The sequence below is a fragment of the Blautia sp. St.27G3 genome, from assembly GCF_059728505.1.
In genome coordinates this window covers 691,431-749,101 of the sequence record NZ_BAAGFO010000002.1, presented here as the reverse complement: position 1 = coordinate 749,101, position 57,671 = coordinate 691,431, and the positions used below count along the sequence as shown (strand labels likewise).

Annotated in this window: 47 protein-coding genes and 4 pseudogenes (2 of these 51 cut by a window edge); 47 read left to right on the top strand and 4 right to left on the bottom strand. The window is 44.8% G+C overall.

The features are described from left to right. The 12 genes and pseudogenes from AC6I2O_RS13065 to AC6I2O_RS13010 form a co-directional block, all read left to right on the top strand. A protein-coding gene (locus AC6I2O_RS13065; protein WP_120391897.1) for a sugar phosphate isomerase/epimerase family protein crosses the window boundary here: on the top strand, positions 1-667 show its 3' portion. Its footprint begins 257 nt before the window's first position; only the last 667 of its 924 coding nucleotides appear in the window; its start codon lies off the left edge, out of view; its stop codon occupies positions 665-667. 5 nt (positions 668-672) lie between these two features. After that, complete coding sequence (locus tag AC6I2O_RS13060; RefSeq protein WP_120391896.1) at positions 673-1,272, top strand: GDSL-type esterase/lipase family protein; 600 nt, start codon at positions 673-675, stop codon at positions 1,270-1,272. 198 nt (positions 1,273-1,470) lie between these two features. Further along, positions 1,471-2,775 carry an O-acetylhomoserine aminocarboxypropyltransferase/cysteine synthase family protein gene (locus tag AC6I2O_RS13055; RefSeq protein WP_497742865.1) on the top strand — a complete coding sequence of 435 codons (1,305 nt, stop codon included), beginning with the start codon at positions 1,471-1,473 and terminating at the stop codon, positions 2,773-2,775. Positions 2,776-3,143: 368 nt separating this feature from the next. Further along, positions 3,144-3,377: a hypothetical protein gene (locus tag AC6I2O_RS13050; RefSeq protein ID WP_497742864.1), complete on the top strand. Its 234-nt coding sequence runs from the start codon at positions 3,144-3,146 to the stop codon at positions 3,375-3,377. After that, positions 3,377-3,628 carry a hypothetical protein gene (locus tag AC6I2O_RS13045; protein ID WP_120391894.1) on the top strand — a complete coding sequence of 84 codons (252 nt, stop codon included), beginning with the start codon at positions 3,377-3,379 and terminating at the stop codon, positions 3,626-3,628. Before AC6I2O_RS13050 ends, AC6I2O_RS13045 begins: the two co-directional genes overlap by 1 nt. A 302-nt stretch (positions 3,629-3,930) precedes the next feature. Continuing rightward, entirely contained in the window at positions 3,931-4,089 is a 159-nt protein-coding gene (locus AC6I2O_RS13040; RefSeq protein WP_497742863.1) for a hypothetical protein, read from the top strand. A gap of 59 nt (positions 4,090-4,148) precedes the next feature. Next, positions 4,149-4,394, top strand: a pseudogene (locus tag AC6I2O_RS13035) (recombinase family protein); the annotation flags it as partial. Positions 4,395-4,664: 270 nt separating this feature from the next. Next, a protein-coding gene (locus AC6I2O_RS13030; protein WP_497741782.1) for an IS3 family transposase occupies positions 4,665-5,809 on the top strand; the annotation gives its coding sequence in 2 pieces (ribosomal slippage) (positions 4,665-4,908 and positions 4,908-5,809; 1,146 coding nt in all). A gap of 54 nt (positions 5,810-5,863) precedes the next feature. Beyond that, positions 5,864-6,325, top strand: a pseudogene (locus AC6I2O_RS13025) (ATP-binding protein); the annotation flags it as partial. Positions 6,326-6,337: 12 nt separating this feature from the next. Then, a complete protein-coding gene (locus tag AC6I2O_RS13020) occupies positions 6,338-6,541 on the top strand; it encodes a transposon-encoded TnpW family protein (RefSeq protein ID WP_120390286.1) in 204 nt (67 codons plus the stop codon). Positions 6,542-6,665: 124 nt separating this feature from the next. After that, entirely contained in the window at positions 6,666-7,469 is an 804-nt protein-coding gene (locus tag AC6I2O_RS13015; RefSeq protein WP_497742862.1) for a PD-(D/E)XK nuclease family transposase, read from the top strand. A 106-nt stretch (positions 7,470-7,575) separates the two neighbouring features. Then, a pseudogene (locus tag AC6I2O_RS13010) lies at positions 7,576-8,343 on the top strand (Rpn family recombination-promoting nuclease/putative transposase); the annotation flags it as partial. Between the two features lie 43 nt (positions 8,344-8,386). Here the strand turns inward: AC6I2O_RS13010 and AC6I2O_RS13005 are convergent. Beyond that, on the bottom strand, positions 8,387-9,106 hold the full coding sequence (locus tag AC6I2O_RS13005) for a LysR family transcriptional regulator substrate-binding protein (RefSeq protein WP_497742860.1): 720 nt from the start codon (positions 9,104-9,106) through the stop codon (positions 8,387-8,389). 144 nt (positions 9,107-9,250) lie between these two features. Between AC6I2O_RS13005 and AC6I2O_RS13000 the strand changes: the two genes are divergently transcribed. The 22 genes and pseudogenes from AC6I2O_RS13000 to AC6I2O_RS12895 all read left to right on the top strand — a co-directional run bounded on the left by AC6I2O_RS13000 (position 9,251) and on the right by AC6I2O_RS12895 (position 38,179). Further along, positions 9,251-9,766 carry a GNAT family N-acetyltransferase gene (locus tag AC6I2O_RS13000; protein WP_120391891.1) on the top strand — a complete coding sequence of 172 codons (516 nt, stop codon included), beginning with the start codon at positions 9,251-9,253 and terminating at the stop codon, positions 9,764-9,766. Between the two features lie 386 nt (positions 9,767-10,152). Beyond that, a complete protein-coding gene (locus AC6I2O_RS12995; RefSeq protein WP_120391890.1) occupies positions 10,153-10,992 on the top strand; it encodes a MurR/RpiR family transcriptional regulator in 840 nt (279 codons plus the stop codon). A 32-nt stretch (positions 10,993-11,024) separates the two neighbouring features. Further along, a complete protein-coding gene (locus tag AC6I2O_RS12990) occupies positions 11,025-12,215 on the top strand; it encodes an MFS transporter (RefSeq protein ID WP_497742859.1) in 1,191 nt (396 codons plus the stop codon). Positions 12,216-12,352: 137 nt separating this feature from the next. After that, positions 12,353-13,366: a TRAP transporter substrate-binding protein DctP gene (dctP, locus tag AC6I2O_RS12985; RefSeq protein ID WP_120391888.1), complete on the top strand. Its 1,014-nt coding sequence runs from the start codon at positions 12,353-12,355 to the stop codon at positions 13,364-13,366. Positions 13,367-13,420: 54 nt separating this feature from the next. Next, on the top strand, positions 13,421-13,900 hold the full coding sequence (locus AC6I2O_RS12980; RefSeq protein ID WP_497742858.1) for a TRAP transporter small permease: 480 nt from the start codon (positions 13,421-13,423) through the stop codon (positions 13,898-13,900). After that, positions 13,893-15,182, top strand: coding sequence for a TRAP transporter large permease (locus AC6I2O_RS12975; RefSeq protein ID WP_497742857.1), 1,290 nt, complete (start codon positions 13,893-13,895; stop codon positions 15,180-15,182). Before AC6I2O_RS12980 ends, AC6I2O_RS12975 begins: the two co-directional genes overlap by 8 nt. Before the next feature lie 15 nt (positions 15,183-15,197). After that, the gene (locus AC6I2O_RS12970) at positions 15,198-16,085 is read left to right on the top strand and encodes a sugar phosphate isomerase/epimerase family protein (protein ID WP_120391885.1); all 888 of its coding nucleotides are present in this window, start codon (positions 15,198-15,200) and stop codon (positions 16,083-16,085) included. Between the two features lie 45 nt (positions 16,086-16,130). Then, positions 16,131-17,186 (top strand): alcohol dehydrogenase catalytic domain-containing protein, encoded by a 1,056-nt coding sequence (locus AC6I2O_RS12965; RefSeq protein ID WP_497742983.1) that lies wholly within the window; start codon positions 16,131-16,133, stop codon positions 17,184-17,186. A gap of 87 nt (positions 17,187-17,273) precedes the next feature. After that, positions 17,274-18,584 carry an FAD-dependent oxidoreductase gene (locus AC6I2O_RS12960; RefSeq protein WP_497742855.1) on the top strand — a complete coding sequence of 437 codons (1,311 nt, stop codon included), beginning with the start codon at positions 17,274-17,276 and terminating at the stop codon, positions 18,582-18,584. Further along, a complete protein-coding gene (locus AC6I2O_RS12955; RefSeq protein WP_497742854.1) occupies positions 18,581-20,536 on the top strand; it encodes a thioredoxin domain-containing protein in 1,956 nt (651 codons plus the stop codon). The genes AC6I2O_RS12960 and AC6I2O_RS12955 overlap by 4 nt, the downstream gene beginning before the upstream one ends. Positions 20,537-21,074: 538 nt before the next feature. Beyond that, positions 21,075-21,344: pseudogene (locus AC6I2O_RS12950) on the top strand (DEAD/DEAH box helicase family protein); the annotation flags it as partial. Positions 21,345-21,599: 255 nt separating this feature from the next. Continuing rightward, positions 21,600-23,687: an AAA family ATPase gene (locus AC6I2O_RS12945; protein WP_120391881.1), complete on the top strand. Its 2,088-nt coding sequence runs from the start codon at positions 21,600-21,602 to the stop codon at positions 23,685-23,687. A 1-nt stretch (position 23,688) separates the two neighbouring features. Next, positions 23,689-24,750, top strand: a complete 1,062-nt coding sequence (locus tag AC6I2O_RS12940; RefSeq protein WP_120391880.1) for a hypothetical protein — start codon at positions 23,689-23,691, stop codon at positions 24,748-24,750. 103 nt (positions 24,751-24,853) lie between these two features. Then, entirely contained in the window at positions 24,854-25,885 is a 1,032-nt protein-coding gene (locus AC6I2O_RS12935; protein ID WP_497742853.1) for a PDDEXK nuclease domain-containing protein, read from the top strand. A gap of 210 nt (positions 25,886-26,095) precedes the next feature. Then, on the top strand, positions 26,096-28,081 hold the full coding sequence (uvrB, locus tag AC6I2O_RS12930) for an excinuclease ABC subunit UvrB (protein WP_497742851.1): 1,986 nt from the start codon (positions 26,096-26,098) through the stop codon (positions 28,079-28,081). A 21-nt stretch (positions 28,082-28,102) separates the two neighbouring features. After that, positions 28,103-30,997 (top strand): excinuclease ABC subunit UvrA, encoded by a 2,895-nt coding sequence (uvrA, locus tag AC6I2O_RS12925; RefSeq protein WP_497742850.1) that lies wholly within the window; start codon positions 28,103-28,105, stop codon positions 30,995-30,997. A 420-nt stretch (positions 30,998-31,417) separates the two neighbouring features. Further along, positions 31,418-32,419 (top strand): rod shape-determining protein, encoded by a 1,002-nt coding sequence (locus tag AC6I2O_RS12920; protein ID WP_120391878.1) that lies wholly within the window; start codon positions 31,418-31,420, stop codon positions 32,417-32,419. A gap of 112 nt (positions 32,420-32,531) precedes the next feature. Continuing rightward, positions 32,532-34,763, top strand: a complete 2,232-nt coding sequence (recD2, locus tag AC6I2O_RS12915; protein ID WP_120391877.1) for an SF1B family DNA helicase RecD2 — start codon at positions 32,532-32,534, stop codon at positions 34,761-34,763. Positions 34,764-34,870: 107 nt separating this feature from the next. Beyond that, positions 34,871-35,677 carry a ComF family protein gene (locus tag AC6I2O_RS12910; RefSeq protein ID WP_497742849.1) on the top strand — a complete coding sequence of 269 codons (807 nt, stop codon included), beginning with the start codon at positions 34,871-34,873 and terminating at the stop codon, positions 35,675-35,677. Between the two features lie 67 nt (positions 35,678-35,744). After that, complete coding sequence (gene cdaA / locus AC6I2O_RS12905) at positions 35,745-36,623, top strand: diadenylate cyclase CdaA (RefSeq protein ID WP_497742848.1); 879 nt, start codon at positions 35,745-35,747, stop codon at positions 36,621-36,623. Further along, on the top strand, positions 36,613-37,920 hold the full coding sequence (locus AC6I2O_RS12900; RefSeq protein WP_497742847.1) for a CdaR family protein: 1,308 nt from the start codon (positions 36,613-36,615) through the stop codon (positions 37,918-37,920). Before cdaA ends, AC6I2O_RS12900 begins: the two co-directional genes overlap by 11 nt. 1 nt (position 37,921) lies before the next feature. Further along, positions 37,922-38,179, top strand: a complete 258-nt coding sequence (locus AC6I2O_RS12895; RefSeq protein WP_120391873.1) for an HPr family phosphocarrier protein — start codon at positions 37,922-37,924, stop codon at positions 38,177-38,179. 202 nt (positions 38,180-38,381) lie between these two features. On the opposite strand, the gene AC6I2O_RS12890 is transcribed toward AC6I2O_RS12895, so the two are convergent. After that, complete coding sequence (locus AC6I2O_RS12890) at positions 38,382-40,139, bottom strand: L,D-transpeptidase family protein (protein ID WP_120391872.1); 1,758 nt, start codon at positions 40,137-40,139, stop codon at positions 38,382-38,384. A 247-nt stretch (positions 40,140-40,386) separates the two neighbouring features. On the opposite strand from AC6I2O_RS12890, the gene AC6I2O_RS12885 reads away from it, so the two are divergent. From AC6I2O_RS12885 to AC6I2O_RS12855, 7 genes are all read left to right on the top strand, one after another. Then, the gene (locus AC6I2O_RS12885) at positions 40,387-41,907 is read left to right on the top strand and encodes an exopolysaccharide biosynthesis polyprenyl glycosylphosphotransferase (RefSeq protein ID WP_120391871.1); all 1,521 of its coding nucleotides are present in this window, start codon (positions 40,387-40,389) and stop codon (positions 41,905-41,907) included. Continuing rightward, positions 41,897-42,703 (top strand): glycosyltransferase family 2 protein, encoded by an 807-nt coding sequence (locus AC6I2O_RS12880; protein WP_120391870.1) that lies wholly within the window; start codon positions 41,897-41,899, stop codon positions 42,701-42,703. The genes AC6I2O_RS12885 and AC6I2O_RS12880 overlap by 11 nt, the downstream gene beginning before the upstream one ends. 60 nt (positions 42,704-42,763) lie before the next feature. Continuing rightward, positions 42,764-43,690, top strand: a complete 927-nt coding sequence (pyrF, locus tag AC6I2O_RS12875; RefSeq protein WP_497742845.1) for an orotidine-5'-phosphate decarboxylase — start codon at positions 42,764-42,766, stop codon at positions 43,688-43,690. 51 nt (positions 43,691-43,741) lie between these two features. Next, positions 43,742-44,521: a dihydroorotate dehydrogenase electron transfer subunit gene (locus tag AC6I2O_RS12870; protein ID WP_120391868.1), complete on the top strand. Its 780-nt coding sequence runs from the start codon at positions 43,742-43,744 to the stop codon at positions 44,519-44,521. A gap of 54 nt (positions 44,522-44,575) precedes the next feature. After that, complete coding sequence (locus AC6I2O_RS12865) at positions 44,576-45,487, top strand: dihydroorotate dehydrogenase (RefSeq protein WP_120391867.1); 912 nt, start codon at positions 44,576-44,578, stop codon at positions 45,485-45,487. 109 nt (positions 45,488-45,596) lie between these two features. Beyond that, on the top strand, positions 45,597-46,583 hold the full coding sequence (locus tag AC6I2O_RS12860; protein WP_497742844.1) for a CPBP family intramembrane glutamic endopeptidase: 987 nt from the start codon (positions 45,597-45,599) through the stop codon (positions 46,581-46,583). 235 nt (positions 46,584-46,818) lie between these two features. Further along, positions 46,819-47,025 (top strand): hypothetical protein, encoded by a 207-nt coding sequence (locus AC6I2O_RS12855; RefSeq protein WP_147412269.1) that lies wholly within the window; start codon positions 46,819-46,821, stop codon positions 47,023-47,025. Positions 47,026-47,122: 97 nt separating this feature from the next. On the opposite strand, the gene AC6I2O_RS12850 is transcribed toward AC6I2O_RS12855, so the two are convergent. After that, entirely contained in the window at positions 47,123-47,986 is an 864-nt protein-coding gene (locus AC6I2O_RS12850; RefSeq protein WP_120391864.1) for a phosphoribosylaminoimidazolesuccinocarboxamide synthase, read from the bottom strand. Between the two features lie 539 nt (positions 47,987-48,525). On the opposite strand from AC6I2O_RS12850, the gene AC6I2O_RS12845 reads away from it, so the two are divergent. Together AC6I2O_RS12845 and AC6I2O_RS12840 are read left to right on the top strand one after the other, a co-directional pair. Then, complete coding sequence (locus AC6I2O_RS12845; protein WP_120391994.1) at positions 48,526-50,073, top strand: ABC-F family ATP-binding cassette domain-containing protein; 1,548 nt, start codon at positions 48,526-48,528, stop codon at positions 50,071-50,073. A gap of 51 nt (positions 50,074-50,124) precedes the next feature. Beyond that, positions 50,125-52,140 carry a HelD family protein gene (locus AC6I2O_RS12840; RefSeq protein ID WP_497742843.1) on the top strand — a complete coding sequence of 672 codons (2,016 nt, stop codon included), beginning with the start codon at positions 50,125-50,127 and terminating at the stop codon, positions 52,138-52,140. Here AC6I2O_RS12840 and AC6I2O_RS12835 read toward each other — a convergent pair. After that, positions 52,137-53,306 (bottom strand): amidohydrolase, encoded by a 1,170-nt coding sequence (locus tag AC6I2O_RS12835; protein WP_120391862.1) that lies wholly within the window; start codon positions 53,304-53,306, stop codon positions 52,137-52,139. The two genes, AC6I2O_RS12840 and AC6I2O_RS12835, sit on opposite strands and share 4 nt — an antisense overlap. A 674-nt stretch (positions 53,307-53,980) precedes the next feature. Here AC6I2O_RS12835 and AC6I2O_RS12830 point away from each other — a divergent pair. From AC6I2O_RS12830 to trpC, 4 genes are all read left to right on the top strand, one after another. Further along, a complete protein-coding gene (locus tag AC6I2O_RS12830; protein WP_120391861.1) occupies positions 53,981-55,447 on the top strand; it encodes an anthranilate synthase component I family protein in 1,467 nt (488 codons plus the stop codon). After that, positions 55,444-56,025 carry an anthranilate synthase component II gene (locus AC6I2O_RS12825; protein WP_120391860.1) on the top strand — a complete coding sequence of 194 codons (582 nt, stop codon included), beginning with the start codon at positions 55,444-55,446 and terminating at the stop codon, positions 56,023-56,025. Before AC6I2O_RS12830 ends, AC6I2O_RS12825 begins: the two co-directional genes overlap by 4 nt. A 62-nt stretch (positions 56,026-56,087) precedes the next feature. After that, on the top strand, positions 56,088-57,107 hold the full coding sequence (gene trpD / locus AC6I2O_RS12820) for an anthranilate phosphoribosyltransferase (protein ID WP_120391859.1): 1,020 nt from the start codon (positions 56,088-56,090) through the stop codon (positions 57,105-57,107). 10 nt (positions 57,108-57,117) lie between these two features. Next, positions 57,118-57,671, top strand: partial view of an indole-3-glycerol phosphate synthase TrpC gene (gene trpC / locus AC6I2O_RS12815; protein ID WP_120391858.1) — the 5' portion only. Its footprint extends 262 nt past the window's final position; the window shows 554 of its 816 coding nt (coding positions 1-554); it begins with the start codon at positions 57,118-57,120; its stop codon lies off the right edge, out of view.

Below are 57,671 nucleotides of genomic sequence, written 5' to 3'. Positions count from 1 at the left end.
CTCGCCGGCTTATGTGCCCGGTTTTGCGGAGGCTACAGAATTTGCCCTCCGGACGTACCGGACGGCAATTAAAATGTGTGATTATGCGAAGGTCAGATGGCTGGTTATTCATGGAAGCTCTCTGAATGTGGAAAACAGGCTGGATACAAAAGAGACGATGCGCAGCCGTAATTACCGGTTATTTGAAAGCCTGATCCCCGATTTGCTGGAAACGGATGTTGTGGTCTGCCTGGAAAATCTGTTCAGCCGTTATCGCGATCAGATCATGGAGGGAACCTGCTCTGTAGCAGAAGAGGCGGTTGAATATATTGACAGGCTGAATGAAAAGGCAGGAAAAAAGTGTTTCGCTTTCTGCCTGGATACCGGCCATCTCAACGTGCTGGGGAAAAATCCGAAAACCTTTATCCATACGCTGGGCAGCCGGATTGAAATTTTGCATCTGCATGATAACAGAGGATGGAATGACGACCATCTGGCGCCTTATACCGGAAGCATTATCTGGAAGGATGTGCTGGACGCCCTGAAAGAAGTGGGCTATAATGGAAATCTAAGCTTTGAGACATTCCGTCAGATGGAACTGACTAGGCTGGATCGGGAAGTAGTTCCAATCTGGCTGAGAACCATTCACGATATCGGCGAGGTATTCCGGAAAAAACTGGAGGCATAAGCAATATGAAGATTATTTGCATGGGAGACAGCATCACATATGGGCTGGGCGTTGAACCCTCCAGGCGCTGGAGCGACCTGACAGCCAAAAGAAGCGGGCATGAGGTCATAAATTGCGGGATAAGCGGCGATACGACGGCAGGTATGCTTGCCCGGTGCCAGGTACAGGTATTTCCGGAAAAACCGGATATCCTTATTTTGCTGGGCGGGATCAATGACATCATTTTTACCGGAAACTACCGGCTTGCGTGTGCAAATATGATTGCCATGATCAAGCAGGCGCAGATGCAGAAAATCACGGTAATCGTTGGCATACCGCTCCCGGTTGCACCGGAGGACATGGCGGTGCATGCATGGGATCCGGACCGGGATAACGCGCGTGCAAAAAGACAGTGCGGGCAATATGCCGACTGGCTGCTTCACTATTGTGCAGAGAAAAAAATCCAGACAGTTAACTTCAGAAAGCTGTTTCTGGACGAAAAGGGCGAAGCTATACGGGAGCTGTTTCAGGACGGCCTGCATCCCACTGCCGCAGGGCATGAGCGCATGGCAGAGGAGGTGTGTAAAGTCCTGGATGAATGGAAACCTCAGTGCTGCCTGCCATAAATGCAGTGTATCTGGTTTTATTGTTATCCGGCTATAGAAAAAATCTATAGCCGGATATTTTTTTTGAATATTAGACAGATAAAACCGATCGTGATACTATGCTTTCAACGGATTACAAAAGAAAAAACACAGGAAACAGAAACGCAAGGAGAAATCCGGTCAGAACAATCAGGAAATATCATAGAGGAGGAAAAAGAAATGGCAGATATCAGGAATGCAAAGAACTGGGGATTTGAGACGAGGCAGTTACATATTGGACAGGAGCAGGCAGATCCGGCAACGGATGCACGGGCGGTCCCTATTTATGCGTCAACCTCGTATGTGTTTCACAATTCGCAGCATGCGGCGGACCGCTTCGGGCTGCGTGATGCCGGAAATATTTATGGCAGGCTGACGAATCCGACACAGGATGTTTTTGAACAGCGCATTGCTTCGCTGGAGGGCGGGGCGGCAGCGCTCGCGGTGGCGTCCGGGGCAGCGGCGATTGCCTATACGTTTCAGGCGCTGGCAAAAGCGGGAGAGCACATTGTTGCATCCAAAACGATATACGGAGGCACGTACAATTTGCTGGCTCACACGCTCCCTCAGACCAGCAGCATTACGGCAACCTTTGTGGACCCGGAAGAAGAAGGGGCGTTTGAGGCGGCTATTCAAGAAAATACAAAAGCCATTTTTGTGGAGACACTTGGAAATCCAAATTCGAATCTGGCAGACCTTGAAAAGCTTGCAGAGGTTGCGCATCGTCACCAGCTTCCGCTTGTTGTGGACTCGACGTTTGCGACACCGTATCTGATTCGGCCGATTGAGTACGGGGCAGATCTCGTGGTGCATTCTGCAACAAAGTTTATCGGTGGACATGGAACAGCGATAGGCGGTGTGATTGTTGACAGCGGAAATTTTGACTGGAATGCTTCAGGCAGATACCCGTGGATATCAGAGGCCAATCCAAGCTATCACGGCGTATCGTTTACAGATGCAGCAGGTGCAGCGGCATTTGTGACATACATCCGTGCAGTTCTTTTGAGGGATACTGGCGCGACGTTATCGCCATTTCATGCGTTTATCTTTTTGCAGGGGCTGGAGACTTTATCCTTACGCGTGGAGCGGCATGTGAGCAATGCATTGAAAATCGTGGATTATCTGGCAAAACATCCACAGGTGGAGGCTGTTCATCATCCGTCGCTTGAGAATGAACCGAGCCATAAACTGTATCAGAAATATTTGCCACACGGGGGAGGTTCTATCTTTACGTTTGAGATAAAAGGAAACGCAGAAACAGCGCAAAACTTTATTGATCATCTTGCGATCTTTTCTCTGCTGGCAAATGTGGCGGATGTCAAATCCCTGGTTATCCATCCGGCGACCACAACGCACAGCCAGTGCACGCCGGAAGAGCTGCTCGCTCAGGGGATAAAACCAAATACGATTCGCCTGTCCATCGGTATCGAAAGAGCAGAGGATCTGATTGCGGCGCTGGAAGCAGCGTTTGAGGCAGTGAAATAAACAGCGGCTGCTGCATGGAAATGAGCAGGGGATATATTTTTCAAAAAGGCTTGCATTTGTTTGATTATTATCACGCTTGGAAGCCACTGTGTTCACACTTGGGAGCCACTAAAATCTACTGTATTATCCCGCTTGAGAGCCACCACTATAAATAGTGGCTGAATTAGTATATATTGATATGGTGTTCTTGGCGTCTTCCGGCAGGCATAAAAAATGGTAAACGTACAGAGGCATCCCACCTTCCTTATCTGTTATATGTTCCTGAAACCGTAGAATCAACCACTGCAAAAGCTGAAAAAATAGGCTCCAATATAAAAACCATAGTATGCAGAATGTACGATAATGCAAAAATAAAGGAAAAGGCTCTTATGGATGTCAGGACAGTTCTTGATATAGCAGACATATATGGAGAGGAAATGCTGGTAGAAGCCAGCAGAAAGGCTTTAAAGGATTTTTATACGGTCACATACAACACGCTGATGCCATACATAAAGGAAATATCAAAGAGCAGAAAGAATGAAGCAAAGCCTGGGAATATAAAAAAGCATAAATATGGCGTTGTGCGAGGTGCGGATTATTACAGAAAGGATAGTGCAAAGTAATGAATATGGAACTAAAGAAACAATTAACAGTATTGGAACTGGGCGATCTGGTATCGGTTATAGAAAGTCAGGAGAAAAATGTATCGCTTGTAGAGCTGAACTACAATGACGGGCTGGAGCATCTGCTTGCGGAGCTTATAACAGAAAGACTGAACCGTCTGATTGCAAGATTCACAAAAAATGCAGAACTGAAGTATCCGAATGCAAGTCTTGAAACACTCGACTGCGAGGCAAGGGCAATAAACATGTAAACAGACTCTGCGTACCTATTATATCAGAACGCCTGATATGCTGAGCCATTTTCAAAACCACAAGGATAATCTCCGGGAGCAGGTCAGGTATCGGAAATGGCTTGGGAATTACAAAGTTTTGATTATTGATGAATGGTTATCACCACTTCATTTTTAAAAAATAAAACTTGAAATCATAAATAATATGTGATATCATGAAAGCAATTCTGAATCATATCAAGGAATTTTGTAGCATTTCGTGAAAAGTTGTTCCCTACCCTGTTCAGGACAGAAAAAATCTGCTATGATAAAAGGAGGATTTGATGAGTAAAAACAAAAATATGATACCACTAAAGGAACTGAATCTTACGAGCCGTTTTCTGTTCGATGAGGTGATGGAGGATCCGCAGGCGCAGCAGGATATGCTGAGTATTATTTTCGGGAGGGTGATTTATGCTCTAAGAGACTTGTTAATTCACTGATTTTTCGGTGATAGGCAAGGACAGCTTAGAGCATATTTTCATTCAAGGAGGTCTGTGCTATGGCAAAAACCAAGATTGCGCTGCTCTATGAACGCCTCAGCCGCGACGACGAATTAAATGGGGAGAGTTTTTCAATCCAGAACCAAAAAATCATGCTGGAGGACTTCGCCCGCCGGAATGGGTATCTCCGTTTCAAGCACTTCACGGATGACGGCGTTTCTGGAACCCGCTTCGACCGGCCCGGCTTTATGGCGATGATGGAGGAAGTCGAGGACGGCAATGTGGAGGCAATCATCATCAAGGATGATTGTGTTATTATAGAACGGAACACAGAAGACCCCGAAAAATGCGGGTTTTGTGGTGTCGGTTCTGTTTTTTGACCCAAAACAGAGGATAACAAGAGCGCAGGGCGGCGCAAGGAGGGTAGGACGTCCACTGGTACAACAAAACAAGGCTTCATAGAGCGGGTATCGCCGTTGGAGAAATCCAGCGGTCGGTATGTTGTGATAAAGTAAGGTTGTAACAGAAGTGGCTAATAAGATATAATCAAAATCACAAGAAAAGAGGTACCTATTATGCCACAGAATTACACTCCCGAGTTTAAGAAAAAGATTGTCCGTCTCCGTTTGGAAGAAGGAAGAACAATCAAAAGCATCACCGCGGAGTATAACATCTCCAAAGAAACGCTGCGCCGCTGGTGCAATGAATTCAAAGAAGAATGCCGGACAAGCCCCGATACAAAAACAGAGTATGATAACATGAAGGAGATGCTTAAGCTCAAAAGAGAAAATGAGGAGCTCCGAAAGGAGAACCTGTTTCTAAAAAAAGCAGCGGCATTCTTCGCAAAAGAAATCGATTAGAGGCTTATCGGTTTATAGAAGAACATCACAGAGAATTCGGGGTCCGCTGGCTGCTAAGGCGGCTTGGCATCTGTCCGAATGCGTATTACAACTACCGGAAACACCGGAAGGCGGCTTATCATGCCCAAAAAGAAGCAGTAAAAGCGCAGATCAGGGAAATTTACCATGTGCATAACGGGGTAGCAGGATACCGGACCATGACTGTCTATCTGGCGCGCAGGGGCTGCCATTACAGCACGGTTACCGTACATAAGTACATGAATACGGAAATGAGGCTGTATTCCCTTGTCCGCCCAAAGAAACCGGGCTGCCGGCGTGAAAAACCGCACAAAATCTTTGAAAACAGGCTGCAGCAAAAGTTTTGTGCAGGCAGGGCGAATCAGAAGTGGTGTACAGATTTCACGTATCTGTTTTTGAAAAATGGAGAAGTGCGCTACAATTGCAGCATTGTTGACCTGTATGACCGGAGTGTCATTGCAAGCGAGACAGACCGCCAGATCACCAGCAGTCTTGCTATCCGGACTTTGAAGAAAGCACTGGAATCACAGTCCCGGATCAATGGAGAACTGATACTCCACAGCGATCAGGGTTCCCAGTATACGTCAAAGGCATTTGTAGAATTCTGTGAATCTGTCCATGTGACACAGAGTATGAGCAAAGCAGGATGTCCATATGACAACGCCCCTATGGAAAGATATTTCAATACATTGAAAAATGAATGTGTGAATCTGTACGATTTCCAGACAGAGGAGGCACTGTATCGGGCAGTGGAAGAATTTGCTTATGTCACGTATAATCACATCCGCCCTCACAGCTATAATGGATACCGCACCCCTTATCAGGTACGGTTTGCATCTTAAATTAAAAGCTGATTTTTTTAGTCATAAGCGTTACAAAAATGCTTGACCACAACAAACATCGGCTATCTGCTTTGGGGAGGCGTGGGAACCGGCAAAAGCTATTTCGCCGGTTGCATCGCCAACGCTCTGATGGAGCAGGAGGTGGCCGTCCGTATGACGAACTTCGCGCTGATACTGAACGACCTGACCGCCAGCTTTGAGGGCCAGAACGAGTACATAGCCCGCCTGTGCCGTGCTCCACTGCTTATACTGGACGACTTCGGCATGGAGCGCGGGACGGAGTACGGTTTGGAGCAGGTCTACAACGTGATCGACAGCCGCTACCGCAGCCGCAGGCCGCTGATTGTCACCACCAACCTGTCCCTTCAGGACTTGCAGCACCCCCAGGACACCGCCCATGCCCGTATCTATGACCGTCTGCTGGAGATGTGCGCCCCTATCCGTTTTTCTGGTGAGAATTTCCGCAAGGCCACCGCACAGGACAAGCTGACACGTCTGAAAAATCTGATGGACTGAAAGGAGCCGCCTATGGCAAACAAACTTCCCAACGCTACCGCAGGCATGACCTTCCCCCGGCCCAAGCCAGACACTCCGCCCTCTATGGTGAAGAAAATCGGCAAAACCACCTACCTTGTATGGGCGCATTTCAGCGAAACCAGCACTGAAACGATGGAGGACAAAATCAAGCGTATGCTCCGCGAGGAAGTCCGCCAGATGATGGCTGACGAATAAGCCCAACATAGCCAGAGCAGAAATAATATTGCTCCTGCTCTGGCTACTGTTCTTGAAATGCGGAGTGACTTGTGGTAAGATACGCATAGAGAGATTTGAATTTACGGATGATAGAAAGCGTGGAATGGCTTTGACTTTGGAAGAACAGAAACGCCAGGAAGATTTACAGCGCCTGCGCGGCTTGCGCCCTATTGATGATGATTTTATGCGTTGCCTGTTCAAAGACAATATTCCCCTTGTTGAACTGGTGCTACGTATCATTACAGGTAAGCCGGATTTGATTATCACCAACTGCCAGACGCAGAAGGATATGAAACGGTTGGGCGGGGCGCGGTCTATCTGTTTGGATGCCTATGGAACGGATACTGCCGGGAAAAAATATGACATGGAAATTCAACGGGAAGATAAGGGGGCAGACCCACACCGGGCCAGATACCATTCCAGTGTGATGGACGTAGAAAACCTTGATGCCAGGCAAGACTTTTCTAAACTGCCGGACACTTATACGATTTTCATCACGGAAAAGGATTTTTTCGGTAAGGGTGAGCCAGTCTACTTTATTGAGCGGATAAATATTACCACGGGTGAACCATTTGCGGACGGAGAACATATTCTCTATGTGAATGGCGAGTATCGAGGAGCCTCTGATATTGGAAAGCTGATGCACGACTTTAACTGTACTGATGCCGATGATATGAATTTTGAACTGATGGCAGAACGCACGAGGTATTTGAAGGAGAATCCGAAAGGGGTGAACGAGATGTGCAAGGTGATTGAAGATATGCGTACTCAGGAGCGGAAAGAAACCATGACCGAGATTGCACTTCGTATGTTGTGTGCGGGCAGATATGCCCTTGAAGAAATTGTCAACATTTCGGGCCTCTCTCTTGACGAAGTGAAAAACTTGCAGATAGGACACAATGCGTAAATAAGCATCCTAATCAGAGCCGGGAACTTGTGAACAGGTTCCCGGCTTTTGCTGTGTCGATTTTTGAATATTCTGTGAATAGTATTAAAAAGCCCTTGACAACAAGCAACAGGAGATACCGGTTCTGCAGCAGAATGAGACAGAAAAAGAATTCCGGCTGTCTCCTTTAATCCGGTCTGTTCGTATGGATATTTTTTCTGTGGATGAAGAGGAAACGGTTTATAATACAGAAATGCAGGATAAAAAGAGAAATGATCTTGCGAAACGAAGCCGGTATTATCAGGCACTTATGGATACCTCGCTCCTGGAACCGGGAATTCCCAATTATAATTGCCTGAATCAGACCTACCTGATTATGATCATGACATTCGATCTGTTCGGATATGGGAAATATTGTTACACTTTTACATCGAAGTGTGAAGAAGTGGCGGATTGCAGGCTGAACGACGGGGCAGTGCGGATTTTTTTGAATACCCGTGGGGAAAATGCAGAAGACGTATCCGAGGAACTTGTACATTTGCTGCACTATCTTGAGCATACGACAGATGCTGTGGCAAATGGTTCAGAGAGTGAACGGATACACAGGCTTCATAAACGTGTACGTAAGGTAAAGTCCAGCGAAGAGATTGGAGTGAAATATATGCAGGCATGGGAAGAACGATATTACGAGAGAGAGGAAGCAAGGGAAGAAGGCAGAGCGGAGGGCATCGCACAAGGCAAAACAGAAGGTATTGCGCAGGTGGTTTCTGTGCTGATTGAGACCTACATGGAAGTAGGAATGGCGGAAGCCGAAATAAAGCAGAAATTGATACAAAAACTGCAGATTGAGGAATCGGATGCAGAGCAATATCTGAAGCAATACCGGAATCTGTAAAATAAGAGGAAATATTTATTTAATTTTACTTAATTGTATTCATTTAATTACAAGGTTGGATCAATTTAACAAAATAATCCATTGCAGGACTGCACCATTTGTTTTTATTGTATCCACACACCGCAGAGATTTGAGCCTCTGAAATATCTGTTTTGATCTCCACTAAGTCGCCATTCTTTAATTCCTCCTGTACTGTAAAGGTTGGCAGGAAGGAAATTCCTACGTTATGTTTCACCAAACTTTTGATGGTATGTATGCTCCATAGTTCGATCGTGTAATCAAGCATTATTGACTTTTGCTGTAAATATCTCTCAAAAATTTGTCTGAAGATACAGGTTTGCTTATTTATAATAAAGGGCACCGGAATCTTTTGGTTTGGAGTGGTAAAATCAGGATATAATCGTTTTAGTTCGGGAGAGGCTACTAATGTCAGAGCGTATTTTCCAAACGGAAATGTTGTGATATTATTGCCAAATCCACCGACCTCTTCATAAAAAATACCCAAGTCTAAAGAGCCTTTGAGAAGCGCATCGCGGATATCATAACAATTCATGGATTGTAAAAACAGCTTTGTATTAGGGGTATGCTCATGAAAATCCTTTAAGACAGAGGGCATACGATAACAGAGCAGGGTTTCTCCAATACCCATTCTTAAACTTCCTTTATATTCACCCAGATCAGTTTCGAAGCAGCGCAGCCTGTCAATGGACAGCAATACCTCCTCTATGATTGTCTGAAACGTTTGCAAGTATTTTAGTTCCATAATCTTTCCCCTTTATTAAATAATATTGAAGTATTTATTTAAAAACATTAATTTGATTTAAGTGATTAACAATGGTCTTGTAACAGCAAAGATACGATATAACAAGCAGCAAGCGGCAGAAAACGAAGAAGGCGGGGAAGAAAAATGCGGAATGTACTTGAACTGGCGCAAATGAAGGAGATTAAAATCTGTATGGGCATCATTGATGAGGGAAGGAGATTTCAGAATGAACAGGGATTTACACAGTGGACAGATGATTATCCTAACATAGATACCATCCGAAGCGATATTCAAAATACAAAAGGCTATGTCTTAAAAATGGATAACAGTATAGCCGGATATCTGTGTAATGATTTTGAGGGAGAGCCTGCATATGCCAATATTCAAGGAAACTGGAGGGCAGAAGAACCCTACGCAGTGATCCATCGGATGGCATTTCAAAAAGAATTCAGAGGAATCGGGCTGACAGAGATTGCGTTTACATTAATAGAAAGACTGTGCGTCCAAAAAGGCATTTATTACATCCGAGTAGATACAGATTTCTGCAATGAGCGTATGCAGCATGTTCTGATCAAAAATGGCTTTGAAAAATGCGGTAAAATTATGTTCCAGGGAAGTGAGAAAATGGCGTTTGATAAATTGTTAGAAGTACAAAAATAAAGAATATACGTGCTTTCACAGAAAGATATATGTAGAGAGGATAGAGGCTGCATGCCAACCGATTGTTGCATGCATAATATTTAATGGGGCTGTTACAAAACGGCGAATCCACACGGTATATGGCATAAAGGTAAGAGGCACCAAGGCCATATGTTGTAGGAACGCTGTATTTTGCAACAACCCCATTTTTTTCCTAGTTTGAATCAGTATTTTTTAGTCCTTTTGCTTAAAATGAGTATAACTCAATTATTATAAAAAATAAATAAAAAAAACTCATTGACAAAAACGAAACCCGGTGGTAATATGAAGAAAATTGATTGAAATTTACTCAATATCATTCTATAATGAAAAAAATTCAAAAAATATTTATAGAATGAGGTGTAAATATGAATTGTCTTAGTTTAATTCGACAGCGATACGCAGGTATGTCTTCGGTAGAAAAGCGGATTGCAGACTGTATTCTTGCTGAGCCGGAAAAGGTGATGAATTCGCCGCTGGTATATGTCGCGAAGAAAGCGAAAGTATCAGAGGGAAGTGTTATTAATTTTTCCAATTCTCTTGGGTATAAGGGTTTTTCTCAGCTGAAGATTAATTTGGCTCAGTATGTATCGACCTACAGTGTACATGATGAGGTGACAAGAGAGGATTCACCAAAGCAGATTTTGCGGAAACTGATTAACCGGGCTATTGTATCCTTTGAAAGTACATACGATACGATTGGACAGGAGCTGCAAAGTGCGACAGATCTCTTAAGCAAAGCGGGAAAGATTGTAGTGGTTGGTGTAGGGCATTCGATGGTGATTGCAAAAGATATATCGATTCGCATGATGTGGCTTGGGCTTCCGGCGATTGCGGAGACAGATCCATTGCTGGCTGGGACGATGAGCACACAGATGAAGGAAAATGATGTAGTCTTTGCTGTTTCAAATTCCGGACGGACCAGGGAAGTACTGATGGTGGCCCAGACGGCCCACAGTCTTGGTGTGAAGGTGATCGGTCTTACGAGCTATCCCAACAGTCCGCTGGCCAAGCTCAGCGATGTGACGCTTGTTTCAGTATCAATGGAGGCGCAGGATTACCGCGAATCAACGACTGCCCGACTGACGCAGCTGATGATTGGAGACTGTTTGATTGATTGCCTGACGAATCGGATCAGCAACGAAGCGATTGTCTATCTGGACAAAAGAGTGGAGGTATACGAGCAGCATCGTGAGTCGATAAACTGATACAGTTCCAGAAAAGAACAGGAGCTTACAGTATGACGCAGGGAAAAAAGAAACCATTTCTGTTAATTTTTTTGATAGGATATCTGGCTTACAGCGCGATCTATGTAGCAAGACTTAATTTTTCGGTAGCGTCTGCGCTTTTGGAGGCAGGCGGTATCTTGGACAAAGCACAGATTGGTATAATCGGGAGTATTTTTTCCTTTACATACGCAGTTTCAAAAATACCAAACGGTTATATAGGCGATCGGTTTTCAAGCAGAAAGGTGATTGTAATCGGTTTGATGATTGTAAGCGTCAGCAATCTCCTGATAGGATGGTTCCCAGGGTTTTGGAGCATTGCAGCTTTGTGGGGGGTAAATGCATATGGGCAATCCATGCTTTGGGGGCCTATGCTTCGTACTTTTTCCGAGTGCTGTGAAGAGAAAAAAGTGAAAAAGGTCAGTCAGTTTTTAGTTTCTTCTGTGGCCGCAGGCAGTATTATTGGTCTTTGGCTTGCGACATACTGTGCATCGTATGGAAGCGCAGCTTTCTGCTTTTTGCTTCCGGGGTGTGTGACGGCTGTCATGGCTCTTGTGGTGAAGTTTTTTTTCGCGGATGCGGCCGGAGCGGCCAAGAGCAGGAAGGGTAGTATTGGACAGTCATTTCGAAATGTCTGGGGAGAACCAGAGTTTCGCCGGATTATTTTTCCGGCCATAGCACATGGAATGATAAAAGACAATATCAATGTATGGCTGGGCGTTTATTTTATTGATACGTTTCAGATTGATCTGGAGCGGGTGGCAGGGTATGTGTTTATTATTCCGGTGTTTGCGTTATTGGGACGCATGCTGTATCCTGCAGTTTACCGGATTTTGAAAAATGATTCTATGGTTTCCGGTTTTTCTTTTCTGTGTTGTGCTGTGGCTGCGGCCGTTCTTTGCACGGATGGTGTTTCTGCTTTGGTAGCAATGGTTTGTCTCGGGGTGCTGTCAGCGATGGTTGCTATGATAAATACGCATATGCTTTCTATATTTCCCACGATGTTTTCGGCAAAGGGGAGTCTGTCGTTTACAGCGAGCGTAATGGATCTGCTCACCTACACGGGCGCAGGTATCGGTTCTCTGATTTTTGGTATGCTGATTCAGTATTTTGGATTTAAAAGTATGTTTTTGATATGGGGAGCAGTTTCCGTGGCGTCGTTTTTGCTGCTGGAACTATTCCGCCGGTGCAGGCAGCAGCGCTAACCTCATGTTTATTTCAGTGAAACAGTGATCTCGTCCGGTCATTCTGCCGGATTCGGTCTTGTTTAAGTCGTTAAAGCCGGTTTTGACGAACGATAGAGAATCTCACAAAGAAAAACAAACAGAAAAGGAGAAAAACTATGAGAAAAAGTATGAAAACAAGGAAACGTATTGCTTCTGTACTTTGCATTTGTATGATGTGCGGGGCAGGAATGACAGCAGGGGCGCAGGAAAAGGTATACGAGATCAAAATGACGTCAACGGACCCGGGCACTACTGTATGGCACACAGAGCATCTTGCAATGGCAGACCGGATCAGGGAGAGGACAGACGGACATGTGGATATTCAGTTTTACGGAAACGGGGAAATGCTTGTTTATGATGAAGGTATTGAGGCTGTTATGAGCGACGCGTCAGTGTTTTACTTTACAGATCCGTCATTATTTGTGGACTACTGTCCACAGCTGAAGACAATTTGCGCCCCGTATCTGTGGGAAAATTATGCAGAGGTCGAGACTTTTAACGAGTCAGAATTATACCAAAATATCCTTGCAGAAGCGGCGTCACAGAATCTTCATGCAGTTTCACCGTTGACGGTTGTAGGCACGCGTCATATTCTGGCAGACAAGCCGATTACGTCTGTGGAGGACTGCAAGGGGCTTGCGATCCGTGTTCCGGGCAGTGAAATTTATGTGGATACGTTTGACGCTTTTGGCTGTAATTATCAGGGTCTGCCGTTTTCGGAAGTTTACAGTGCGCTGGAGACGGGCATGATTAGCGCAGTGGAAATCACAGCCGGCAACCTGGTCGGATTACGTCCGGATGAATCCATGAAAGGGGATAAATACTACTCACTGAACTGCCATATGGTAAATCTGGCCGGGATCTGGTGTGGCGAGGGCTTCTGGAATTCGTTGCCGGAGGAATATCAGCAGATCATTACGGAAGAAATAGCAGTATCCACGAAAGCAATCAATAAAACGGTTGATGATAATGCAGAAATGGATCTGAAAGCAATCGAAGATCTTGGGATTACGATTGTAGAGGTGCCGGATAAAACATCGTTCCAGGATGCGGTAGCGGGAATGAATGAGAAAATGGCAGACTGGGATGAAATCTCGGCAAAGGTGCGGGAGATTCGTGAAGCGCAGTAAGGCGATATTTGGTGTATGGGAAATGTTCCGTACTGTGAAAAAGGGGGGCTTTTTTTGGACAAGATCCTGAAAAAACTGGATATCTGTATTGAAGTAATTGGCTGCGTCGCCTTTGCTTTGATGATCGTTTTTACGATGGGAAATGTTTTGTCTGACTGGACTATTGGGAAACGTTTTGCGCAGCTGGATGAGATCGTACAGTCGTTTTTTGTATGGGTGACTTATGTGGGGATGGGAGTGCTGTATAAGAACGGCGAGCAAATGCATGTGGACTTTCTGGTGAATTTGCTGCCTGAAAAGCTGAGAAAGGTAAATGACGTTTTTGTAGATCTCTTTACGCTTGGGATTTCCTGTATCATGTTTTACCAGTCGTGGCTTTTGGCGGCAAAATCCATGAATAAAACGACGGCTGTTATGCGGATTCCTTATACGCTCATAGACTTTGCGCTTGTCATCGGTTTTTTTACGCTGGCGCTATATATTGTCGTGAGACTTATTTGGATGGTCAGAAATGGAGGAAAAGAAAATGGCTGATTATTTGCCGATTATCATTGCTTTTGCACTGATGTTTCTGAATGTTCCGGTAGCTTTTTCGCTGATCGCAGGTTCTCTGTACTATTTTGCGTTTGTTACGGATACCATGCCGCTTACCATGGTGGTTCAGAAGCTGGTGTCTTCCAATATGTCCAGTACGCTTTTGGCAGTTCCCCTTTTTATGATGATCGGGACCGTCATGAATTATGCAGGTATAACAAATAAGCTGATGGCTTTTTGCGACAGCCTGGTGGGACATAAAGTGGGAGGACTTGGACATGTAAATGTGCTGCTCTCTACGGTAAATGGAGGAATCTGTGGTTCTGGTACAGCGGATGCAGCCATGCAATGTAAGATTTTAGTGCCGGAAATGACGAAGCGCGGATATCCGCTTCCATTTTGTGCCGCAATCACAGCGGCCTCCGGGCTGATCGCCCCGATCATTCCGCCGGGCGCTGGTCTGATTCTCTATGGAATCATGACAGAGACCTCTGTCGGAAAAATGTTTATTGCGGGATATATCCCGGGGATTTTGATGTGTGTGTCGGAAATGGCGATTGTTGCCGTGACAGCCCATAAGTGCAAGCTGCCGCCCTCAAGGGAGAAGCGAGCATCCCTGCGGGAAATAATCAGAGCATTTCTGGATTCCTTCTGGGCAGTTCTTGTGATTTTTCTGCTTGTTGTAGGAATCCGCATGGGATTTTTCACTATTTCAGAAGGCGCCTGCCTTGTGATTGCGATTTGTTTCATGATTGGATTATTTATTTATAAAGAGACGAAATTCAGCCAGATTCCGCAGATTTTTTCGGAGGCGTTTCACAGCACAAGTTCGATTATGCTGATGATTATTGCCGCCCTGCTGTTCGGAATGTATTTGTCGTGGGCACGTATTCCGCAGAATGTTGCTGCATGGCTTATGACAATTACAACAAGTAAATATGTGTTCCTTTTTATCAGTATGATTTTGTTGTTGATTATGGGCATGTTCCTTGATGGTACGGCAATGCTGATGATTATGACACCGATTCTTTTTCCGATTGCGCAGAGCTTCGGAATAGATGCGGTCCACTATGGAATCCTGATGATTGTGAATGCTTCGATCGGTAGCCTGACGCCTCCGCTTGGAGGAGTCATGTATGTGGTCTGCAACATTTTGCATGTGTCAATTCCGGATTTTGTGAAAGCGGCATTGCCCTACATTGTGGTTCTTATGTTACTGCTTTTGGCGATGATGTTTGTGCCGCAGATTGTAACTTTACTGCCGGATCTGATTTACGGATAAGAAAAGGAGAATGGTATGAAAATTTCAGCAGAAACTCTGTATCTTAGAAAATATCTTGGTGACCGCGAGACTATCCGTGTTCTTGCCGAAGCGGGGTTTGACTGTATTGATTATACGATGGATCACATGACAGAAGAGGATTCACCGTTGAATGCACCGGATTACCGGGAGTACGCAGCCGGACTTTTATCTTATGCAAAGGAACTTGGAGTTACCTTTCACCAGGCGCATGCACCGTTTGAATTTGAATGGGAAAAAGAAAACGTTCTGGAAAATATTGCGGTTCCGCGTATTATTCGATGCCTGGAAATTGCTTCTGTTATGGGAATTGATACGGTGATTGTTCATCCGCTGCATCATCTTGTTTACATATATAATCAGGAACAGATCTGGGATATGAATATGAAGTTTTATCGAACATTGCTTCCCTATGCAGAAAAATATAAGGTGAAACTCGCCCTCGAAAATATGTTTCAGTTTAATAAACGTATGTCGCCGATGCCGGACGCATTCTCAGATGCCGGACGTTTTGTGCGGTTTTTGGATGAGCTGGACAGTCCGTATGCGGTAGCCTGTGTGGATGTGGGACATGCGTGCATGCTTGGAGAGGAACCGGCCAAGCTGATTCGCGCCTTAGGTCATGACCGTTTGAAAGCGCTGCATATTCATGATAATGATGCTGTACTCGACCGACATACGCTTCCTTATCTTGGAAAAATTGACTGGAATCAGACGATGAAGGCGCTGGCAGAAATTGATTATGATGGCGTTTTTACATTTGAAGCGTTCCTGTTTTATGCAAATTTTGAGCCGGATTTTTTCCCGACTGCGGCAAGATGGATTCATGATATGGGAGTTTATCTTTGTGAGAAAATAGAACGTTTTAAAAGCAGGAAGGATTGAGAGGAGGAAAGAAAAGTGACGGAAAGGAAGGAGCTTCCAAAGACAATGAAAGCGCTTGTGGCCTACGGGAAAGGTGACTACAGGCTGGAGCTGGAATACCCGGTGCCGGAATGCGGGCCGGATGATATCATGATTAAAACAGAGGCCTGCGGCATTTGCGCCGGCGACTTAAAGTGTAGCCATGGTGCGGCAATGTTCTGGGGAGACGAGACACAACCTGCGTGGGTAAAGCCTCCGTTTATCCCAGGCCATGAATTTTTCGGCCATATTGTCCAGATGGGAGAAAATGTAAAAGGTTATCAGCTGGGAGATAGGATTATTGCTGATCAGATTGTGCCATGCGGAACATGCCGCTTTTGCCGGGATGGTCATTACTGGATGTGTCAGCCACACAATATTTTTGGTTTTCAGAGTACGAACAACGGAGGAATGGCGGAGTATGTGAGGTTTCCGAAAAATGCTGTAATCAGCCGAGTGCCCGTGGATATGACGATAGAGGAGGCGCTGCTCATTGAGCCTTACGGCTGCTCCAAACATGCTGTTGATAGGGGGAAGATCACCAATGGGGATGTAGTGGTGATTTCCGGTGCCGGGACGCTGGGACTGGGGATGATCACCTATGCAAGAATGAAAAATCCCAGAAAACTGATTGCACTTGATATGATTGATGCGCGTCTTGAAAAGGCGCTTGCGTTTGGTGCTGATATTGCCTGGAACCCGGGCAATACAGATGTTCAGGCAGCAATTCTGGAATTGACAGAGGGGTACGGATGCGATGTTTACATTGAGGCAACGGGTCATCCATCCAGTGTAATCCAGGGCATGGGAATGATTCGCAAGCTGGGACGTTTTGTAGAATTCAGCGTATTTGGCGCACCGACTACCTTCGACTGGTCTGTAATTGGCGACCGTAAAGAACTTGATGTTCTGGGGGCGCACCTGAGTCCCTATGCATATCCTTTCGTAATTGAAAAAATCATGGAGGGCAGCCTGAAGACAGACGGTGTTGTGTCAAGCATCTTTGCGCTTGACGAGTGGGAAAAAGCATTTGAGTATGCATCGGGGAAATATGGGGATTTCAAAGTAGCGTTTCAGTTTTGATGAATGAAACTTCTAAAATGGAAGAATGTATGAAAATGCCATCTTTGCGCATACTATTCGGAACAGAAAGACTCCGGAGGAAAATACATGAATTCTATTTGGAAAGAAAGTGCTTCTCTGCCACATTTTGACACGCTTGAGGGCAGTGTAACTACAGATGTATTGATCATCGGCGGGGGGATTGCAGGGATTTTGTGTGCATATTTCCTCAGGGAAAAGGGTGTGGACTATGTTCTGGTGGAAGGAAATACCATTTGCTCTGGAATTACAGAAAACACAACAGCCAAAATCACATCCCAGCATGGGTTGATCTATGATAAGCTTTTGCATCGTGTCGGAATCGAGAAAGCAAAAATGTATCTGGATGCAAACCAGAATGCTGTGAAGAAATATTTTGAGCTCTGTGAGGATATTGACTGCGATTTTGAGAAAAGGACAAACTGTGTGTACTCCATAGATGACAAGAGGAAGCTTGAGAGGGAAGTGGCGGCGCTGTATAAGATGGGATTTCCGGCAGAAATCATAGAAACAGAGGAGCTTCCTTTTCAGACAGCCGGTGCAGTCAGCTTTGAAAATCAGGCACAGTTTCATCCACTGAAGTTTCTTGCCAAAATTGCAGAAAATTTGAATATTTATGAACATACTTTCGTCAAAGAGCTCGCAGAACACACGGCGGTCACGGAGAAGGGCAACATTGCTTTTCAGAAACTGATTTTTGCCACACACTTTCCTATAGATAACAAACACGGAATGTATTTTCTGAAAATGTATCAGCATCGTTCTTATGTAATTGCCCTGGAAAATGCCCCCAAGCTTCGCAACCTGTATGTGGATGAGGCGAAAGGCGGTCTATCCTTCCGCTGTTATCAAGATATTCTCCTGCTGGGCGGCGGAGCCCACAGGACGGGCAAAAGGGGAGGAAACTGGAAGGAGCTTCGGGATTTTGCCGCAGAGCATTATCCAAACGCACGTGAGAGTTACTTTTGGGCGACGCAGGATTGTATGACGCTGGACGGCATTCCGTATATCGGAGCGTATTCGAAACGGATGCCCGGATGCTTTGTGGCAACGGGCTTTCATAAATGGGGAATGACCTCTTCCATGGCAGCCGCAATGATATTGACAGACCTGGTGCTGGAAAAAGAAAACAGTTACGCCCCAGTCTTTCATCCGTCGCGAAATATGCTCAAACCTCAGCTTCTCATCAATGGCTGGGAGGCTGCCGTCAATCTGCTTACCATATCAAAGAAACGCTGCCCGCACCTTGGATGCGCCCTGAAATGGAATGAAGCGGAGCATTCCTGGGATTGTCCCTGTCACGGCTCACGGTTTGATGAGGAGGGAATCTTGCTGAATAATCCGGCAAACGGAGATCTCAGGAAGGAGGCAAAAGCATGAGCAACCATCTGAAGAACCAGAGCAGCCCTTATCTGTTACAGCACGCGGAAAATCCTGTGAACTGGTATCCCTGGAGTGAGGAAGCATTTGAAAAAGCGAAAAGGGAGGACAAGCCGATTTTTTTAAGTATCGGTTACAGCACCTGTCATTGGTGTCATGTGATGGCCCATGAGAGCTTTGAAAATGAGGAAGTAGCGGAGATGTTGAATCGGAATTTCGTAGCCATCAAGGTAGACCGGGAAGAGCGCCCGGATATAGACAGCGTGTACATGGAGGTCTGCCAGGCGCTTACCGGAAGCGGGGGATGGCCTATGAGTATTTTTATGACAGCAGAGCAAAAACCATTTTATGCAGGAACTTACTTCCCGCCTGATTCCCGCTACGGGATCATTGGCTTTCGTGACCTGTTGCTCGCCATTGCAGAAAAGTGGAAAACAGAGAAGGACAGGCTCATGGCCTCAGCAGAGCAGATTCTTTTGCATATTGCGAACGGGACTTATGAAAACCAATCGGAGCTTGATTTAAGGCTTCCCCAAAAGGCGGCGAAGGTTTTTGCAGAAAGCTTTGACCGAACGTATGGAGGCTTTGGCCGGGCGCCGAAGTTTCCTGTTCCGCATAATCTGCTGTTTTTGACGCTTTATTCGCAGATTCATGAGGATCGGGAGGCATTCTCTCAGGTGAGGTTGACGCTGGAATCAATGCGCCGGGGCGGAATTTTTGATCAGATCGGATATGGCTTTTCGCGGTATTCCACGGATGAATATTTTCTGGTTCCGCATTTTGAAAAAATGCTCTATGACAATGCGCTTTTGATAGCGGCATACTCTGCTGCGTACAAGGCGTCAGATCAGCGTCTTTTTCTGGATACGGCGGAAAAGACCGCGGAATATATTTTTCGGGAAATGACAGGTCCGACCGGGGAATTTTACTCCGCCCAGGATGCGGACAGCGAGGGCGAGGAAGGAAAATATTATGTATGGGCCTATGAGGAGATCCTACACGTCCTTGGGAGGGAAAAGGGAGAGGCATTTTGCCGATATTTCAATGTCACGGAAAAAGGAAATTTCGAAGGCAGAAATATCCTGAATCTTTTGCACGAACAGACAGCAGCAGAAAATTTTGATGAAGAGAAAAAAAGGCTGTATGAGTATCGGAAATCCCGGGCAGAGCTCCATCTTGACGATAAAGTCCTAACTTCCTGGAATTCACTTATGATCTGTGCCATGGCGGTTTTGTATCGAGTGACGGGAGCTGGACAATATCTTTCGGCAGCGGAAAGGGCCTATCAGTTTATAGAAGAAAACCTTACGGACGGGACTCTTCTGTATGTGGGCTGTCGCGGCGGTGTACGCTTGGCGAAAGGATTTTTAGATGATTATGCATACTATGGCGGAGCGCTGATTAGTTTGTATGAAGTGACTTCAAAATTAGAATATCTGAAACGGGCCGGTGAAATCATCCGGGAGGCAATGAGCCAGTTTGCAGATCAAGCGGGGGGCTATTTTCTGTACGGGGCGAAGAACAGCAGCCTGATTACAAGACCGAAGGAAACCTATGACGGGGCTTTGCCAAGCGGTAATTCTATGATGGCTTACTGTCTGGTGAGGCTGTCGCAGCTAATGGACGAGGCAGAAACGTACCGGGAGGCGGCAGAGAAGCAGCTTGCCTTTTTATCCGCAGAGGCGCAGGCGTATCCGACCGGGCACAGCATGTTTTTGCTGGCATTATTGTTTTACGCCAACCTTCCCCAAAAGATTACTGCTGTGCTATCGGGGTATGAACAGAAAGCGGAGGTTCTGAGCCGTCTGCCGCTTTATGCGGATATCAAAATTTGGGAGCAGGATACAGCAGAATATCCGTTGCTGAATGGGCGAACGACGTATTATGTATGTAAGGACCACAGATGTCTTCCGCCGACGAATGAGCTGCCATCCTCTTCGAAGAAGTTTTAGAAAAAACAAAGTAATGGTGGTCAAAGCGAGGAAGTTTATCGTAAGAAGTAGGATAAGAGACAAGAAAACACTCGAAAAGGGATGGCATGAACGGCCATCCCTTTTCGAGTAGAAAAAAGTTGGTAAAATAGATGGTAAAGAAAATTTAGCCCTTGTATTTGTCGATAATATCTGCTAGAATTGTCAAAAGAACAAATGTTCTGAATAGGATTGGGAAAATACGGATTTTGCGATAAAAATTCGTCAAGACAAAATATGATGTTGATATTACGGAGGTGGAATAATATTGAGTAATCTGAAGAATAAATTCACCACACATGTGTAGTGAAACTTTAATTTTAAGAGGGACAAATCAGTAAAACAGAAAAAGGAAATATCTATCATACGGAAAATGCTATAATATAAATCATTATAATTTGAAGGCCATCATTGCTGTAGGAAATAAAGTTGATGGTGCAAGGTATTTGCACAATTTAGCAGAACAACTTTTGAGGAGAGAATTATTTCTATAATGGAAATAGTTTGCATGGAGATTATTATGGATCACTTTGAATTAGTATCACAGTACCAGCCGACTGGTGACCAGCCACAGGCCATCGCCGAATTGGTCAAAGGCTTCAAGGAGGGCAACCAGTTCCAGACACTTCTTGGCGTCACCGGTTCTGGCAAGACCTTTACGATGGCCAACGTCATCCAACAATTAAATAAACCGACACTTATACTTGCTCACAACAAAACCCTAGCAGCGCAGCTCTACGGAGAATTTAAAGAATTCTTTCCGAACAATGCTGTTGAGTATTTTGTGTCCTAATTTGGGGACAGGCTGAAAACCGCATTATTTAGTGTTGTTTGGTGCTGATTATACCGTATTTTGTGGATGAAATAGAGGGATATGGACGAAATAACACTAGGCGGATGGGTGGAGTTTGTGACCTGGATTCGTGTAATGGATGGGATAATATAAAATATCATTATATGAGAAATCTGAGATTTGAGACAAATTTTTCATAAAAGATTTGGATGGACTGCCGTGAATTGAATAAGTACATAAAGGGAGACAAGGATGGAGTTAATATTTGCATATATAAAAAAATTTGGGGACTTTATTCATGACCAAAGCATACAATTTTCAAATGATTTTGAAGTCCATTTGGAGAATAAAATTTTGACAGTGAGAGAAAAAAAGAATTATTTAAAAGATTTTTATGGCGATGGCATAAAAAATATATCTGTTCTTGTTGGAAAAAATGGTTCAGGGAAGACAACTTTATTAGACATTTTGGGTATGAATAGGGATGATAGACTTAGGGGATCTGTGAAAAAGAATGAGGTTGATGATGAATATTTACTATTGTACTATATTGGAAAAAATGATTATGGGCAAGAATTATTTGGAATTGAAGTGTTAGGTTCCAATGTGTTTTATGATATGTTTACAAATTATGACAGGGGCGATGATGATGACAGATATGATAAGGCGAAGGTTTCTATAGGACTTGTATTCAGATATGAAAACGAGTGTTTTATAAGCATGGGAAAGCATTTCTTTAATGAGATGGAAGAAAACAAAGAGGACAGATTAAGTGATCTGATTCGTTACGCTTATATTAATGAAAGCTATCGGTATAGTCAAAGAAATGAGCACTATGGAATTTATAATCCTAGATATGATGACTATATTGCTGGGAGGAAAATGTATTCTCGTTCCAATGTTTATACTAAGTATTTGGTAATATGTCAATGCATAGAGGATAATATAGAGGGTTTTTATTTTGATAAAGTTAAAGTGAAATTATATGATGAAATAGATTATGAGTATCCGGTGTGGACGGATGATAATTTTAAGGATAGGTATAAAGCTACAATAAATGAAATAGAAGAAATGTTGCCACTTTGGAAAAAAATTAATATATTATCTAATAAGAAAAAGAAGGCTGAGGAAACAAATAAGAGAGAAAAATATATTTTGGATTTATATGCAAGATACATATTGGATATGCTTGTGAACGGTTTATACTCTTTGTGTAAGGAAGGGGAAAGGGGAAGGCACAGTGGAGATAAAGCCCGTATTGATATAGTGTATCATATGGAATATATTTTGAGTCTTAAGTCTAATGAGAGTTCTTATGATAAGTTGGGGAAACCAATAGACTATGAAGAAGAATTATCACGAGTCATAATATTAATTTCATGGTTGAAAGAGGAATATAAGCAAGCAGAAATATTTGGTTTGAGAATACTGGGCAGGTATGTTGGGAGCAGAATTCATGGGGAAGAAGATAATAATGACTTTGGATATGTAGATATATTGGAAAAAATGACAGAAGAAATGTTTGATATTCCTGAGGAATATTTCCAAAAGGATGGGATTGAGTTTCTTGTAGTTAAGGAGTCTAATCTCTATTTGAAAAAATTTTTAAAGAAATACAGTGAGTGGGAGAAAATAAAAAAGGATTGGCATTCAGATATTGAAAATCAATTCAAGGTGCATTTTGGGCTTTTGTCAGAAGGAGAAGAGCGTTTTATTGATACCATTGCAAAAATAAAGGATTGTGTTGTAGAAGATAAAGAAACGAAATTGCTGATTGCTATTATGGATGAGCCAGATCAAGCTATGCACCCCGAGTGGGCTAGGAGATTTATTGATATCATGGTGAAGACTTTGGGAAAGCCAGAGCATGAATGTGATATACAATTAATTATGTCAACCCATTCCCCATATCTACTGTCAGATATTTTACCATCAAATGTTTTTTTATTGGAAAGGTCAGGCGTTGAAAGACAATTAAGCGTACAGAGAATGGATAAGATGAATGGAAACAGTTGCTTTGGAGCAAATGTATATGACTTAATGAAAAATCAATTTTTTATGGAAAATACGGTAGGCGAATTTGCCACAAAGAAACTTAACAATTTAGCAAGGGAAATTGAAGAATTAGGTCGTGACAATGAAGAAAATATTAAAAACATAGAGTATTTTGTTGACCAAATTGGTGAGTCGGTAATCCAAAAAATACTGAAAAAGAAATTAGAAGATAGAAAACAAAGATTAAAATTATTAAATAATAAAAACAGAATTTTGGAAATGATAACGAATCAAGATGACAAACAGAGAATAAAAGATTATTTGGAGATGTTAGAGGATAGGTAACATGATTGGGATTAGAATTGACGATAAAAAGATAAATGAGATAAAACAGCTTTGGAGTAGTTGGTTTTTTAGGCAAGACAGAATCAAAGAGCTGATGGATATTTTGGAAGATGATATTGTTTTCCGACAAATGATATTTACGTCCAATAAAGAGTTCAGCGAGTGGAAAAGTGAATATCATACAAATTTATCTGCAATTAAAAATAATATATGGAGAGATAAAATCATAAAATACATTTTCGATGATTTATCTGATGAAGCATATGTAATTTCTAAATACAAGAAGAAGGTGCTGAAAAATACAGAATATTTTTTGCTGAAGAATTATGATAGTTATCGCAAAAGTATGAAATTAGTAAAAATTGTCCAGATTATGGGGGTGGAAGTATGTCCATATTGCAACCGTAATTTTGTAGAGAATTATGTTACTCGTAAAGAGAACGGACAAAGGAAGGCATATTTTAAAGGTGATTTGGATCATTATTATTCAAAAGAGGAAATCCCAGCACTGGTGCTTTCTTTTTTCAACCTTGTTCCAAGTTGTAAGGTATGTAATCATGAAAAGTCTGATTCAACAAAAAGAACATTTTATCCATTTTACGACAATGAAAATGATGAATATCATTTTTCTATAGAAGTTTATGATAGTAATGATACGAGAGATATTGTATACGAGGAGCCTATTGAAGATATAGAAGAAAAAAGATTTGATTCTACGGTCTGGCAAGGGATTTCAGACAATTTTAAAATCAAGCTGCATAGCAATGGTGAGAAAAAATTGAGTGAAAGAATGAAAAATTCCAAGGAAACATTTCATTTGGAAAAGAAATATAATCATTCTAAGGAATATGTAAAAGAGATGATACGCAAAAGATATATTTACTCTGAAACGCATAAAGACATTTTATTAAAAAATTTTGCAGGAATTTTCGTTAATGAAAAGCAGATTGTGGAAACCTTATATTCGTATTCTGATAATGAAGAATATATGCATAATAGGCCGTTATCAAAACTGACAAAGGATATTCTGATTCAGATAGGTGTCGAGATAGAAAGTTTATAATGGTTCTAGATATATGAAAAAAATATGTATAGTAGGATAATTATATCCTAATGAAACTATAGAGTAATTCGCTACACGCGTGTAGCGAATCTGCGGAGGCAAGATGGAGAAAAAGAATGAATTATTAAAGCGAGAATCTGCGGAAATTCTAATAACAAAGGAACAACAATTCTATGAAGATGTGCGTTTCATATTACAACGGGCAAGGGAAGAAGCATATAATAGCGCGAGTAGTATCATGACATATGCTTATTGGAATGTGGGACGACGAATTGTTGAGCAGGAACAATATGGAGAGACGAAGACAAAATACGGTTCCTATTTGATAAAAAATTTATCAGAACAGTTATCAGATGAGTTTGGAACAGGCTTTTCAATGGCAAATTTGAGAAACTGCCGTCAGTTTTATTTGGTATTTCCAGAGGATTCATATGGGTTTTCAATGGCTGGTAAAATTCCGTGGTCTCATTTAAGAAGTATAATGCGTATTTCCGATGAAGAGGAAAGAAATTTTTATTTAAATGAAGTTATGACTGAAAATTGGTCTGTAAGAGTCTTGGAACGCAATATCAAAAGTGGATATTATAAAAGAATTCTTTCTACACAGTTGCCGGATAAAGAAAATAAAGTATTAGAATTTGTGAAAGATCCGTTTGTGCTAGAATTTATGGGAGTTACTCAAAATACCAGTCAATTGGAAAGTGATCTGGAAACAGCAATTATAAATAATCTTCAGAAATTCCTGCTGGAAATGGGAAAAGGATTTTCTTTTGTAGGTAGACAGATGAGAATATGTACTGAAACAACGGATTTCTATATAGATTTGGTTTTCTATAATTATATTCTGAAATGTTTCGTAGTTATTGATTTAAAAACAAAAAAGCTGACACATCAGGATATAGGGCAAATGGATATGTATGTCAGGATGTTTGATGATCTAAAAAGAAGAGAAGATGATAATCCAACAATAGGTATTATTTTTTGCACGGATAAGGATGAAACAATTGTAAAATATTCTGTGTTACATGAGAGTCAACAAATATTTGCTTCAAAATATATGACAGTTTTACCGACAGTAGAAGAATTACAGAGAGAGTTGGAAAGAAACCAACTGATTTATGATGGTGATAGGTAAAAGCTATTGTTAAGCTCATAATACAGGATATGTAACAAACTACTTTGCAAATGGTTATGACTACAAATTTGTGACTTGCATTCGTGTAATCACAAAAGTTTGCCTATAGATCAACCTTACAATGGAAAGTTACACACATTTTTATTGAAATTGCACGAATTATGTGGCTTATAGTAGTCATAACAATATCGCGAAAGAAAGGATTTTCCTATGCCAGAGTTCAAATTACAAGCCCCCTACAAGCCTACAGGCGACCAGCCGCAGGCAATCGCAGAGCTGGTCAAAGGCTTCAAGGAGGGTAATCAATTCCAGACTTTACTGGGAGTTACAGGTTCCGGTAAGACATTTACCATGGCAAATGTCATTCAGCAATTGCAGAAACCGACCCTTGTGCTCGCCCACAATAAGACATTGGCGGCGCAGCTATACGGAGAATTTAAGGAGATGTTCCCTGAGAACGCAGTGGAGTATTTTGTGTCCTATTACGACTATTACCAGCCGGAGGCTTATGTTCCCTCGTCAGATACGTATATTGCGAAGGATTCTTCGATCAATGACGAGATTGACAAGCTGCGCCTGTCAGCCACGGCGTCGCTTGTAGAGCGGAGGGATGTGATTATTGTATCAAGTGTGTCGTGCATTTACGGAATCGGTAGCCCGTCTGATTACAAGGAGCTCGTTGTTTATCTGCGCAGAGGACAGGAGAAGGACCGGGACGAGGTAATGCGGGCGCTTGTTGATATTCAGTATGACCGCAATGAGATGGACTTTCATCGTGGTACATTTCGGGCACACGGCGATGTACTCGAAATTTTTCCGGCCAATTCAGACGACTACGCCTATCGGGTCGAATTTTTTGGAGACGAAATCGACCGGATTACAGAGATTGATGTGCTGACAGGAGTGATACGGCGCAGTCTGGAGTTTATCGCAGTATTTCCGGCGTCTCATTATGTAGTGCCTATGGAGAAGATTCTGGCAGCAGCAAAAGCGATTGAGGAAGAACTGGAAGGGCGTGTTTCTTATTTTAAAAGCGAGGATAAGTTGCTCGAAGCACAGAGAATTGCGGAGCGGACGAATTATGATATCGAAATGTTGCGGGAGACTGGTTTTTGCTCCGGGATTGAGAACTATTCAAGACATCTGGCAGGGCTTCCGGCGGGGGCGACACCACATACGCTGATTGACTATTTTGGCGACGACTTTTTGTTAATTGTTGATGAGTCGCATAAGACGATTCCGCAGGTGCGGGCGATGTATGCAGGCGATCAGTCGCGAAAAACGACACTTGTAGATTATGGATTCCGTCTGCCGTCTGCAAAAGACAATAGACCGCTGAATTTTACGGAGTTTGAGGACAAGCTGGATCAGATTCTGTTTGTCTCTGCCACCCCGGGAGAATATGAGGACGCGCATGAGCTGCTTCGGGCAGAACAGATCATCAGGCCGACCGGACTTTTAGATCCGAATGTGGAAGTGCGGCCGGTAGAGGGGCAGATTGACGACCTGATCGGTGAGATTAATAAAGAGACAGCGGCCGGAAATAAAGTGCTTGTGACGACACTGACGAAACGGATGGCGGAGGATCTCACAGACTATATGAGAGAAGTGGGGATTCGTGTCCGCTATTTGCATTCTGACATTGATACACTGGAACGGACGGAAATTATCCGGGATATGCGTCTGGATGTGTTCGATGTTTTGGTGGGTATCAATCTTCTGAGAGAAGGACTCGATATTCCTGAGATTTCTCTGGTCGCGATTCTTGATGCGGATAAAGAAGGATTTCTTCGTTCTGCAGTTTCGATGATCCAGACGATCGGACGTGCGGCGCGAAATGCACAGGGGCATGTAATTATGTACGCAGATACGATCACAGAGTCGATGCAGGTTGCAATGTCTGAGACGCAGCGCCGTCGGGAAATTCAGGAGGCATATAATAAGGAGCATGGAATTACGCCGCAGACGATTAAGAAGGCAGTGCGGGATCTGATTAGTATCTCCAAGGCAATTGCCAAAGAAGAGAAGAAGCTGGAAAAAGATCCGGAATCTATGAGCCGGAAAGAGCTTGAAAAGCTGATTGCGGATGTACAGAAGCAGATGAAAAAAGCAGCAGCCGAGCTTGACTTCGAGACAGCAGCCGAGCTCCGTGACCGGATGATTGAATTGAAAAAATATCTGAAAGAAGAGACATAAAATTTTACAATAGAGGTAGCTATGGACAGAATGAATACAGAGAAAAAAACAGTGGCGGGAGATAAAAAGCAGTATATCCGGATTCGTGGTGCAAATGAACACAATCTGAAAAATATCAGTCTGGATATTCCAAGAAACAAGTTTGTTGTATTGACAGGGCTTTCTGGTTCCGGGAAATCTTCGCTTGCGTTTGACACGATTTATGCTGAGGGACAGCGGCGGTATATGGAATCGCTTTCTTCCTATGCGCGTCAGTTCCTCGGGCAGATGGAAAAACCGGATGTAGAGAGTATTGAGGGGTTGCCTCCGGCGATTTCTATTGATCAGAAGTCCACGAATCGAAATCCGCGTTCTACCGTTGGAACGGTGACAGAGATTTATGATTATTTTCGTCTGCTGTATGCCAGGATCGGGATTCCGCATTGCCCGAAATGTGGTAAAGAGATCAAAAAGCAGAGTGTCGATCAGATGGTGGATCAGATTATGGAGCTTCCGGAACGGACGAAAATCCAGCTTTTAGCTCCGGTGGTGCGGGGACGCAAAGGCGAACACGTAAAGCTCCTAGAACAGGCCAGAAAGAGCGGCTACGTGCGTGTCCGCATTGACGGAAATATGTACGAACTCAGCGAGGAGATCAAGCTGGAAAAAAATCTGAAGCATAACATCGAAATCGTAGTGGACCGTCTTGTTGTAAAAGAAGGGATTGAAAAAAGACTGACCGATTCGCTGGAAAATGTCATGCAGCTGGCCAATGGACTGGCTTTTGTAGAAGTACAGGATCAGGGGGTTTTGAGCTTTAGTCAGAGTTTTTCCTGTCCGGACTGCGGAATCAGCGTGGATGAAATTGAGCCCAGAAGTTTTTCTTTTAATAATCCGTTTGGGGCATGTCCGGATTGTTTCGGGCTTGGCTACAAAATGGAGTTTGACGTTGAACTGATGATTCCGGACCGGAGTCTCAGTATTCTGGATGGTGCAATTGTGGTGACTGGCTGGCAGTCCTGTGCGGATAAGGGCAGCTTTACGCGGGCGATTCTTGACGCGCTTGCGGAGACGTACCATTTTGACCTCAGCACGCCATTTGAACAGTATCCGCAGGAAATTCAGGATGTCCTGCTTTTAGGGACGAATGGACGGGAAGTCAAGGTACATTATAAAGGGCAGAGGGGAGAAGGTGTTTATGATGTTGCTTTTGAGGGCCTGATCAAAAATGTTGAGCGCCGTTACCGGGAGACTGGTTCTGATACGATGAAGCAGGAATATGAGAGCTTTATGCAGATTACTCCATGTAAAGCATGTGGCGGCCAAAGGCTGAAAAAGTCTGCTTTGGCTGTGACTGTGTGCAATAAAAATATTTCTGATCTTACATCCATGTCGGTCGGGAACTTGCAGGAATTTATGGAGCATATGGAGCTGACGCAGCAGCAGGGGCTGATCGGCCATCAGATCCTGAAGGAAATCCGGGCAAGAATCCGATTTCTGGTAAACGTTGGTCTGGAATATCTGAGTCTTGCGAGAGCTACAGGTACGTTATCAGGCGGTGAGGCGCAGCGTATCCGTCTGGCGACACAGATTGGTTCAGGGCTGGTAGGGGTAGCGTATATTCTGGACGAGCCTAGTATCGGACTTCACCAGAGGGATAATGATAAATTGCTGGCTACATTGAATAATCTGAAAGATCTTGGAAATACTCTGATTGTAGTGGAACACGATGAGGACACGATGTATGCGGCGGATTATATTGTAGATATCGGGCCAGGAGCCGGAGAACATGGAGGTCAGGTAATTGCAGCAGGCACGGCACAGGATATTATGACGTGCGAGGAATCTGTGACAGGAGCATATTTAAGCGGCCGGAAATCCATCCCTGTTCCTTCTACCAGAAAGCAGCCAAGCGGCTGGCTTGAGGTGCGCGGAGCACAGGAGAATAATCTCAAAAAGATTAATGTCAAATTCCCACTGGGCGTAATGACATGTGTGACAGGAGTTTCCGGTTCCGGAAAAAGTTCTCTGGTTAACGAAATTCTGTACAAGCGTCTGGCTCGCGATCTGAACCGTGCACGGACTGTTCCGGGAAAGCATACGGCTCTTTTGGGTACGGAACAACTGGATAAAGTAATCAGCATTGATCAGTCTCCGATTGGCCGAACACCTCGTTCTAATCCGGCGACTTACACCGGAGTTTTTGATCAGATCAGAGATCTGTTTGCGGCAACTGCAGATGCGAAAGCGCGTGGCTACAAAAAAGGCCGTTTCAGCTTCAATGTAAAAGGCGGAAGGTGTGAAGCGTGCGGAGGCGATGGAATTCTGAAGATCGAAATGCATTTTTTGCCGGATGTGTACGTACCATGTGAGGTCTGTCACGGGAAACGATACAACAGAGAGACGCTTGAGGTGAAATACAAGGGAAAGAGTATTTATGATATTCTTGATATGACGGTAGAGGAAGCGCTGAAGTTTTTTGAACATTTGCCCTCCATTCATCGTAAAATCGAAACCCTGAATGATGTGGGGCTGTCTTATATCAGACTGGGGCAGCCATCTACGGAGCTTTCGGGCGGTGAGGCACAGCGAATCAAGCTTGCAACAGAGCTGAGCCGGAGAAGTACCGGCAAAACGATTTATATTCTTGATGAACCGACAACTGGTCTGCATTTTGCCGATGTCCATAAACTGGTGGAAATTCTGCACAGGTTGACAGAGGGTGGAAATACAGTAATTGTAATTGAACACAATCTGGATGTGATCAAGACAGCTGACTATATCATTGATATCGGGCCGGAAGGCGGTGATCGGGGCGGCACTGTGATCGCAGAAGGAACACCGGAGGAGATCGTGAAATGTCCGGTGTCATATACAGGCAAGTATGTGGCAAAGTATCTCACAGACAATGCGGCAGCAGAGAGTGAAAAGCATTAGGTTTTGCTCTCTGCACACAAAGAAAAAGTCTGACCAAAGTCAGACTTTTTCAGGAAAGAGAAAAATTTGGGTTGAAAATGTTTTGCCTGTAAGAGAAAATCTTCATAAGTATTATGAAACTCTCTCATACAGATCAATGTTTGAGGGAGTACCTGGCAGCGTGTGGGGGCTGCCAGGTGTGAGTTATGAAATATATTAGCTGTTTGCTAATATGTTTATACTATAAAAGATAAATGTGTTCAAAATATGTCTACTTTCTAAAAAAACAGGAAAGAAAATTAAGAAATCCTTGCAATTCTAAAACAATAAAAAAGTTATTTCCATTTTAAGGGATTTTATATTATACTATACAAAGGTGGCTTTACGGGCAGAAAAAGCCTGAAGTCAGAGGTTGAACCGAATTGTGAAAGGGGTATAAAAATGGCAGCTACGGATGTTGGAATTGATCTTGGCACAGCCAGTATTTTAGTTTATGTCAGGGGAAAAGGCGTTGTATTGAAGGAACCGTCTGTCGTTGCATATGACAGAGATACGAATAAAATCAAAGCGATTGGTGAAGAAGCACGGTTGATGCTTGGCAGAACGCCGGGGAATATTGTTGCGGTTCGCCCTATGCGAAAAGGTGTTATTTCGGATTATACCGTTACAGAACAGATGCTGAAGTATTTTATTCAGAAAGCAATCGGCAAAATGTCATTCCGAAAGCCAAGGGTCAGCATTTGTGTTCCGAGCAGTGTGACAGAAGTGGAGAAAAAGGCTGTTGAGGATGCGACGTATCAGGCCGGTGCGCGTGAGGTTCATATTATAGAAGAACCAATCGCCGCTGCCATTGGCTCCGGAATTGACATTTCACGCCCCTGCGGAAATATGATTGTAGATATTGGCGGAGGAACGTGCGATGTGGCAGTGATTTCCCTTGATGGAATTGTGGTAAGTACTTCGATCAAGGTGGCCGGGGACGACTTCGACGACGCCATCGTAAGATATGTACGGAAGAAATACGGTCTGATGATTGGAGAGCAGACAGCAGAAGAAATCAAGATTACAATTGGAACTGCGTTTGAAAAGCCAGAACCGAAGGTGATGGAAGTAAAAGGGCGTGATATTGTGACAGGACTTCCGAAAACAATACGAGTTACCTCAGAGGATACAAGGGATGCTTTGAAAGAGGTGACGAGCCAGATTGTGGATGCCGTACACAGTGTTCTTGAGAAGACGCCTCCGGAGTTAGCCGCCGATGTGGTCGATCGTGGAATTGTACTGACCGGAGGAGGCGCATTGCTGAGCGGTTTGGAGGAACTGATCGAGGCACGCACAGGGATTAATACGATGACAGCGGAAGATCCGATGACTGTGGTGGCAGTTGGGACAGGCCAGTTTGTGGAGCTTATGGCGGGAAATAGCAGGATGATGGAAAAGTAAATCAGACCCATAGAGGGACGAGGCCAGGGCGGCAGCGTCCCTTTCCGGTTATGGCATGGCTTGGAACAGAAGGGAAAACGATGAAGATTCGCCGGGAGACAGATGGAGGAGTATGGAAAGGTTAGAGGGATACATAGACCACATCATTTTCCGTAACAGTGACAATGGCTATACGGTAATGGTTTTAGTGACGCAGGATGGAGAGGTGACCTGTACCGGAACACTTTCTTATATTGGGGAAGGGGAAAAGGTTGCGCTTACCGGGCAGTATATTGCTCATCCATCTTACGGAGAGCAGTTCAAAATTGAGTCTTATAGTATACAGACTCCGGAGGATGAGGAATCCGCGGAGCGCTATCTCGGTTCAGGAGCGATTAAGGGAGTCGGAGCGGCTTTGGCAGCCAGAATTGTACGCCATTTTGGCGGCGATACGTTTCGGATTATAGAGGAAGAGCCGGAGCGGCTTGCTGAGATCAAGGGAATCAGTGACCGTAAAGCCCGAGAGATTGCGGAGCAGGTGTATGAAAAGCGCGATATGCGCAAAGCAATGATTTTCTTACAACAGCTTGGCATCACCACATCGCTTGCTGTAAAAATATACGAAAAATACGGAGCGGAGATCTACCGCGTGATTCAGGAAAATCCATATCAGCTTGCAGATGATATTGGCGGTGTCGGCTTTCGGATTGCAGATGAGATTGCAATGCGCGCAGGGATTCAGGCAGATTCGGAGTACCGGGTAAAATGTGCAATTTTTTATGTATTGCAGCAGGCGGGCGGAGAAGGGCATGTCTTTTTGCCGAAAGAGCAGCTTTCCTACAGAGCCGCAGAGCTGCTGGGTGTACCGCTGCAAGACATTGATCAATATCTGATGGACCTGGCAGTGGAACGCAGGATTGTGGTGAAACAGGAGGAGAATCAGGAACGGGTTTACAGCGCATCTTCCTATTTTATGGAAATGAGCACAGCGCGTATGCTTTGCGATTTGAATATTACCGGTGAAGTCAATGAGACTGTAATTCTGCATAAGATTGCAGCAATTGAAGCGGAGACGGGTACTTATCTGGATGAAAAACAAAAAGAAGCAGTAATTGCCTCTGTGCGTTGTGGTCTGCTTGTTATCACAGGAGGGCCAGGTACCGGAAAAACTACGACAATTAATACGCTGATATCCTATTTTGAGTCAGAAGGACTGCAAATTTTACTTGCCGCTCCGACAGGGCGCGCTGCAAAGCGGATGGCAGAGGCAACCGGCTATGAAGCAAAAACAATTCACCGACTCCTGGAAATTTCAGGGATTCAGGAAGGAAGTACAGCCGGAGGCGGTTTTGAGAGAAATGCGCAGAATCCACTCGATGCAGATGTGATTATTGTAGATGAGATGTCGATGGTGGATATTTATCTGATGCATGCGCTGCTGGATGCCATAACGGTCGGGACACGTCTTATTATGGTAGGAGACCGGAATCAGCTTCCATCTGTCGGACCAGGCAGTGTCCTGAAGGATATCATTGAGTCAGGAAAGGTGCCGGTTGTGCGGCTGACACGAATTTTTCGGCAGGCATCGGAGAGTGATATTGTCGTTAACGCACATAAAATCAATCGTGGAGAGCATGTTTCTCTGGATAATAAAAGCCGGGATTTTTTCTTTTTAAAAAGAAGCGATGCAAATGTTATTATCAGTATTGTCATCCAGCTTGTGAGAGATAAAATGCCCCGTTATGTTGATGCGACAGCGTATGATATCCAGGTGCTTACGCCGATGCGAAAGGGCCTTTTGGGCGTAGAACGCCTGAATCGGATTTTACAGGAGTATCTGAATCCGCCGGATCGCAATAAAAGAGAGCATGAACAGGGAGGGCAGATTTTCCGCGAGGGCGATAAGGTCATGCAGATCAAAAATAATTATCAGATCGAGTGGGAAGTCCGCGGGCGCTATGGGATTCCGATTGAGAAAGGGGTAGGCGTATTTAACGGAGACCTGGGAGTGATACGGGAAATTAATTTACACACAGAACGTATCACGGTCGAATTTGATGAACAGCGCATGGTGGAATATCCGTATGCCGGACTGGAAGAACTGGACCTGGCGTATGCGGTAACCATTCACAAGTCCCAGGGAAGCGAGTATCCGGCCGTTGTGATTCCGCTGCTCAGTGGACCACGGATGTTAATGAATCGTAATCTTCTGTACACAGCTGTGACAAGAGCCAGAAAATGTGTGACAGTCGTGGGAGATGTGCTGACGTTTGATCAGATGATTGACAATACGGTGGAGCAGAAGCGCTTTACAACGTTGGATGAGCGGATTCGGGAACTGGCGGATACACAGGCTGAAGAATAATAGAAATCATATGAGGGACAAAAGAAAAAGCGCCCGGATCATGATGCGGGTAACAGACGGGATGATAGCTGGAATCTTGAATTTTGGGGAGAGACCAGGGAAAATATTTGAAAAAGATCAGAATTTCTGAGGGGAAAAACAAGAAATATCAGAAAATACTTCAAAACAAAACGATATTGCAGATGTTTACTGGGGTAAATCAAGTACTGCGGATCATTCAGAAGCTTTTATATCCGCCGAGATGTGTCTGCTGTGACGCGCTTCTTGGCAGGCTGGAGGATGGATGCTGTCCGCAGTGCGATGCAAGGCTGCCGAGAATTCTGGGACCTGTCTGTATGAAGTGTGGAAAGCCGGTTGTTTCCAATGAGAAGGAATATTGCGACGATTGCAGGAAATATGCGCATATCTTTGACAGAGGAATTGCAGCGTTTACTTATACAGGCAGTCTGCGGCGATCCGTGTACCGGATGAAAAGACAGAACAGAAGAGACTATCTGTCTTTTTATGCGAAGGAAATGACGGGCGTATTGCAGACAGTTCTTTCTGTATGGAGACCGGAGATACTGATACCGGTTCCGATGCACCGAAGGAAAAAACGCTGCAGAGGTTATAACCAGGCAGAGCTTTTGGCGGAAGAAATCAGTCGTCTTACCGGAATTCGTGCAGAGAAGAATGTTTTGCGTTGTACGCGGATGCATTCCGAACAAAAAATGCTGAGCCGTAAAGATCGCAGGAAAAATCTGAAAGGGTGTTTTGCTGTATCGGAAGAATGCCAGAAACAATTTGCCCGCGTTTTGCTTGTGGATGATGTTTACACGACAGGGAGTACGCTGGATGAGATTGCGGATGTTTTGAAACGAGCAGGGGTAAAGCAGATTTTTTTTGTTGTTTTATGCATCGGAAAAGGAAAATGACAGTATGCACGGAAGAAAAGATGTGATATAATAAACTTCAAATAACGTGAAGAAGGGAGAAGGCAGAATGAGCTCAATAAAGGTATGGGTGAATACATACATGAAATTGTTTCTTGACCCGATTGAAGATCTGACGCTTACGAACATACTGGAAATACTCATTTTGGCTTTGCTTGTATACAATGTTCTTCTGTGGATTAAAAATACCAAAGCGTGGACACTCTTAAAAGGAATGGTAGTTTTAGTCTGTTGTGTGTCTCTTGTGTATATTTTACGGATGGACACGCTGAAGTTTATCGTAAGTTCCGCGATTGATGTTGCGATTATAGCTGCGCTTGTTATTTTTCAGCCTGAACTGCGCCGGGCACTGGAACAGATCGGAGAAAAGAGGATTGTTTCTTCTCTGTTTCCGCTTATTGATTCAGACAGAGAGGTTTCAGAACGCTTCAGTGACAAGACGTTGAATGAAATCGTCAAGGCATCGTCTGAGATGAGCAAGGTAAAGACGGGAGCGCTGATTGTGATTGAACAGGATATCCGCCTGGATGAGTATGAGCGGACCGGTATTACCCTGGACTCTGTTGTTACGAGCCAGCTTCTGATTAATATTTTTGAGCATAATACGCCATTGCATGACGGAGCAGTAATTATCAAGGGCAACCGCATTACTTCTGCGACCTGTTATCTGCCGCTTTCTGACAATATGATGCTGAGCAAAGAGCTAGGTACAAGGCATAGAGCGGGGGTTGGTATTAGTGAGGTGACAGATTCGCTGACTGTGATCGTATCAGAAGAGACCGGTAAAATCTCCATTGCCTATAAGGGAGAACTGATGCGCGGCGTACCTTCTGAGGTTTTGAAGGAGCAGCTTGTCATTTTGCAGAATAAGTCAGTGGGTCAAAAGAAATTCAAATTCTGGAAAGGTTGGAATAAAAATGAAGCATAAATGGACCGGCAACCTGAGTCTTAAACTTTTGTCTCTGGTTGTGGCATTTTTAATCTGGCTTCTTGTTATGAATATTGACAACCCGACGAAGTCCAGGCTGTTTCAGGTAGGGATTCAGTTAATGAATGAAGACAGTGTGACGGAGATCGACAAGGCTTTTGATATTATCTCTGATGAAACTGTCATATTGAAAGTAACGGAACGACGCCGGATACTGAACAGCCTGACTCGCGATGATTTTACGGTGCTTGCTGATATGGAAAATCTGAATGAGATGGATTCCGTTCCACTTACGGTGATCTGCAGCAATCCTGCGGTCTCATGGGATGATATAGAAGTTTCGCCGCCGTCTATGAAAGTGAAACTGGAACAGAGAAAGCAGAGTGAGTTTGTGGTGAACGTTTCTGTTTCAGGCGATCCGGAAAAAGGCTATGAGGTTGGTAAAACAGAAGTCGTGCAGGGGAAAACTGTGCTGATTGCAGGGCCGGAGAGTATGTTGAACCGGATTAACCAGGTGGTGGCAGAGATTAAAGTAAACCGAATTAATGCAGATCAGAGGCTTGCATCGAAACTCAAGATTATAGATAAAAATGGAGAGGCCTTTACGTCAACGCAGATGAGCCGTTTGCAGATTAAGGATGCTGATGGGGTATTGCTCTCAGAAAATACGATTATGGTTGACGTTGTGCTGTGGCGTGTGATGAACGGTGTACCGCTGGTGGTGCCGGTAACGGGAACGTCTGCGACTGGTTATCGTTATACAGGGCTGGCAACTATACCGGCTGAGGTAAATTTGGTTGGTACGGAGGAAGCGTTGGAGGCGCTCGGAGGAAAGCTTACATTAAAAGAAGTTATTTCTGTAGAAGGAGCAACAGAAGGATTTACACAGGATTTTGATCTGACAGAAACGCTGTCAGAGATGGAAGGAATCCGGCTTGTCAAAGATTCTGATCCTACTGTGACTGTATCTGTTAAAATTGAGAAGTCAGGAGAGCAGACATTGATGTTGCCTCTGTCCAGTCTTGAGGTAAGAAATCGTCCGGAGAATGTGAATTTGTCGTTTTCACCGGCAGATGTGCTTACAGTCGTGGTTCATGGAACAAACGGTTCAGGTACGATTAAAGTAAGCGATATTAAAGCAAAAATTGATTTGGGAGTCTGTTCAGTTCCAGATACGTATGAGATTCCGGTGGAGATCGAATTGCCGGAAGGCTATGAGCTGGTTTCTGATGTGAAGCTGGTAGTAACTGCAGCCGAGCAGCCAGTCGACACCAATAACAAAGAGGCGGGAAAATAGCTTGATAGAGAGAAAGATGACAGTAAAAAGCCTCGCTGGGCTGCATATGCGACCAGCCGGAGAACTGTGTAAAAAGGCACAGAAATTCGAGTCCAGGATTATATTTCGGTTTCGTGACAAAGAGTTTAATGCAAAGAGCCTGCTCAGTATTTTGAGTGCCTGTGTGCAGCAGGAGGATGAGATTGTTCTGGTGTGCGCTGGTGTCGATGAGCAGGAGGCTGCTGAGCATATCGCGGCATTTATTGAGACAGCGGTCTGACCAAAGCAGCAGAAGTTTCCTTATTTACCTTAAATAGAGGAGATCTAAAACAAATGTTGGGGTGATGATTAAAAATCATACATCCTGACATTTTTTATTTTAGGTTTTCAATAAAAAATGTCTGTCCTGTGATTTTCAGAACAGACATTTTTTCGTAGTGTTTTCTTTTAAATATTTTTTGATTAATTTTTAGGTTTATATTTTATGCGTATGGATCCGTCGGGTCATAATTCTGAGTAAGCGGAATCGGTTTCACTGTTTCGATTTTTACATCTTTCGGTGCAACGATGCTGTCGCTGATGACTACCTTACTGCCTACCGGAACATTGTCATACAACCATTTTGCATGACCAACAGTTAAACGGATACATCCTGCTGATGCCGGAGTCCCTAATTTGTTGTAGGCAGAAGCATTCAACGTATGGTTGTCATAAGGACGGGCATTTACGACGGAAGGTACAGAATGGAACAAAATATCACTGGTAATATGGGAACAAAATTGTCCATACGTAGGGCCGTTTAACGTATGCCAACGTAGTTTATCAAGAATTTGGAATGTACCTGTTGGTGTACTGACACGGTCGCGTGCAGTGGAACATACAAAAGCTCTAAGCGGTGTGTCACCACGGTATACGACTACAAAACATTTCTTACGGTTCACTTCAACTCGCCATGCACCACTGAGTGGTTTGCTATATGCACCACTGGTTCCAAAATCGTATTTGTTACCATCAATCACATGAACACCAGTGTACATTTGGCCAGTACTCTTGTCAAAATAGTAGAACTTTGCTTTGTGGGTAAGCCAACCGGTCCGCATGGTGCCGTTTTCATTGAAATAGTACCATTTGCCTGAAATCTTAACGAAATCGGTTTTAGCAGCTCCATAGGTGGAAGAGGATTTCACCGGATTGAGGTAATACTTTTTACCGCTGTAGGTGAACCATCCTGTCTTGGCGGCTCCGGTCTTTTTATCCATGTAGTATTTGCGTCCGGATATGGTCTGCCATCCTGTTTTGCGGATACCCTTTGAGTTGGCATAGTACAGTTTGTTGTCAACTTTGAATAATCCGGTCTGAATGACTCCTTTGCTGTTAAAATAGTAGTAATACTTACCGATTTTTTTCCAACTACTTTGTACTCTTGCGCCATCGTTCTCCGGATCCAGATAATATCTCTTTTTATTGATTGTCTTGAAACCGGTCGACTTTCGTCCGCTGGAACTGTAGTAGTAATATTTGCCGTTTCCTTTGATCCAGCCGGTTCTCGATGCCCCGTCTTTGGTGCTGAAATAGTACGTGTATTTACCGATCTTGACCTTTCCAGTCTGTCGGGCACCGGTCTTTGTGTTGAAATAATAATTTTTATTCTTTATTTTTTGAAGGCCTGTCTTCAGAACACCTTTTGAGGTGGCATAGTAGTATTTCTGGTCGTAAGATGAACGTTTGTATGAAGTAAGGCGACCGGAACGGGTAATATGGTAAAGTTTTTTGCCAACTTTGATTGTTCCGAGCTTTATCTCTCCTTTTTCATTTGCGTAATAGTACTTACTTTTGGTCTTAATCCATTTCTTTGTAGAAATACGACCGTCTCTTCCACTTGTAAAATAGTAGAGTGTACTGGTGTCTGAGCCGATCTGTTTCAGTCCGGATAAACCGGTACAGAGTTTTCCGTTTTCCGGATGGAAGAGATAGACGCTGGAGCCCATCTGAACCGGTCCATCAACGCGGTACCCGTTTTGGTCAAAGTAGTATGAGGCCCCCCCGATGTTGTCCTGAAAGCCGAGCAGACGTGAATCACCCTGCATATAATAGGTACCGTTCTCATCTGTATTCCAACCCTCTGCTGCAGATACGGTCGACAGTGTATCCGGCATACCCAATGTTGCGGATATTGCGGGAACAGCCAGAGTAAGCCCCACTGCGAGACAGAACGCTGAAATCATTTTCTTAAGTCGCATAATTTCCTCCCCTTATTGCTGAAGGGCAGAACCACAAATTTCTACCCCTGACAGATATTTCTTTTTCTCATTATAGCCAGTGAGGGGGAAGAATGCAAGCAAGGGAAAGGAGAAAAAATCTTAAGATTTTTCTAAACAAATAGTATAATTTTTCTGCACTCTTTCTTTCAGATAAAAACCCCCTTTGTAGTTGTTATTTTTTAAGAAGTGTTCTATAATAATTGAAACCAAAGAGGAGTGGAGCAGAGTGAGAAGAAGAGAACGTTATAAACGGTTGATTATGTTCCTGGCGTCTGTTTCGATTGTGGCGATTCAGGCAGGCGCGTTCGCATATGCATGGTTTCATGAATATCATGTAAAAGAGATTATCGGAAGAAGATACGGTTATTGGGGGCACTGGGCATTGATTGTTCTTTACGCGCTGATGGTGATTTTGATTTCCAAGCTTTTTTCAGCTTTTAAAGTCGGGTATCAGCGGGTGCTGGATGTTTTGTTGTCACAGATTTTTTCAGTGCTTCTGGTGAATATCGTGGCATATCTTCAGCTCGCATTGATCGGGCGCTGGCGTTTTTTGCAGTATGTGGAGCCAATGCTGCGCGTAACGGCGTTTAATCTGGCGGCAGTGATTCTGTGGGTATTTTTTATGCGCGTAATCTATTCCTGGATCTATCCGCCGCATGAGGTGCTCCTCATTTATGGAAAATTCAGTCCAAAGGCGCTGATTAAAAAAATGGAGAGCCGTAAAGACAAGTATCTTATTTCCGGAACGATTTGCCTGCAGGAAGGCGTGGAGCGGATCAAAGAAGAAATTTTAAAATATCAGGCCATTGTGATTGGAGATATTCCTTCACATGATCGGAATGTCTTTTTGAAATACTGTTTTGAGAATAATAAGCGCTGTTACTGTCAGCCCAAAATATCCGATATTATGATTATGAGTTCGGAGAAAATTCACATGTTTGATACACCGCTTCTGTTATTCCGAAATTGCGGACTGACGGTGGAAAAGCAGGTGATCAAACGCATTTTTGATGTGATTTGTTCTACTTTCATGTTTGCAGTTCTGTCACCGGTCTTTTTGCTGATCGCGGTTTTGATCAAAGCGTATGATGGTGGCCCAGTATTTTACAAGCAGGAGCGGTTGACCAAGGACGGAAAGATATTTATGGTTTACAAGTTCCGCAGTATGCGTGTGGATTCAGAAAAGCAGGGAGCAAGGTTGGCCATGAAGGGTGACAGCCGGGTGACTCCGGTAGGAAAAGTATTGCGCAACATACATTTTGATGAGCTGCCTCAGTTTCTGAACATTATAAAAGGAGATATGTCGCTTGTCGGGCCAAGGCCGGAGCGTCCCGAGATTGCGGCGGAATATGCAAAAGAAATTCCGGAGTTTTCTTATCGCCTGAAGGTAAAAGCAGGACTGACCGGTTATGCACAGGTATACGGCAAATATAACACGACCCCGTATGATAAGCTGAAGCTGGATTTGACCTATATAGAAAATTATTCCTTTGTTCTTGATTTGCAGCTCATTGCGACAACGGTAAAAATTCTGTTTCAGAAAGAAAATACCGAGGGTGTAGAGCAGTGGCAGAAAACCGCGGCTTCTGTGAATACGACTGTGCAGACAGAAGCCGGGGATGCCGTTTTCGAGAAAGAAAAGTCGGGGAACGAAGAAGAACCCCCTGTCTGTATTAAAAAACAGGAGACAGATCAGAAAAAATCTGTGAATAGGAAGAAACAAAAGAGGTCAGCTTATGGGAAATAAGGAGCAGGATGACGTACTTGTATCTGTAATTATTCCTGCGTATGGTTGTGCAGAGACGATCTGTCATGCGATTGATTCTGCGCTGATACAGGATGTGGCATTGGAGGTTCTTGTTCTGAATGACTGTTCGCCAGATGATCTGGATGCAATTATGGAAACGTATCGCAGGGAACCAAGGATTCGTTATCTGAAAAACGAGAAAAACCTTGGAGCAGCGGCGACAAGGAATCGTGGTGTTTCCCTGGCACGCGGCGTATATGTTGCATTTTTGGACGCAGATGACTGGTGGGAAAAGGACAAGCTGACAAAGCAGCTTGCCAGGATGAAGGACGGGCAGGTGGTACTGTGTGCGACGGGGAGAGAGCTGATAACGCCGGAAGGAAAAGGAACCGGGCGCGTAATCGGGGTTTCAGAGCATATCACGTACCGGATGCTTTTGTTGCACAACTGCATTAACTGTTCTTCTGTTTTAGTAAGAACCGATGTGGCGCGGGAGTTTCCGATGCAACACGAGGACAGCCATGAGGATTACATTGCATGGCTTGGGATTTTAAAAAAATACAGGTGGGCAGCAGCGATAAATGAGCCCCTTTTGAAATATCGGCTGACGTCAGACGGAAAATCGGGCAATAAGTTGAAATCCGCAGAGATGACGTACCGGGCGTACCGGTATGCAGGTTTTTCAGTTATTGGCGCTGCCATTTTGTTCTGCACCTATGCGGTAAACGGTCTGTGGAAATATGGGAGAGCGTATGTACAGGGTACATTGAATAAAAGAAAAAGATGTAAAACATAAAATAAAGCAATAATAACAATACAACAGAAAATTCGATTAGAAACAAAACGGAGGACAGTTATGATACAGAAATTAATTGAAAACATGAAAAAAACGAATGCACCGATTGTGGTAGGCCTAGATCCAATGATGGGTTTTGTGCCAGAACCGATTGTAAAAGAAGCGTTTGCAGAGTATGGAGAGACGCTGGAAGGGGCGGCGGAAGCGATCTGGCAGTTTAACAAGGCGATTGTAGATGAAACTTGTGATTTGATTCCGGCTGTAAAGCCGCAGATTGCGATGTATGAACAGTTTGGCATACCTGGGCTTCAGGCATTTAAAAAGACCGTTGATTACTGTAAAGAGAAAGGGCTTGTTGTGATCGGCGATGTGAAGCGCGGTGACATCGGCTCTACTTCAGCCGCCTATGCAGCGGCACATCTTGGGAATGTGCAGGTTGGAAGCCAGGTTCTGACGCCGTTTGGGGAAGATTTTGCGACGGTAAATCCATATCTTGGAACGGACGGAATTAAACCATTTCTCGAAGTGTGCCAGAAAGAGAAAAAGGGATTGTTTATTCTGGTAAAAACTTCAAATCCGTCGGGCGGAGAGTTTCAGGACCGGTTAGTGGACGGAAAGCCCCTGTATGAGTTGGTGGGCGAAAAGGTAGCTGAGTGGGCAGAATCCTGTATGGGAGAGGATTACAGTTATGTTGGCGCTGTTGTAGGCGCAACCTATCCGGAAATGGGCAAGGTACTGCGTAAGGTGATGCCGAAGTCCTTTATTCTTGTGCCGGGATACGGTGCACAGGGAGGAAAGGCAGCAGACCTGGTACACTATTTTAATGAGGACGGACTGGGTGCTATTGTGAATTCTTCACGAGGAATTATTGCAGCTTACAAACAGGAAAAATATGCAAAATTTGGAGCAGAGCATTTTGCACAGGCAAGCCGCCAGGCTGTGATTGATATGATTGAAGATATCAACCACGCATTGCAGAACAGGTAAAAACAGATACGAAAGACGGGCTTACAATGCCCGCGGAGGCAGGAGCATAGAATGGCAGAAAAATTCAGAGAACAGGCAGTCGTACTCTCTCAGGAGCAGATCGCAGCACAGATTTTCAGCATGTGGATTCAGACAGAAAAGATTGCAGCATATGCTGTGCCGGGGCAGTTTATTTCTGTTTACAGCAATGATTCCGGGCGGATTCTTCCGCGTCCGATCAGTATTTGTGAAACAGATAAAGAGAAAGGCAGGCTTCGCATTGTATACCGCGTAGCGGGCAAAGGGACGGAAGAATTCAGCCAGTGCAAGGCAGGGGATTGTCTTGACGTGCTGGGGCCGCTTGGAAACGGATTTCCGTTGGAGCGGTGTAAACAGGGAAAAAAGGCATTTCTGATCGGAGGAGGAATCGGGATTCCGCCGATGGTTCAGCTTGCAAAGGAGCTTGAAGGTGAGGTGCAGGTGGTAGCAGGCTATCGGGATGAATTGTTTTTAACCGATGAACTGAAAGCCCACGGCATGTTTTATGTGGCAACGGAGGACGGCAGCGCCGGAACAAAGGGAAACGTACTTGACTGTATCAGGGAACATGGACTTCATGCAGATGTGATTTTTGCCTGTGGACCAGCACCGATGCTTCGTGCGATCAAAGCATATGCAGAGAAAAATGAGATTGAGTGTTGGGTGTCCATGGAAGAAAAAATGGCCTGTGGGATTGGCGCATGTCTGGCTTGCGTCTGCGGTTCCAAAGAGGTTGACGCGCATTCGAAGGTGCATAACAAACGTATTTGTAAAGAGGGCCCTGTGTTCCGAGCAGAAGACATTGAGCTTTAGATACGATAATTTGCGGGAAGATGCCGTAAGGAGACAGGGAACAGGAGAGAATGTATGGGAGATATGAGAGTAAACATAGCCGGTGTAGAATTAAAAAATCCGGTGATGACGGCTTCCGGGACTTTTGGGTCCGGAATGGAATACAGTGATTTTGTGGACCTTTCGAGACTTGGCGCGGTGGTGACAAAGGGTGTGGCAAATGTGCCGTGGCCGGGCAATCAGACACCGCGGATTGCAGAAATTCGCGGTGGAATGATGAATGCAATCGGTCTGCAAAATCCGGGGATAGATACGTTTTGTCAGAGAGACCTGCCGTTTCTGGAGCAGTATGATACGAAAGTGATCGTGAATGTCTGCGGACATACGACAGAGGAATACTGTGAGGTAGTGGAAAGGCTGGCAGATGAAGCTCGTACTGACATGCTGGAGATCAATATTTCCTGTCCCAACGTAAAATGCGGAGGGATTTCGTTCGGTCAGGACCCCAAGGCTGTAGAGGAAATTACAAAAGAAATAAAGCGTCATGCAAAGCAGCCGGTGATCATGAAGTTGAGCCCGAATGTAACGGATATTACGGAGATTGCGCGCGCGGCAGAGGCAGGAGGCGCAGATGCGATTTCCATGATTAATACGCTGACCGGAATGAAAATTGATGTAAATCGCAGAAGCTTTGCGATTGCAAATAAAACAGGCGGCGTATCAGGACCGGCGGTACATCCGATTGCTGTGCGTATGGTCTATCAGACAGCACAGGCGGTGTCTGTTCCGATTATTGGCATGGGCGGCATTGAGACAGCTGAGGATGCGCTGGAATTTATACTAGCCGGGGCAACGGCTGTGGCAGTCGGAACGGCAAATTTCCGGAATCCGATGGCGACGATTGAGATCATTGACGGGATGGAAGAATATATGAGACAGCAGAAGGTGTCATGCATCAGAGATCTGATCGGGGCTGTTCAGGAATAGCAAATTTCAAAAGCAAACCTATATGACAGGTAACAGTCATGAAAAGGCCTGAAGAAAAACACGGGGCTGATTAACAAAGCGACAGATTGAAATTCTGAGGTTGAGAGAAATGTATACTGAAAATGAAGCTCTTAAAAAACAGCTAAAATCAGACATAAACAGAATTTCTGTTACGGGCATTGTAAATTCACTTATTATGATGGTGGTTTTCACTGTCAGCATAGTTGTACGTCTGATTGCTGCAATGATGAAATCCGATATTTCAGATGCCACGCAGTTTTTGGATAAAGTGATAGAAGATAATGAATTCTGGGAAACAGTAGCCAAAAGTGGTATGGAATATCTGTTGTTTAGCTTGCTGGGCGTTTTGACTGTTTGGTTGTTTATGAGAAAAAAGGTGTCTTTTGCACAGCTTTTTGGGAAATGTCAGCCAATGAATGTGCATTCGTTTTTTAAGTGCGCAATTATTTTTATGGGAATCCAGCTGCCGAACAATCTGTTGTATATCGTGCTAGAGTTAGGATTAAATCAATTTGGATATACGGCAGCAGGCGGAAAAATGATAGCATCTTCTGCCGGCCTGACCATAATGATGTTCTTTTATGTCAGCCTGATAGGGCCGATTGTCGAAGAATTGATTTATCGAGGATTTGTAATGCGCAGCTTGGAAAAATACGGGAGATCTTTCGCTATTGTGGTATCTTCCGTTTTCTTTGGGATAATGCATCAGAAGCCGGTTCAATCTGTGTTCGCGATGTTTGCAGGTTTGGTTTTAGGCTATGTGGCGATGAATTATTCCATAAGATGGTCTATCTTCTTGCATATTATAAATAACTGTTTGTTTAGCCAGGTGCTGACTCAGATGATAAAAGAATTACCACAGTCCATGCAGGCCTGTATCTTATGGGGAATTATACTAGTATTTTTCATGCTTGCCGTTTTCGTTTTGATAAAAGAGCGAAAACAGGTGAAGGAAAAAGTCGGACTTTGCTTAGAAAATAAAAAATATTATCTATATACAATTACCTCTGTATGGTTCCTGCTGTTTTTCTTTGCAAGCATTATTGTGAGCATGATGGGGATTGAAAAAATATAGGAGGGATTTCAGAGCCGGTTACATCCTTGAGAAATTTCTATGGAACCTTTGCCGGAATTAATATCATTGATTTGCTGGCGGAGGTTCTGCAGAATTTCATCAGAAAATCCGGTGCCATTATCACAAATTTCAAGAATCAGCTGCTCATTGCGGATTTTTCCTGTGACAGAAAGGATGCAGAGTACGTTTATGCCGTCGTAGCCGTGGTTCAGCGCATTTTCTACAAGAGGCTGAAGTGTCAGTTTCGGAATTTCAATATGTTTCAGAGCGTCTGGCACATCAATCTTATTTGAAGGACGTTCCTGAGGGCGTGGTGGAGCTTTCAGAGGATCTGGCCGAGGCGCTTCGAAGTGAGATTTATGCAGAGAAGGCGAACGCGAGGATGGAGGAACGCCTCGCGCAGTTAAAAGAAGAGTCGGAAATCGTTTATACAGAAGAGTAGAAAAAACTGCCGCACAACAAGGATTCTGAATGGTTCAGATCTGTTGTGCGGCAATTTTTAAGAAGAATTTTCTGTTCTTTTTATATTTTTATTTTAATTATACGAGCTTCTCTCCGGTCAGCATTTCATATGCCTGGAGATATTTCCCAATCGTCTTTTCAACGATATCATCCGGGAGCGTCCAATCATTGTCCGGATTGGCTTTGAGCCAGTCGCGGGCGAACTGTTTGTCAAAGGAGGGCTGGCCGTGCCCCGGCTCGTACTCATCTGCAGGCCAGAAACGGGAACTGTCCGGCGTCAGCATTTCGTCGCCGATTACGATGTTTCCGTCTTCATCGAGACCGAATTCAAATTTTGTATCTGCAATGATGATGCCGCGGCTTCTTGCATAGTCCGCGCATTTTTTATAGAGAGCGATGGTACAGTCGCGAAGCTTTGCAGCGTACTCCTCGCCTTTGCCCGGAAAATATTTTTCAAGATGGGCGATACTCTGTTCATAAGAGATATTTTCGTCGTGGTCGCCGATTTCAGCCTTTGTGGACGGTGTATAGATTGGCTCTGGCAGCTTATCAGACTCTTTTAACCCTTCCGGTAATTTGATGCCGCATACGGTGCCGTCTTTCTGGTAGCTGGCCCAGCCGCTTCCGGTGATATAACCACGGACGATGCATTCGATCGGAAGCATGTTCAGCTTCCTGCACATCATACTGTTGCCATCAAATTCCGCTGTACGGAAAAATTCCGGCATATCGTTTACATCTGTGGAAATCATATGATTTGGAAGAATATCCTTTGTCAGATCAAACCAGAACCGGGACATCTGTGTCAGAACTGTTCCCTTTTTAGTTACTGCATTTTTCAGGATAACGTCAAAACAGCTGATACGGTCCGTTGCCACCATAATCAGACTGTTGCCGTTGTCATAAATCTCGCGGACTTTTCCTTCTTTGATAGGCTTCATGTTGTGTACCTCGCTCTAAAATATGATTGGTTTTCAATATCATTTCGTTTTACTATAATAGATAAACAGATTTCGGAGCAAAAATCAACACTATTTTGAATTTTAGGCGAAAGTCCTATATTTTCTGCGATTTTCCGCGTATGATTGGAAATATATTGCGTTTACGGAATACATATGATATAATGGCAAACGCTTGTATCACAGAAGTGATAGAAATGAGAAAAGAAAGGCACGTGCCTTGTTAGGCACGGACGGGTGAGGAAATGTTCAGATAGTCTTATTTGGTTGGAAACAGACAAACAGTTTTAGATGCCTGCGCGGCAGGTGTTGTTTGTGTATGCCAAATAGACGATATCGTTGGAAAAGACGATGGACTGGACATTCGGAGCCTTTTGCTATATGAATGATAGAGGGTTCTTTTTGTGCAGGGGTCTGTTTTCGGATACGGAAGCAGATTTTTTGTCGTATTGGGACTTGTCCGATACAATAAAAAATCTGGCAGGATATGGCGTTGCAGGCAGACGACAGGGGGAATGTATATGCTGCAGATTAAGAACTTAAATATTGTACACAAAAAAGATTTGAGAACGATTTTGGACGATTTTTCGTTTACCTTACAGAAAGGGGAAAAAGCGGCCATTATCGGGGAAGAGGGAAACGGTAAATCAACGCTGCTGAAATGGATTGCAGATCCGCTGCTGGTTGAGTCGTATGTAGAGACGGTAGGTGAACGGATTTGCAGGGGAGAGAGGATTGGATATTTGCCGCAGGAGCTTCCCGTAGAAGAAAAAGAAAAAAGCGTATATGAATTTTTCTGTGAGGAGCCACTGTTTTTTATGCAGAATCCAAAGTCACTTGCACAGATGGCAGGAAGACTCAGGATGAATCCGGACTTTTTTTATAGGGAACAGAAAATGAAAACGCTTTCCGGTGGGGAAAAGATCAAGGTGCAGTTGGCACGGATTCTGATGGCGGAACCAACCATATTGCTTTTGGATGAGCCGACAAATGACCTGGATACAGAGACGCTTGAGTGGCTGGAAGAGCTGATTCTTCGTACGCAGCAGAGTGTACTGTATATTTCACATGACGAGACGCTGCTGGAACGGACGGCGAATGTGATCATTCATATAGAGCAAATCCGCAGAAAAACGGTCTGCCGTTATACAATCGTACGTACCGATTATCAGACATATCTGTCGCAGCGGGCGTCACAGTTTGAGACGCAGGAACGGGAGGCAAAAAACGACAGGCGTCAGGAAGAGATCCGGCAGGAGAAATTTCGCAGAATTCAACAAAGAGTAGAACACGAGCAGCGCAACATATCACGTCAGGACCCGCACGGCGGTCAGCTTCTGAAGAAAAAAATGAAGGCAGTGAAATCTATGGAGCGTCGTTATGAGCGGGAAGCCGTGGCGATGACACAGATGCCCGAGGAGGAACGGGCTGTTTTCCTGAAGATGAGTGAGGGAACCTCTTTACCTTCCGGGAAAATGGTATTGGATTTATATCTGGAGCGTCTGCAGGCGGAGAAAAACGGCACAATTTTGGCAGAGCATATTTCCTTACGGGTAAGAGGGCCGGAGAAGGTCTGTATTATCGGAACAAACGGAACAGGAAAGACGACACTGTTAAAACGCATTGCCCGGGAACTGCTCGGCCGGAAGGATATTTCGGTGGCTTATATGCCGCAGAATTACGAGGACTTGCTAGAAATGGAACAGACACCGATTGAGTATCTTGCGCCATCTGGCAGCAGAGAGGACCGAACGAAAGCGCGTACTTATCTTGGAGCAATGAGGTATACAACGGATGAAATGGAGCATCCTATGAAAGAGCTGTCCGGCGGACAAAAGGCGAAGGTACTGCTGCTGAGGATGAGCATGTCCGGTGCAAACGTTTTGCTTCTCGACGAGCCGACGCGGAATTTTTCACCCCTTTCCGGGCCTGTAATCCGTGAGATATTAAAGGCGTATCAGGGAGCAATTATCAGCATTTCTCATGACAGAAAATACATCGAAGAGGTGTGCAGCAGCAGATATTTACTTACAGGGCAGGGACTGGTATTGCTGAAAGAACCGGAATAAAAGCATAAGCGTGAAAGGAAATGCAGAAATAATCATGAGGGAACAGAAAATATGAGCAGAGGAACCGAGTATCTTACATTTGTGACAGGCATTTTAAAAGAACGGATTCAGGAGATCGGAGCAAAAATCCGGGAAGTGCAGAAGGATATTGAACATATGCATGACTATTACTGGGAAAATTATACGGAAATGGACCAGTATGGGTATGAAAATTTTGATAATCAACAGGCGCTTCTGGCACAGGTCAATGCGAATACGGAAAATCAGAGGATGTATCGGCGCATGAAACGACTGCTGGAGTCCCCGTTTTTTGGCCGTGTGGATTTTGTGTACGAGGATGAGGAGGAGCCGGAGCATTTTTATATCGGACTGGGGAATTTTTCAGAAAAAACGGGGCGTGTACCTCTGATCTATGACTGGCGAGCACCGGTTAGTGGGCTGTTTTATGATTATGATAAAGGCGCGGCTTCCTATGAAGCACCGGGAGGGCGGTTAGAGGGAGAAATCCTTTCCAAATGGCAGTATAAAATCCGGGAGGGCCGGATGATATATGAGTTTGAAAGTGATACGAAAATCGACGATGATATTCTCAAGCAGGAGCTCGGGGCGAACAGCGACACGCAGCTGAAAAATATTGTCCGGACAATCCAGAAGGAACAAAATGCAATTATCCGCAATACAAAGGATCGGATTCTGGTGATTCAGGGAGCCGCAGGCAGCGGGAAGACTTCGATTGCACTGCACCGGATTGCTTATCTCCTGTATCATGACCGGGACCGGCTCAGGTCATCTAACGTCCTGGTACTGTCTCCAAACAGCGTATTTTCGGACTATATTTCACATGTGCTTCCGGAGCTGGGAGAAGAAAATATTCAGGAAATGAGCTTTGATCTGTTTGCATATCGGGAGTTGCAGGATGTGGCATCCGACTGTGAAGACCGTTATCATTATATTGAGCATCAGATTCGTCATGGAAAATCCGAAAACTATGAGTGGAAACAGTCAAAACAGTATATGCAGGCAGTGGAAGGATTTTTGATTGAACTGGAAGATCGACTGGTGGATTTTGCAGAGATCGAATACCGAGGATTCGGAAAAAGCGCCGAGGAGCTTACGAGACTTTTTTATTACAAGTTTCTGGATACACCGCTTCTGAAGCGAATGGAAGCGCTCATGGATTATTTTGTGGATGAATATGAAACACTGCGTGGTAAGACCCTTGCGGAAGAAGCGTTGGAGCAGCTGAGGGAACGTTTTATGGGTCTGTATGTAACGACCGACATCTACAAAATTTACAACTGGTTTCTGGAGGAACAGGGGTTGCCGGTGCTGGAATGGGCGCCGCGGGAGCAGAGAATACTGGAGTATGAGGACGTCTATCCGATTCTGTATTTGAAGCAGCGGCTTTCGGGAGCCGGAAACCGCAAAAATATCCGCCACCTTGTGATTGATGAAATGCAAGATTACTCTTATTTACAATATGTCATCCTGGGACAGATGTTTTCCTGTAGCATGACGATTCTGGGTGATCGTGCGCAGACCGTTGACGGGGGAGCAAAGGACGTGCAGCGTTTCCTTCCGGAGATTTATGGAAGGACAGTGCGGTGTATTGAGCTGAATAAGAGTTACCGCAACACAATCGAAATCGCTTCCTACGCGCAAAAGCTGACAGGGCTTACCGGTATTGAATATCTGAAAAGACATGGAAAGCCGGTGACAGAGAGTGGTTTTTCCTCAATGGAGGAGGCAATGGAGGAGGTACTGCGCTGCAGTGCGCTTGGAGAAGAAGGGTATGAAACAGCGGCAGTTCTGACTATGACAGAGGCGGATGCAAAAGCATGTTTTGCTTATCTGAAAGAGCGGGAGAACTCGGTTTTCTACATTGACCGTGACAGTACTGCTTTTCAAAAAGGCATTACAGTTACAACCTTTTATCAGGCAAAAGGTCTGGAATTTGACCAGGTATTTGTGGTGGGTGGAGACCGAAAGAATGACTTTTTTATTGCATTTCGGTATATCAGCGCCACAAGGGCTCTGCATGAATTGTATGTGTTCGAGGTTTCTTAGGGCTTATTCTGATTTTGGTAGACAATTGCACCGTCGATGATGGTGTACAGTGTTTTGGTGAAAACCTCCATCGGATTTCCGGAAAAAATCGCAATATCGGCGTCTTTGCCGGGTTCAAGTGTCCCGATGCGGTCTTCGGCGCGGCAGATTTTGGCGGGACCGGAGGTGATAGCGCGCAGGCCTTCCAGCAGTGGGAGGCCTGCTTTTACGGCAAGACCGGCGCAGAGTGGGAGATACTGGATGAGCGATACCGGGTGGTCGGTGGTAAGCGCAATCGTGACACCGGCCTTCTGCAGAATACCTGCGGTTTTAAAATCAAGGTACCGGACTTCTAGCTTGGAGCGGGAGGTGAGGCCTGGACCGACAATGACAGGAAAACCGGAGTCTTTGATCAGATCTGCAATCAGGTGGCTTTCCGTGCCGTGGTCGATGGTGATATCAAGATCGAATTCACGGGCGATGCGGATGGCGGTCAGGATGTCGTCTGCCCGGTGGACATGGACCTTCATGGGAATTTTCCGGTCAAGCACAGGAATCCATGCTTCAAGAGAAAAATCGGTTTCTGTGAGACAGTGTTTCTTCTTCTGATCATAATAGGCACGCGCATTTGACAGAGTCCGGCGCAACAGGGCGGCAGATCCCATGCGTGTTGAGGGAAAGCTGCCCTGATCACCGTAAGCAGTTTTCGGATTTTCTCCGAGCGCTGTTTTCATGGCAGCCGGAGCGAGAAGGATCATCTGATCTACACAGCGTCCCTGGGTTTTCATTAGGACAGACTGCCCGCCGATTACATTTGCGCTTCCTGGCCCTGTCATGACTGTGGTAATCCCTGCACAGATGGCATCATGAAAGGCAGGGTCCATGGGATTCACTGCGTCAATTGCACGCAGTGACGCAGTAGATGGATTCGTCTGTTCGTTGCAGTCATCTGCAATGAGCCCCTGTTTTTCTTCTGTGATACCGATATGGCAGTGCGCTTCAATGAGACCTGGAAGCACCCAGCCACCTTTTGCATCAATCAGAGACGATTTATGCAGAAGTTCTTTTGGCAGTTCGTCCATGGTCCCTGTTTCTGTGATTTTAGATCCGTTTGTCCGAAGATAGCCGCAGTCTATGACAGGATTTTCTCTGGTCATTGTATAAATACGTCCGTTGATGATTAACATAGGAGCTCCTTTTTACAGCTAATGATCTGTTTTGGAAAATAGTCTGCACGAAATGTAAGATTTTATGCGGAAAAGGGTTTGGTTCGAAATGCGGCAGGCAATGGAGAGAGGCAGTTTTGCACTATTTTTTCGTGCATTTTAAATATATTTTCTTGACAAACATGGTATGAAATAGTAGAATGTTTTAAACTGTTGAAGCGGAGATAAAGGCAGTAAAGGACTTTACAGAGAGCCTGGGATGCTGAGAACCGGGTGAGAAACGGACTGTCAAATGGACCGCTGAGGGTGCAGAACAAATGCCGGATTGAAAAATAAGAGAAATTCATGGATTGGTAAAGTATTCTGCAACGTGTTGGGCATACGTCAGTTGCCGGGGATATATAGGTATCCTGCTAAGGGCACGGAGGTTCCGTGAATTCAAGGTGGCACCGCGGATATGAAGATTATTCGTCCTTGACAGAAGCTTTTTTGAGAGCTGTTCTGTCAGGGATTTTTTTATGTGCAGGGGCGCATATGGAAATTAGCCGTTTCACGGCATGCGCCCCGCACGGCGAGTAAGGGAAGATAAATCTTCCCTACTCGATTGCACACGGAGAAGAAAGGAATATTCGTCTCCCATGCGATAAAAACCTCTGGCAGACGTTTATGATTTGCAGAAGGGAGCGGTCAGAGGAATGAAAATTTTACCTGAACTGGAAGAAGTAAAGCGGATTGCAGCGCTTGAATCTTACAAAGTATTACCGGTGAGCTGCGAGATTCTTTCCGATATCTGTACGCCAATAGAGGCGATGCGGATATTGAAAAATGTATCAACCCATTGCTATATGCTGGAATCTGTTGCAGAAAATGAAAAATGGGGACGCTATACGTTTATGGGCTTTGATCCAAAGCTTGAGGTCACGTGTACGGATGGCGAGATAAAGGCAGGTAGTATAAAAATCAGGACAGAGAACCCGTCTGTATTTTTGCGGCAGCTTCTGGAAGATTACAAAAGTCCCCGGTTTTCTTATCTTCCCTCTTTTACCGGCGGACTTGTGGGATATTTTTCTTATGATTATCTCAGCTACAGTGAGCCGTCTGTAAAGCGGAATGTGGAAGATGCGGAAGCATTTAAAGATATGGATCTGATGTTGTTTGACAAGGTAATTGCTTTTGACAATTTCCGGCAGAAGATCATTTTGATTGTAAATATGTCCCTGGAAGAACCCGAGACCGGATATCACAAAGCTGTGATGGAACTGGAACAGCTGTGTACGCTTCTGCGCAGCGGCCAGAAGAAAAAGGAGCCGGGCGGACGTCTGATGGGGGAGGTAAAGCCTCTGTTTGGAAAAGAGGCGTACTGCGATATGGTAGAGAAGGCGAAGCATTACATCCGGGAGGGAGATATTTTCCAGATTGTGCTTTCCAATTGTCTGAGCGCACCGTTTGAGGGAAGCCTTTTTAATACCTATCGGATTTTGAGGACCATGAATCCTTCCCCGTATATGTTTTATTTTTCCGGGACGGATGTAGAGATAGCAGGCGCTTCCCCGGAGACGCTGGTGAAACTGGAGGACGGAGTGCTGCACACATTTCCTCTTGCGGGGACGCGGCCAAGGGGAAAGACAGACGAAGAGGACCGAATGCTTGAGGCGGGGCTGCTTTCAGACGAAAAGGAGCTTGCAGAGCATAACATGCTGGTTGACCTCGGACGGAATGACCTTGGAAAGATCAGTGAATTCGGGTCTGTACAGGTGGAAAAATTGCATTCGATTGAACGCTATTCGCATGTGATGCATATCGGTTCAACGGTGAGAGGGCAGATTCGGGCAGAGTTTGACGCGCTGGATGCCGTGGAGGCAGTGCTTCCGGCCGGCACGCTTTCCGGAGCGCCGAAGATCCGGGCATGCCAGCTGATCGGGGAACTGGAAAAGAATAAGCGAGGGATATATGGCGGAGCGATTGGTTACATTGACTTTACCGGAAATATGGATACGTGTATTGCAATCCGCATTGCATACCGTAAAAACGGAAAAGTATTTGTACGCAGCGGCGCCGGGATTGTGGCAGACTCGGTACCGGAGAAAGAATTTGAGGAATGCATGAACAAAGCAAAGGCTGTTTTGTATGCACTGCAGCTTGCAGGGGAGGGAGAGCTATGATTTTACTGATTGATAATTATGACAGCTTTTCCTACAATTTGTTCCAGCTTGCAGGAGAGATTAATCCGGATATCCGGGTGATTCGAAACGATGAACTGACGGTTCGGGAGATCGCCGCACTGCAGCCGGATCACATCATTCTTTCACCGGGGCCGGGCAGGCCGGAGGACGCCGGGATTCTTGTAGAGTCGGTAAAGGCACTGGGCAGGAATATTCCGCTTCTGGGTGTGTGCCTGGGCCATCAGGCGATCTGTGCGGCCTTTGGCGCTACAGTCACGTATGCAGGCAGGCTGATGCATGGAAAACAGTCCAGGATTCGTTTTAAGCCGGATTGCCCGCTTTTTGCAGGATGTCCGGAAGAGCCGTTGGTAGCGCGGTATCATTCACTCGCTGTAGACCCGGCGACGCTGCCGGAGGAACTGAAGGTGACAGCCGTGACACCGGAGGGTGAAGTGATGGCAGTTATGCACCGGGAATATCCGATTTTCGGGGTACAGTTTCATCCGGAATCTATTATGACGCCGGAAGGAAAACAGATGCTTAAAAATTTTATAAATCTATCATCACAGAAGAAGTGACGCGTGGTTGATATTTCGATTCTATCATTTTCTATTATTCAAGATCAGAAAGGGGCATTGGCATGATAAAGGAAGCAATCGTAAAAATCGTGAATAAGCAAGACCTTACGTATGACGAGGCATACTGTGTGATGAATGAAATCATGAGCGGAGAAACCACACCCACACAGAATGCAGCATTTCTTGCAGCATTGTCGACAAAGAGCGCGAGGGCCGAGACGACAGACGAGATTGCAGGATGCGCTGCGGCAATGCGGGCGCATGCAGTGAAGGTTGAGACGGGAATGGAGCTGTTTGAGATTGTCGGCACAGGCGGAGATAATGCGCACAGCTTTAATATCTCCACAACGTCAGCTCTTGTGGCGGCGGCCGGCGGCATTAAAGTGGCAAAGCACGGGAACCGGGCAGCCTCTTCAAAGTGCGGAACAGCAGACTGTCTGGAGGCCCTTGGCGTAAAGATTGATCAGGATCCGGACAAATGTGTGGAGCTTTTAAAAGAAGCAGGGATGTGTTTCTTCTTTGCACAGAAATATCATACGTCGATGAAATACGTCGGAGCGATCCGGAAAGAACTCGGTTTCCGTACAGTGTTCAATATCCTGGGGCCGTTGACAAATCCGGGAAGCCCGGACATTCAGCTGCTTGGCGTGTACGATGAATATCTGGTGGAGACACTGGCTCAGGTGTTGATCAATCTTGGCGTGAAGCGGGGAATGGTAGTATACGGGCAGGATAAACTGGACGAAATCTCAATGAGCGCGCCGACGAAGATCTGTGAATTTAAAGACGGATGGTTCAGGTCTTATGTGATTGCACCGGAAGACTTCGGTTTCGAACGCTGCCGCAAAGAAGATCTCGTGGGAGGTACGCCGGATGAGAATGCAGGAATTACGCGTTCGGTTTTAAATGGCGAGCAGGGCCCTAGGCGAAACGCTGTGCTGATGAATGCAGGCGCTGCCCTTTATCTGTGCGGCAAAGCGGAAACGCTGAAGGATGGGGTTTTGCTGGCAGGAGAATTGATTGATTCAGGGAAAGCAGCGGCTGTGCTGGAAAAACTCATTGAGGTCAGCAACCGGGAATAAAGGAGGAACTATGACAATACTGGATCAGCTTGCAGATCACGCGAAGGAGCGCGTGGCCCTGGCTCAGAAAAAGATACCGCAGGATGAACTGCGAAGGCAGGCAATGGCGATGAAACGCGGGAACTTTGCTTTTGAGCGTGCTCTGAAGAAGGGGGATATGGCGTTTATCTGTGAATGTAAAAAGGCATCGCCTTCAAAAGGGATCATTGCAGAAAATTTTCCGTATCTTCCGATTGCCAGGGAGTACGAGGCGGCGGGGGCGGATTGCATTTCCGTGCTCACGGAACCGCGGTGGTTTCTGGGGAGTGATGCCTATTTGAGGGAAATTGCAGAGGCGGTGCAGATACCCTGCCTGCGGAAGGATTTTACGGTGGACTCGTATATGATATATGAAGCAAAGCTGCTGGGTGCATCGGCAGTGCTGCTGATCTGTTCCATTCTTGAGGAGGCGCAGATCCGGGAATATATCCATATCTGTGATGAACTGGGCCTGTCTGCTCTGGTTGAAGCTCACGACGAGACGGAGGTGGAAACCGCTGTGCGGGCGGGGGCAAGAGTAATTGG

What these genes read in the sequence shown, in the direction of transcription:
- uvrA (WP_497742850.1), top strand. Translation starts at nt 28,103, where the DNA reads ATGGACAGAATGAATACAGAGAAAAAAACAGTGGCGGGAGATAAAAAG.
- AC6I2O_RS12920 (WP_120391878.1), top strand. Translation starts at nt 31,418, where the DNA reads ATGGCAGCTACGGATGTTGGAATTGATCTTGGCACAGCCAGTATTTTA.
- AC6I2O_RS12955 (WP_497742854.1), top strand. Translation starts at nt 18,581, where the DNA reads ATGAGCAACCATCTGAAGAACCAGAGCAGCCCTTATCTGTTACAGCAC.
- AC6I2O_RS12870 (WP_120391868.1), top strand. Translation starts at nt 43,742, where the DNA reads ATGGCAGAAAAATTCAGAGAACAGGCAGTCGTACTCTCTCAGGAGCAG.
- pyrF (WP_497742845.1), top strand. Translation starts at nt 42,764, where the DNA reads ATGATACAGAAATTAATTGAAAACATGAAAAAAACGAATGCACCGATT.
- AC6I2O_RS12845 (WP_120391994.1), top strand. Translation starts at nt 48,526, where the DNA reads ATGCTGCAGATTAAGAACTTAAATATTGTACACAAAAAAGATTTGAGA.
- AC6I2O_RS13020 (WP_120390286.1), top strand. Translation starts at nt 6,338, where the DNA reads ATGGCAAACAAACTTCCCAACGCTACCGCAGGCATGACCTTCCCCCGG.
- AC6I2O_RS12860 (WP_497742844.1), top strand. Translation starts at nt 45,597, where the DNA reads ATGTATACTGAAAATGAAGCTCTTAAAAAACAGCTAAAATCAGACATA.
- uvrB (WP_497742851.1), top strand. Translation starts at nt 26,096, where the DNA reads ATGCCAGAGTTCAAATTACAAGCCCCCTACAAGCCTACAGGCGACCAG.
- AC6I2O_RS12935 (WP_497742853.1), top strand. Translation starts at nt 24,854, where the DNA reads ATGGAGAAAAAGAATGAATTATTAAAGCGAGAATCTGCGGAAATTCTA.
- AC6I2O_RS12965 (WP_497742983.1), top strand. Translation starts at nt 16,131, where the DNA reads ATGAAAGCGCTTGTGGCCTACGGGAAAGGTGACTACAGGCTGGAGCTG.
- AC6I2O_RS13015 (WP_497742862.1), top strand. Translation starts at nt 6,666, where the DNA reads ATGGCTTTGACTTTGGAAGAACAGAAACGCCAGGAAGATTTACAGCGC.
- AC6I2O_RS12825 (WP_120391860.1), top strand. Translation starts at nt 55,444, where the DNA reads ATGATTTTACTGATTGATAATTATGACAGCTTTTCCTACAATTTGTTC.
- AC6I2O_RS12840 (WP_497742843.1), top strand. Translation starts at nt 50,125, where the DNA reads ATGAGCAGAGGAACCGAGTATCTTACATTTGTGACAGGCATTTTAAAA.
- cdaA (WP_497742848.1), top strand. Translation starts at nt 35,745, where the DNA reads ATGAGCTCAATAAAGGTATGGGTGAATACATACATGAAATTGTTTCTT.
- AC6I2O_RS13055 (WP_497742865.1), top strand. Translation starts at nt 1,471, where the DNA reads ATGGCAGATATCAGGAATGCAAAGAACTGGGGATTTGAGACGAGGCAG.
- AC6I2O_RS12940 (WP_120391880.1), top strand. Translation starts at nt 23,689, where the DNA reads ATGATTGGGATTAGAATTGACGATAAAAAGATAAATGAGATAAAACAG.
- AC6I2O_RS13050 (WP_497742864.1), top strand. Translation starts at nt 3,144, where the DNA reads ATGGATGTCAGGACAGTTCTTGATATAGCAGACATATATGGAGAGGAA.
- AC6I2O_RS12900 (WP_497742847.1), top strand. Translation starts at nt 36,613, where the DNA reads ATGAAGCATAAATGGACCGGCAACCTGAGTCTTAAACTTTTGTCTCTG.
- AC6I2O_RS12970 (WP_120391885.1), top strand. Translation starts at nt 15,198, where the DNA reads ATGAAAATTTCAGCAGAAACTCTGTATCTTAGAAAATATCTTGGTGAC.
- AC6I2O_RS13045 (WP_120391894.1), top strand. Translation starts at nt 3,377, where the DNA reads ATGAATATGGAACTAAAGAAACAATTAACAGTATTGGAACTGGGCGAT.
- AC6I2O_RS12945 (WP_120391881.1), top strand. Translation starts at nt 21,600, where the DNA reads ATGGAGTTAATATTTGCATATATAAAAAAATTTGGGGACTTTATTCAT.
- AC6I2O_RS12850 (WP_120391864.1), bottom strand. Translation starts at nt 47,986, where the DNA reads ATGAAGCCTATCAAAGAAGGAAAAGTCCGCGAGATTTATGACAACGGC.
- AC6I2O_RS12830 (WP_120391861.1), top strand. Translation starts at nt 53,981, where the DNA reads ATGAAAATTTTACCTGAACTGGAAGAAGTAAAGCGGATTGCAGCGCTT.
- AC6I2O_RS12835 (WP_120391862.1), bottom strand. Translation starts at nt 53,306, where the DNA reads ATGTTAATCATCAACGGACGTATTTATACAATGACCAGAGAAAATCCT.
- AC6I2O_RS12995 (WP_120391890.1), top strand. Translation starts at nt 10,153, where the DNA reads ATGAATTGTCTTAGTTTAATTCGACAGCGATACGCAGGTATGTCTTCG.
- AC6I2O_RS12975 (WP_497742857.1), top strand. Translation starts at nt 13,893, where the DNA reads ATGGCTGATTATTTGCCGATTATCATTGCTTTTGCACTGATGTTTCTG.
- dctP (WP_120391888.1), top strand. Translation starts at nt 12,353, where the DNA reads ATGAGAAAAAGTATGAAAACAAGGAAACGTATTGCTTCTGTACTTTGC.
- AC6I2O_RS12960 (WP_497742855.1), top strand. Translation starts at nt 17,274, where the DNA reads ATGAATTCTATTTGGAAAGAAAGTGCTTCTCTGCCACATTTTGACACG.
- recD2 (WP_120391877.1), top strand. Translation starts at nt 32,532, where the DNA reads ATGGAAAGGTTAGAGGGATACATAGACCACATCATTTTCCGTAACAGT.
- AC6I2O_RS13005 (WP_497742860.1), bottom strand. Translation starts at nt 9,106, where the DNA reads ATGGAACTAAAATACTTGCAAACGTTTCAGACAATCATAGAGGAGGTA.
- AC6I2O_RS12890 (WP_120391872.1), bottom strand. Translation starts at nt 40,139, where the DNA reads ATGCGACTTAAGAAAATGATTTCAGCGTTCTGTCTCGCAGTGGGGCTT.
- AC6I2O_RS12990 (WP_497742859.1), top strand. Translation starts at nt 11,025, where the DNA reads ATGACGCAGGGAAAAAAGAAACCATTTCTGTTAATTTTTTTGATAGGA.
- AC6I2O_RS13040 (WP_497742863.1), top strand. Translation starts at nt 3,931, where the DNA reads ATGAGTAAAAACAAAAATATGATACCACTAAAGGAACTGAATCTTACG.
- AC6I2O_RS12865 (WP_120391867.1), top strand. Translation starts at nt 44,576, where the DNA reads ATGGGAGATATGAGAGTAAACATAGCCGGTGTAGAATTAAAAAATCCG.
- AC6I2O_RS13000 (WP_120391891.1), top strand. Translation starts at nt 9,251, where the DNA reads ATGCGGAATGTACTTGAACTGGCGCAAATGAAGGAGATTAAAATCTGT.
- AC6I2O_RS13060 (WP_120391896.1), top strand. Translation starts at nt 673, where the DNA reads ATGAAGATTATTTGCATGGGAGACAGCATCACATATGGGCTGGGCGTT.
- trpD (WP_120391859.1), top strand. Translation starts at nt 56,088, where the DNA reads ATGATAAAGGAAGCAATCGTAAAAATCGTGAATAAGCAAGACCTTACG.
- AC6I2O_RS12880 (WP_120391870.1), top strand. Translation starts at nt 41,897, where the DNA reads ATGGGAAATAAGGAGCAGGATGACGTACTTGTATCTGTAATTATTCCT.